The organism is Achromobacter sp. UBA5777 (assembly GCF_002418565.1).
In the GTDB taxonomy this organism is placed as follows: Bacteria; Pseudomonadota; Gammaproteobacteria; order Burkholderiales; family Burkholderiaceae_B; genus Achromobacter; species Achromobacter animicus.
On sequence record NZ_DIEJ01000103.1, the window covers coordinates 1 to 57074 of the forward strand.

At 66.4% G+C, this 57074-nt stretch carries 53 protein-coding genes (1 of these 53 running past the window's edge); 25 read left to right on the forward strand and 28 right to left on the reverse strand.

The annotated features are described in order from the left end of the window. From B3446_RS07275 to B3446_RS07285, 3 genes are read left to right on the forward strand one after another with little or no spacing between them, the layout of a single operon-like run. Complete coding sequence (locus tag B3446_RS07275; RefSeq protein ID WP_414632404.1) at positions 1 to 1116, forward strand: efflux RND transporter periplasmic adaptor subunit; 1116 nt, start codon at positions 1 to 3, stop codon at positions 1114 to 1116. After that, complete coding sequence (locus B3446_RS07280; protein WP_291379269.1) at positions 1113 to 4298, forward strand: efflux RND transporter permease subunit; 3186 nt, start codon at positions 1113 to 1115, stop codon at positions 4296 to 4298. Before B3446_RS07275 ends, B3446_RS07280 begins: the two co-directional genes overlap by 4 nt. A gap of 2 nt (positions 4299 to 4300) precedes the next feature. Next, positions 4301 to 5665, forward strand: a complete 1365-nt coding sequence (locus B3446_RS07285) for a TolC family protein (protein WP_291379271.1) — start codon at positions 4301 to 4303, stop codon at positions 5663 to 5665. 163 nt (positions 5666 to 5828) lie between these two features. Here B3446_RS07285 and B3446_RS07290 read toward each other — a convergent pair whose 3' ends face one another. Next, complete coding sequence (locus tag B3446_RS07290; RefSeq protein ID WP_291379273.1) at positions 5829 to 6746, reverse strand: DUF808 domain-containing protein; 918 nt, start codon at positions 6744 to 6746, stop codon at positions 5829 to 5831. Between the two features lie 170 nt (positions 6747 to 6916). On the opposite strand from B3446_RS07290, the gene B3446_RS07295 reads away from it, so the two are divergent. Beyond that, positions 6917 to 7225 carry a DUF1272 domain-containing protein gene (locus tag B3446_RS07295; protein WP_291379275.1) on the forward strand — a complete coding sequence of 103 codons (309 nt, stop codon included), beginning with the start codon at positions 6917 to 6919 and terminating at the stop codon, positions 7223 to 7225. Positions 7226 to 7297: 72 nt separating this feature from the next. On the opposite strand, the gene B3446_RS07300 is transcribed toward B3446_RS07295, so the two are convergent. Both B3446_RS07300 and ytfE read right to left on the reverse strand, forming a co-directional pair. Further along, a complete protein-coding gene (locus tag B3446_RS07300; RefSeq protein WP_191576817.1) occupies positions 7298 to 7708 on the reverse strand; it encodes a hemerythrin domain-containing protein in 411 nt (136 codons plus the stop codon). Positions 7709 to 7768: 60 nt separating this feature from the next. Continuing rightward, positions 7769 to 8440 (reverse strand): iron-sulfur cluster repair protein YtfE, encoded by a 672-nt coding sequence (ytfE, locus tag B3446_RS07305; RefSeq protein ID WP_239213088.1) that lies wholly within the window; start codon positions 8438 to 8440, stop codon positions 7769 to 7771. Between the two features lie 152 nt (positions 8441 to 8592). Between ytfE and norR the strand changes: the two genes are divergently transcribed. Continuing rightward, the gene (norR, locus tag B3446_RS07310; RefSeq protein ID WP_291379278.1) at positions 8593 to 10122 is read left to right on the forward strand and encodes a nitric oxide reductase transcriptional regulator NorR; all 1530 of its coding nucleotides are present in this window, start codon (positions 8593 to 8595) and stop codon (positions 10120 to 10122) included. Positions 10123 to 10162: 40 nt separating this feature from the next. On the opposite strand, the gene B3446_RS07315 is transcribed toward norR, so the two are convergent. The 8 genes from B3446_RS07315 to B3446_RS07350 form a co-directional block, all read right to left on the reverse strand. Then, the gene (locus B3446_RS07315; protein WP_291379280.1) at positions 10163 to 12589 is read right to left on the reverse strand and encodes a TonB-dependent siderophore receptor; all 2427 of its coding nucleotides are present in this window, start codon (positions 12587 to 12589) and stop codon (positions 10163 to 10165) included. A 111-nt stretch (positions 12590 to 12700) separates the two neighbouring features. Then, complete coding sequence (locus B3446_RS07320; RefSeq protein ID WP_291379282.1) at positions 12701 to 13660, reverse strand: FecR family protein; 960 nt, start codon at positions 13658 to 13660, stop codon at positions 12701 to 12703. After that, positions 13660 to 14253 (reverse strand): RNA polymerase sigma factor, encoded by a 594-nt coding sequence (locus B3446_RS07325; RefSeq protein ID WP_291379284.1) that lies wholly within the window; start codon positions 14251 to 14253, stop codon positions 13660 to 13662. The genes B3446_RS07320 and B3446_RS07325 overlap by 1 nt, the downstream gene beginning before the upstream one ends. Positions 14254 to 14387: 134 nt before the next feature. Further along, positions 14388 to 16835, reverse strand: a complete 2448-nt coding sequence (locus B3446_RS07330; protein WP_291379286.1) for a TonB-dependent siderophore receptor — start codon at positions 16833 to 16835, stop codon at positions 14388 to 14390. Positions 16836 to 16924: 89 nt separating this feature from the next. Further along, a complete protein-coding gene (locus B3446_RS07335; protein WP_291379288.1) occupies positions 16925 to 17944 on the reverse strand; it encodes a FecR family protein in 1020 nt (339 codons plus the stop codon). Between the two features lie 15 nt (positions 17945 to 17959). Beyond that, the gene (locus tag B3446_RS07340; RefSeq protein WP_291379290.1) at positions 17960 to 18487 is read right to left on the reverse strand and encodes a sigma-70 family RNA polymerase sigma factor; all 528 of its coding nucleotides are present in this window, start codon (positions 18485 to 18487) and stop codon (positions 17960 to 17962) included. Between the two features lie 188 nt (positions 18488 to 18675). Further along, a complete protein-coding gene (locus B3446_RS07345) occupies positions 18676 to 18933 on the reverse strand; it encodes a hypothetical protein (protein WP_291379292.1) in 258 nt (85 codons plus the stop codon). A gap of 41 nt (positions 18934 to 18974) precedes the next feature. Then, positions 18975 to 19178, reverse strand: a complete 204-nt coding sequence (locus B3446_RS07350; protein ID WP_129242965.1) for a cold-shock protein — start codon at positions 19176 to 19178, stop codon at positions 18975 to 18977. 356 nt (positions 19179 to 19534) lie between these two features. Here B3446_RS07350 and B3446_RS07355 point away from each other — a divergent pair, with 356 nt between their 5' ends. After that, positions 19535 to 20014 (forward strand): hypothetical protein, encoded by a 480-nt coding sequence (locus B3446_RS07355; protein ID WP_291379295.1) that lies wholly within the window; start codon positions 19535 to 19537, stop codon positions 20012 to 20014. Positions 20015 to 20124: 110 nt separating this feature from the next. Further along, entirely contained in the window at positions 20125 to 21411 is a 1287-nt protein-coding gene (locus B3446_RS07360; RefSeq protein WP_291379297.1) for a hypothetical protein, read from the forward strand. Between the two features lie 35 nt (positions 21412 to 21446). Here B3446_RS07360 and B3446_RS07365 read toward each other — a convergent pair whose 3' ends face one another. Both B3446_RS07365 and B3446_RS07370 read right to left on the reverse strand, forming a co-directional pair. Further along, entirely contained in the window at positions 21447 to 21800 is a 354-nt protein-coding gene (locus B3446_RS07365; protein WP_224776766.1) for a hypothetical protein, read from the reverse strand. 77 nt (positions 21801 to 21877) lie between these two features. Beyond that, on the reverse strand, positions 21878 to 22780 hold the full coding sequence (locus B3446_RS07370; RefSeq protein WP_291379300.1) for a LysR family transcriptional regulator: 903 nt from the start codon (positions 22778 to 22780) through the stop codon (positions 21878 to 21880). A gap of 101 nt (positions 22781 to 22881) precedes the next feature. Between B3446_RS07370 and B3446_RS07375 the strand changes: the two genes are divergently transcribed. The 3 genes from B3446_RS07375 (at position 22882) to B3446_RS07385 (ending at position 25704) form a co-directional block, all read left to right on the forward strand. Then, entirely contained in the window at positions 22882 to 24213 is a 1332-nt protein-coding gene (locus tag B3446_RS07375; RefSeq protein WP_291379302.1) for an arylsulfatase, read from the forward strand. A gap of 41 nt (positions 24214 to 24254) precedes the next feature. Next, positions 24255 to 25223, forward strand: a complete 969-nt coding sequence (locus B3446_RS07380) for a tripartite tricarboxylate transporter substrate binding protein (RefSeq protein ID WP_291379304.1) — start codon at positions 24255 to 24257, stop codon at positions 25221 to 25223. A 76-nt stretch (positions 25224 to 25299) separates the two neighbouring features. After that, a complete protein-coding gene (locus tag B3446_RS07385; RefSeq protein WP_291379306.1) occupies positions 25300 to 25704 on the forward strand; it encodes a GCN5 family acetyltransferase in 405 nt (134 codons plus the stop codon). 25 nt (positions 25705 to 25729) lie between these two features. On the opposite strand, the gene B3446_RS07390 is transcribed toward B3446_RS07385, so the two are convergent. Then, the gene (locus B3446_RS07390; RefSeq protein ID WP_175123047.1) at positions 25730 to 26470 is read right to left on the reverse strand and encodes an SDR family oxidoreductase; all 741 of its coding nucleotides are present in this window, start codon (positions 26468 to 26470) and stop codon (positions 25730 to 25732) included. 41 nt (positions 26471 to 26511) lie between these two features. Further along, a complete protein-coding gene (locus tag B3446_RS07395; protein ID WP_175123048.1) occupies positions 26512 to 27852 on the reverse strand; it encodes a CitMHS family transporter in 1341 nt (446 codons plus the stop codon). Between the two features lie 145 nt (positions 27853 to 27997). Between B3446_RS07395 and B3446_RS07400 the strand changes: the two genes are divergently transcribed. Genes B3446_RS07400 through B3446_RS07410 form a run of 3 tightly spaced genes read left to right on the forward strand, consistent with a single transcriptional unit; the run spans position 27998 to position 31216 of the window. Next, complete coding sequence (locus B3446_RS07400; protein ID WP_191576827.1) at positions 27998 to 28699, forward strand: response regulator transcription factor; 702 nt, start codon at positions 27998 to 28000, stop codon at positions 28697 to 28699. Positions 28700 to 28752: 53 nt separating this feature from the next. Further along, positions 28753 to 30153: a sensor histidine kinase gene (locus B3446_RS07405; RefSeq protein ID WP_409515318.1), complete on the forward strand. Its 1401-nt coding sequence runs from the start codon at positions 28753 to 28755 to the stop codon at positions 30151 to 30153. Beyond that, complete coding sequence (locus B3446_RS07410) at positions 30146 to 31216, forward strand: ABC transporter substrate-binding protein (protein WP_291379312.1); 1071 nt, start codon at positions 30146 to 30148, stop codon at positions 31214 to 31216. Before B3446_RS07405 ends, B3446_RS07410 begins: the two co-directional genes overlap by 8 nt. Before the next feature lie 19 nt (positions 31217 to 31235). On the opposite strand, the gene B3446_RS07415 is transcribed toward B3446_RS07410, so the two are convergent. Continuing rightward, positions 31236 to 31997, reverse strand: a complete 762-nt coding sequence (locus B3446_RS07415; protein ID WP_191576830.1) for an SDR family NAD(P)-dependent oxidoreductase — start codon at positions 31995 to 31997, stop codon at positions 31236 to 31238. A gap of 25 nt (positions 31998 to 32022) precedes the next feature. Next, positions 32023 to 32766: an SDR family oxidoreductase gene (locus tag B3446_RS07420; RefSeq protein WP_191576831.1), complete on the reverse strand. Its 744-nt coding sequence runs from the start codon at positions 32764 to 32766 to the stop codon at positions 32023 to 32025. A 164-nt stretch (positions 32767 to 32930) separates the two neighbouring features. Between B3446_RS07420 and B3446_RS07425 the strand changes: the two genes are divergently transcribed. The 6 genes from B3446_RS07425 (at position 32931) to B3446_RS07450 (ending at position 39255) form a co-directional block, all read left to right on the forward strand. After that, positions 32931 to 33905 (forward strand): AraC family transcriptional regulator, encoded by a 975-nt coding sequence (locus B3446_RS07425; RefSeq protein WP_291379315.1) that lies wholly within the window; start codon positions 32931 to 32933, stop codon positions 33903 to 33905. Positions 33906 to 33967: 62 nt separating this feature from the next. Then, positions 33968 to 35656 carry a DUF6138 family protein gene (locus B3446_RS07430; protein WP_291379317.1) on the forward strand — a complete coding sequence of 563 codons (1689 nt, stop codon included), beginning with the start codon at positions 33968 to 33970 and terminating at the stop codon, positions 35654 to 35656. Between the two features lie 296 nt (positions 35657 to 35952). After that, entirely contained in the window at positions 35953 to 37038 is a 1086-nt protein-coding gene (locus B3446_RS07435; protein ID WP_191576834.1) for a LuxR C-terminal-related transcriptional regulator, read from the forward strand. A 284-nt stretch (positions 37039 to 37322) separates the two neighbouring features. Beyond that, a complete protein-coding gene (locus tag B3446_RS07440; protein WP_291379320.1) occupies positions 37323 to 37655 on the forward strand; it encodes a DUF4148 domain-containing protein in 333 nt (110 codons plus the stop codon). A gap of 161 nt (positions 37656 to 37816) precedes the next feature. Beyond that, positions 37817 to 38368, forward strand: a complete 552-nt coding sequence (locus B3446_RS07445; RefSeq protein ID WP_291379322.1) for an NADAR family protein — start codon at positions 37817 to 37819, stop codon at positions 38366 to 38368. A gap of 65 nt (positions 38369 to 38433) precedes the next feature. Continuing rightward, positions 38434 to 39255 carry a hypothetical protein gene (locus tag B3446_RS07450; RefSeq protein WP_291379324.1) on the forward strand — a complete coding sequence of 274 codons (822 nt, stop codon included), beginning with the start codon at positions 38434 to 38436 and terminating at the stop codon, positions 39253 to 39255. Between the two features lie 12 nt (positions 39256 to 39267). On the opposite strand, the gene B3446_RS07455 is transcribed toward B3446_RS07450, so the two are convergent. Further along, positions 39268 to 40317, reverse strand: a complete 1050-nt coding sequence (locus B3446_RS07455) for a hypothetical protein (RefSeq protein ID WP_291379326.1) — start codon at positions 40315 to 40317, stop codon at positions 39268 to 39270. A 329-nt stretch (positions 40318 to 40646) separates the two neighbouring features. Between B3446_RS07455 and B3446_RS07460 the strand changes: the two genes are divergently transcribed. After that, positions 40647 to 43109: a penicillin acylase family protein gene (locus B3446_RS07460; RefSeq protein ID WP_291379328.1), complete on the forward strand. Its 2463-nt coding sequence runs from the start codon at positions 40647 to 40649 to the stop codon at positions 43107 to 43109. A 170-nt stretch (positions 43110 to 43279) separates the two neighbouring features. Further along, positions 43280 to 43723, forward strand: a complete 444-nt coding sequence (locus B3446_RS07465; protein ID WP_191576840.1) for a CopD family copper resistance protein — start codon at positions 43280 to 43282, stop codon at positions 43721 to 43723. A 79-nt stretch (positions 43724 to 43802) separates the two neighbouring features. On the opposite strand, the gene B3446_RS07470 is transcribed toward B3446_RS07465, so the two are convergent. The 10 genes from B3446_RS07470 to B3446_RS07515 form a co-directional block, all read right to left on the reverse strand. Next, a complete protein-coding gene (locus tag B3446_RS07470) occupies positions 43803 to 44531 on the reverse strand; it encodes an META and DUF4377 domain-containing protein (RefSeq protein ID WP_291379331.1) in 729 nt (242 codons plus the stop codon). A 360-nt stretch (positions 44532 to 44891) separates the two neighbouring features. Then, the gene (locus tag B3446_RS07475) at positions 44892 to 45719 is read right to left on the reverse strand and encodes a lysozyme inhibitor LprI family protein (protein WP_291379333.1); all 828 of its coding nucleotides are present in this window, start codon (positions 45717 to 45719) and stop codon (positions 44892 to 44894) included. Between the two features lie 127 nt (positions 45720 to 45846). Beyond that, positions 45847 to 47931, reverse strand: coding sequence for a DUF4387 family protein (locus tag B3446_RS07480; RefSeq protein ID WP_291379334.1), 2085 nt, complete (start codon positions 47929 to 47931; stop codon positions 45847 to 45849). Positions 47932 to 48064: 133 nt separating this feature from the next. Next, the gene (locus tag B3446_RS07485; RefSeq protein ID WP_191576844.1) at positions 48065 to 48991 is read right to left on the reverse strand and encodes a LysR substrate-binding domain-containing protein; all 927 of its coding nucleotides are present in this window, start codon (positions 48989 to 48991) and stop codon (positions 48065 to 48067) included. A gap of 13 nt (positions 48992 to 49004) precedes the next feature. Further along, positions 49005 to 49433, reverse strand: a complete 429-nt coding sequence (locus tag B3446_RS07490) for a VOC family protein (protein ID WP_291379337.1) — start codon at positions 49431 to 49433, stop codon at positions 49005 to 49007. Between the two features lie 266 nt (positions 49434 to 49699). After that, entirely contained in the window at positions 49700 to 50299 is a 600-nt protein-coding gene (locus B3446_RS07495; RefSeq protein WP_175123067.1) for a nitroreductase family protein, read from the reverse strand. A gap of 195 nt (positions 50300 to 50494) precedes the next feature. After that, positions 50495 to 51013: a hypothetical protein gene (locus B3446_RS07500; RefSeq protein WP_191576846.1), complete on the reverse strand. Its 519-nt coding sequence runs from the start codon at positions 51011 to 51013 to the stop codon at positions 50495 to 50497. Positions 51014 to 51123: 110 nt separating this feature from the next. Next, the gene (locus tag B3446_RS07505) at positions 51124 to 52089 is read right to left on the reverse strand and encodes a Bug family tripartite tricarboxylate transporter substrate binding protein (protein ID WP_291379340.1); all 966 of its coding nucleotides are present in this window, start codon (positions 52087 to 52089) and stop codon (positions 51124 to 51126) included. Between the two features lie 44 nt (positions 52090 to 52133). Further along, positions 52134 to 52619: a DUF3237 domain-containing protein gene (locus tag B3446_RS07510; RefSeq protein ID WP_291379342.1), complete on the reverse strand. Its 486-nt coding sequence runs from the start codon at positions 52617 to 52619 to the stop codon at positions 52134 to 52136. Beyond that, positions 52616 to 53881 carry a flavin-dependent oxidoreductase gene (locus B3446_RS07515; protein ID WP_291379344.1) on the reverse strand — a complete coding sequence of 422 codons (1266 nt, stop codon included), beginning with the start codon at positions 53879 to 53881 and terminating at the stop codon, positions 52616 to 52618. Before B3446_RS07515 ends, B3446_RS07510 begins: the two co-directional genes overlap by 4 nt. A 135-nt stretch (positions 53882 to 54016) precedes the next feature. Here B3446_RS07515 and B3446_RS07520 point away from each other — a divergent pair, with 135 nt between their 5' ends. From B3446_RS07520 to B3446_RS07535, 4 genes are all read left to right on the forward strand, one after another. Next, the gene (locus B3446_RS07520) at positions 54017 to 54508 is read left to right on the forward strand and encodes a MarR family winged helix-turn-helix transcriptional regulator (protein WP_191576849.1); all 492 of its coding nucleotides are present in this window, start codon (positions 54017 to 54019) and stop codon (positions 54506 to 54508) included. 177 nt (positions 54509 to 54685) lie between these two features. Then, positions 54686 to 55822 carry an NAD(P)/FAD-dependent oxidoreductase gene (locus B3446_RS07525; protein WP_291379347.1) on the forward strand — a complete coding sequence of 379 codons (1137 nt, stop codon included), beginning with the start codon at positions 54686 to 54688 and terminating at the stop codon, positions 55820 to 55822. A 28-nt stretch (positions 55823 to 55850) separates the two neighbouring features. Then, the gene (locus tag B3446_RS07530) at positions 55851 to 56249 is read left to right on the forward strand and encodes a RidA family protein (RefSeq protein WP_191576851.1); all 399 of its coding nucleotides are present in this window, start codon (positions 55851 to 55853) and stop codon (positions 56247 to 56249) included. A 118-nt stretch (positions 56250 to 56367) separates the two neighbouring features. Further along, positions 56368 to 57074 carry the start of a M81 family metallopeptidase gene (locus B3446_RS07535; RefSeq protein WP_291379349.1) on the forward strand. 739 nt of this gene lie beyond the right edge of the window, so only the first 707 of its 1446 coding nucleotides appear in the window; the start codon lies at positions 56368 to 56370; the stop codon falls past the right edge of the window.

The window sequence follows — 57074 nt, forward strand, 5'->3', positions numbered from 1 at the left end:
CTGCCCCACCGCCGGACACGCCTGATGGCGTTGTCTGCCGTGTTCGCGCTGGCTGCCGCCGTGGCCGGCTGCGGCCGCGAGGAGGCGCCCGCCCCAGCGCCGCGTCCCGTGGTGGCCATGCCCGCGCAGGCGGACGAAGCCCTGCCCGCCTGGACGTTGCCCGGCGAAGTCCAGGCCCGCTACAGCACGCCGCTGTCGTTCCGCGTGGGCGGCAAGATCATCGAGCGCAAGGTGCGGTTGGGCGACACCGTCGCGCCCGGCCAGGTTCTGGCCAAGCTGGATCCGGCCGACGCGGCCAAGAACGCCGCCGCAGCGCGCGCATCGCTGTCCGCGGCGCAGCACCAGCTGGACTACGCGCGGCAGCAATTGGACCGTGACCGCGCCCAGGCACGTGAAAACCTGATTGCCGCGACGCAGCTTGAACAAACTCGCAACGCCTATGCCTCGGCGCTTGCGCAGCGGGACCAGGCCGCGCAGCAGGCGGCGCTGGCTGCCGACCAGCTCAACTACACCACCCTCACGGCCGACCACGCGGGCGTCATCACGGCCGAACAGGCCGACACCGGACAGAACGTGGCGGCGGGCACCCCGGTCTACCAACTGGCCTGGTCGGGCGACATCGACGCGCTGTGCGACGTGCCCGAAAGCGTGCTGGCGGGACTGGCGATCGGCCAACGCGCCAGCGTCACGCTGGGTTCGTTGCCCGGCCAGACCTTCACGGCGGTGCTGCGCGAGATCGCGCCGGCCGCCGATCCGCAGAGCCGCACCTACCGCGCCAAGCTCACGCTGGAGTCGCCCTCGCCCGAAGTCCGGCTGGGCATGACGGCCAACATCAGCTTCGACAACCGCTCCGCCAACGGGCAGACCACCTTTACCGTGCCGGCCACTGCCCTGTTCCATGAAGGCCGGGAACCCGCGGTGTGGATCGTCAAGCCCGACGCCGACACACTGGAACTGCGCCGCGTGCAGGTGCTTCGATACGACGCGCGCACCGTCACGCTGTCGCAAGGCCTGCAGGCCGGCGAGCGCGTGGTGTGGCAAGGCGTGCACACGGTGTCGGCGGGCGAAAAGGTGCGCCCGGTGCCGCCGCTGCATCCCGAGGACTTCGCGTCATGAGCGCCCCCGGCCAGGAAGGCGGCAAGGAAGCCAGTCAGAACGCCCACCGCCACGAGGAAGGCCGGTTCAACCTGTCGGCCTGGGCGCTGCGGCATCAGCCGCTGGTGATCTTCATCATCACGCTCGTCACGTTGTTCGGCGTGCTGTCGTATTCGCGCCTGGCGCAGTCCGAGGACCCGCCCTTCACCTTCCGCGTCATGGTGATCCAGACCCTGTGGCCCGGCGCCACCGCGCAGCAGGTGCAGGAGCAGGTCACCGACCGCATCGCCAAAAAGCTTCAGGAAACCGCCAACACGGACTTCCTGCGCAGCTACTCGCGGCCGGGCGAATCCCTGATCTTCTACACCATGAAGGACTCGGCGCCCGCCAGCACGGTGGCCGACCAGTGGTACCAGGTGCGCAAGAAGGTGGGGGACATGCGGGCCACGCTGCCGCAAGGCGTGCAGGGGCCGTTCTTCAATGACGAGTTCGGCGACGTCTACACCAACATCTACACCTTGCAGGGCGACGGCTTTCCGCCGGCGCAGTTGCACGACTATGCGGACAAGCTACGCACGGTGCTGCTGCGCGTGCCCGGCGTGGCCAAGGTGGATTACTTCGGGGACCAGCCCGAACACATTTACATCGAGATCACGAACACGCAGCTCACCCGGCTGGGCGTCTCGCCGCAACAGATCGCGCAGGCGATCAACAGCCAGAACGCCGTGCAGGGCGCGGGCACGCTGACCACGGCCGACGACCGCATCTTCGTGCGGCCTTCGGGACAGTTTCCCAACAGCCGGGCGCTGGCGGACACGCTGATCCGCGTGAACGACAAGTCGATCCGGCTGGGCGACATCGCCACCATTCATCGCGGCTATGACGATCCGCCCGCGCAGCAGATGCGGTTCAGCGGTGAAACCGTGCTGGGCATCGGCATCACCATGCAGCCGGGCCAGGACGTGGTGCGCCTGGGCAAGTCGCTGGACGCGAAGTTCAAGGAATTGCAGGCGCAACTGCCCGCAGGCCTCACGCTGAAGGAAGTCTCCAGCATGCCCACGGCCGTGTCGCATTCAGTCGACGAATTCCTGCGCTCCGTCGCGGAAGCCGTGGCGATCGTGCTGGCCGTGAGCCTGGTGTCGCTGGGCTTGCGCACGGGCATGGTGGTGGTGATTTCCATCCCCGTGGTGCTGGCCATCACGGCGCTGTTCATGGAGATGTTCGGCATCGGCCTGCACAAGGTGTCGCTGGGCACGCTGGTGCTGGCGCTGGGCCTGCTGGTGGACGACGCCATCATTGCGGTCGAGATGATGTCGGTGAAGCTGGAACAAGGCTGGAACCGCACACGCGCCGCCGCGTTCGCCTACACCAGCACGGCGTTTCCGATGCTGACGGGCACGCTGGTCACCGTGGCGGGCTTTCTGCCGATCGCGCTGGCCAAATCCGCCACGGGCGAATACACGCGCTCGATCTTCCAGGTGTCCGCCATTGCGCTGATCACCTCGTGGTTCGCGGCCGTGGTGCTGATTCCGTTGCTGGGCTACCGCCTCTTGTCCGAACGCAAGCGCGAGGCGCATCTGCCGCACGACCACGAACACGACATCTACAACACCCGCTTCTACCAGCGTCTGCGCGGCTGGGTGGCGTGGTGCGTGGACCGCCGCTTTCTGGTGCTGACCGGCACGGTAATTGTTTTTGCCGTGGCCATGGCGGGCTTCAAATTCGTGCCGCAGCAGTTCTTTCCGAGTTCGGACCGCAGCGAGCTGCTGGTCGACGTGCGGCTGCAGGAAGGCGCGTCCTTTGCCGCGACGCTGCGTCAGGTCGAACGCCTGGAGAAGGCGATCGAGGGCCGGCCCGAAATCGCGCATTCGGTCAGCTTTGTGGGCACGGGCGCCCCGCGCTTCTACCTGCCGCTGGACCAGCAATTGGCCACGCCCAACTTCGCCCAGCTCGTCATCACGACACACTCGGTGGAAGACCGCGAAAAGCTCGCGCAGTGGATGGAGCCGATGCTGCGCAGCGACTTCCCTGCGATCCGCAGCCGTCTGTCGCGGCTGGAGAACGGGCCGCCGGTGGGTTATCAGGTGCAGTTCCGCGTCAGCGGCGACAAGATCCCGGACGTGCGCGCGGTGGCCGAGAAGGTGGCCGCCGAAGTCCGCGCCGACAAACGTTCGGCCAACGTGCAGTTCGATTGGGACGAGCCTTCCGAGCGTTCGGTTCGCTTCGAAGTCGACCAGCAGAAGGCGCGCGAACTGGGCATCAGCTCCAGCGACATTTCCGACTTCCTGGCGATGACGCTATCGGGCTACACCGTGACGCAGTACCGCGAGCGCGACAAGCTCATCAACGTCAGCCTGCGCGCCCCGCGCGAAGAGCGGGTCGACCCCGCCCGCCTTGCCACGCTGGCAATGCCCACGGCGAACGGCCCCGTGCCGCTGGGCAGCATCGGCCAGGTGAAGTACGACCTGGAGTACGGCGTCATCTGGGAACGCGACCGCCAACCCACGATCACCGTCCAGGCCGACGTGATTGGCGGCGCACAAGGCATCGACGTCACGCGCGCCATCGACAAGAAGCTGGACACGCTGCGCGCCGAGCTGCCGGTCGGTTTCCGCATCGAAGTCGGCGGACCGGTGGAGGAAAGCGCCAAGGGCCAGACGTCCATCAATGCGCAGATGCCGCTGATGGCGGTGGCCGTGCTGACGCTGCTGATGGTGCAACTGCAAAGCTTCGCCCGCGTACTGATGGTGGTGCTGACCGCGCCGCTGGGTCTGATCGGCGTGGTGGCCGCCCTGCTGCTGTTCGGCAAGCCCTTCGGCTTTGTCGCGATGCTGGGCGTGATTGCCATGTTCGGCATCATCATGCGCAACTCGGTCATCCTGGTGGACCAGATCGATCAGGACATCAGCGCGGGCCATAAACGCGTGGACGCCATCGTCGGCGCCACGGTCCGGCGCTTCCGGCCGATCACGCTGACGGCGGCCGCCGCCGTGCTGGCACTGATTCCGCTGTTGCGCAGCAACTTCTTCGGCCCCATGGCGACGGCTCTGATGGGCGGCATCACCAGCGCCACGGTGCTGACGCTGTTCTTCCTGCCAGCCCTGTATGCCGCGTGGTTCCGCGTGAAGCACAACGAACGCGACGAACCCGAAGGCGTGCCGCCCGGCGCCAACGCGGGCGACACGGTGGAACGAGGAGCCTGACGATGCAATATTCCATCCCTTCCGCGTGCCTGCGATTTGCCGCGTTGCCCCTGGTGCTGGCGCTGGGCGCCTGCGCCTTCGCGCCGGACAGCAGACCGCCCGCGATGGCCGAACCCGCGCAGTACGGAGTCGAGGCCGCCCCTGCCGCCGGCGCCGCCGCGCAGGGCGTGGCGCAACGCTTCGAACGCGGCGCGCACCCGGTGCCGCAATGGTGGACGCGTTACCAGTCCGACGCGCTGAATGCGCTGGTGGAAGAAGGCCTGGCCAACAGTCCGGACCTGGCCGCCGCCGAACGCAATCTGGCCGGCGCGCGCGAGCAACTGCGCGGACAGGTCAATTCGTCGCTGCTGCCCACGGTGGATGCGGGCGTCAGCGCCACCCGCAACCGTGCGCTGACGATGCCCAACCTGCCGCAGCCCACCGCGCTCTTCAATGTCTTCACGGGACAGGTGCAGGCCAGCTACAACCTGGACCTCTTTGGCGCGGCGCGCTTTGCCAACACCTCGCTGGCCGAACAGGTGGCCCTGACGGAAAAGCAGGTGGTGCTGCTGCGGCAGGTCGCGCGCGATACGCAGCGCCGGTACGAACTGGGCGCCGCGTCGCAGAACGACGCGCTGGATGCGGATCAGGATGCCGCCACGCTGGAAGCATCGCTGCCCGGCCTGCGCGCGCGGTGGCATGCGACGCGTCACGCGCTGGCCGTGCTGCTGGGCCGCAGTCCCGACCAGGCGCCGCCGGATCTGGCCTTCAGCACGATCGCCGTGCCCGAAGCGGTGCCGGTGGTGGTGCCGTCGGAACTCCTGGCTTCCCGGCCGGACGTCCAGGTTGCCGAGGCGGCGCTGGTGGCGGCCGCGGCGGACGTGGGGCTGGCCACCGCGCAGCTCTTTCCGAGCCTGTCGCTGACGGCCTCCATGGGCAAGGGCGGGTTTGCGTGGGCGGATGCCTTGTCGGGCGCCGGTTCCATCTGGGCCATCGGCGCGTCGCTGACGCAGCCGATCTTCCACGGCGGGCAGTTGCTTGCCGAGCGTAGCGCCGCCAAGGCGCGTTACGAGGCCGCCGTGTTGCAGTACAAGCAGACCGTACTGACCGCGTTCCGCGACGTGGCCGACACGCTCTCACGGCTGGATGCCGGCGGGCAGGCGCTGGCATCAGCCGAAGCCTCGCGGCGCTCGGCGGAGCAGTCCTATCAGAACACGGCCAAGCGCGTTCGGCTGGGTGCGCTGGCGCCTTATACCCAGTACGCGTCCGAGCAGCATTACGTGGCGGCGCGCCTGCGAGAACTGGAATACGCCAACGCCCGCATGACGGAAACGGCGGCGTTGTTCCAGGCGATGGGCTCGCCAGCCAGCGCCGCGCCGCAGCGGTAGCGGTAGCAGTAGCAGTAGCAGTANNGTAGCAGTAGCAGTAGCAGTAGCAGTAGATGCCGGTAGCGGTAGCGTTACGCCACGGCCCTTTCGTCGTGGGGGCCTTCCGGGCGGCCCCGTTGCCCGGCCGCGCCCGCCTGCCCGGCGCGCCGGATCCCGCTGCCCGTCAGCCCTTCTTGAACAGGCGCTTGACGAGGCTGACCACGCCCAGCACCACCGCGCCGGCGACGATGCCAAACAAGGCATTGAGCAGTGTGGACACCAGCGCGTGAACGACGCCGCCTCCGCCGACCGCCGCAGCGGCGTGTTCGACGGCCGCATGCACCGGCGGGATGCCGTGGGTCAGGATGGCGCCGCCGACCATGAACATCGCGGCCGTGCCCACCACCGACAACGTCTTCATCAGGTAAGGCGCCGCGGCCACGATGCGCTCGCCCAGCCAGGCCAGCGCGCGCGAAGATTTCTGGCGGAGGTAAAGGCCCAGGTCATCCAGCTTGACGATGCCGGCAACCAGGCCGTAGACGCCCACCGTCATCCCGATGGCAATGATGGACAGCACTGCGACCTGCCGCGTGAAGTCGGCGCCGGCCACGGCGCCCAGGCTGATGACGATGATTTCCGCCGACAGGATGAAGTCGGTGCGCACCGCGCCTTTGATCTTGGTCTTTTCGAACGCCACCATGTCGACAGACTGGTTCTGCAGCGCCTCGGCGCGCGCGGCGTGGTGGCCTTCGGGGGATTCACCATGCGACAGGTACTTGTGCGCCAGTTTCTCGACGCCCTCGTAGCAGAGGAACGCGCCGCCCAGCATCAGCAGCGGCGTGATGGCCCAGGGCGCGAACGCGCTGATGAGCAGCGCCGCGGGCACCAGGATCAGCTTGTTGATGAAGGAGCCCTTGGCCACCGCCCAGACCACGGGAAGCTCACGGTTGACCGGCACGCCGCTGACCTGCTGGGCGTTGAGCGCCAGGTCGTCGCCCAGCACGCCCGCCGTTTTCTTGGCGGCCACCTTCGTCATGACGGAAACGTCATCCAGGATGGTGGCGATATCGTCGAACAACGCGAAGAAACTGCTTCCGGCCATCAAGAACCCCTGTCGCCCTGTAAGGTGTTCCGAGTGTACAGGCGGCGGTCGCCGGTTTCATGCAACGGAGATGGCGCTTTTCATTCCTTTTGTGTCCGGATCTGATGGCGCGGCGGGCGGCGAAACAGGTACGCTGGCGCACCGGTCTCTTCCCGATGTTGGAGCCTTCCATGCTTGCCTTGCGCCCCACCTGCGAACACTGCGACACGGCCCTGCCGCCGGACTCTCGGCTGGCCAGGATCTGCAGCTTTGAGTGCACCTTTTGCGCCGATTGCGTGGAAGAAGTGCTGGGCAACGTCTGCCCCAACTGCGGCGGCGGCTTAGCGCCCCGGCCGGTGCGCCCGGCCATGGACCGCAAGGGCGGCAACTTTCTGGGCACGTATCCTGCCAGCGCAGAACGCAAGCACCGGCCGGTAGACCGGGAAGCGCATGCCGCCTTGCGGCGCGCGCTTGAGGCCATTGCGCCGGAAGATCGCTGACGCCGGTAGGGCAGCCCAAACGCCGTGAGGCCGGCAAGCCCGCCGGAACCGGCTTCGGCGCCGGGCCGGTTGCTACATTGCTTCGATGCGCGGATAAAGATCGCGGTTTTCGCGCTGCATGCGCTCGTGGACGCGACGCAGCACGGTGTTGGCGTCGTCCCGGAAACCGCGCTCGTCCAGTTCAAGATTGCGCGCGTTGTTCCAGCGCTTGGCAAAGCCTTCATAGGCGGCGGCGATGGCGTCCATCTCTTCCTGGAACTCCCGCCCCTTGCGCGCCAGTTCGGCGTCCGCGCTGCGCGCCACGGCCGGGTACAGCGCCCGGTCCTCGACCGCCAGATGCAGCTTGATGGTGGCGCTCATGGCCACGATGCCCTGGGCGATTTCGGCCGCGTTGCGCGCCACGCCCGCCAGGGCCAGCTTGCGCAGCGCCGCGATGCCTTCCAGGATATCCACGTGCTGCTGCTTGAATTTGTCGATATTCATACGGACCTTCCCTGCTGATGCCGCGGGGCCGGCAGGCCCCGCCCTTCCTTGCCGCGCCCGTCAGGCCGGCGCGCGCGCGCCTGCGTTTTCAAAGAGGATGTTGTTCTCCAGGTGGATGTGCGCCATCAGGTCTTCCTTGAACTGCCGGATGCCCAGATACAGCGCGCGCCAGGTATTGCAGGCGGCACGCGGCAGCGTCACGTTGTTGGTCAACGCCATCAGGCGTTCGAGCGCGACGCCGTGGTCGTCGTGTTCCATGCGCATCACCATGATCGGCATGGTCGCCATGGCGCCGTGACCGCGAGCCAGCATGGGGAACAGCACCTGTTCCTCTTTCTGCATGTGGCTTTCCAGTTCCTGCTGCATGGTGCGCAGGTGGTCGGCCAGGCCGGTCGGGCAGTCGGGGCTGTCAGCATGCACCTGTTCCACCTTCAGGGCCAGGCGGATGAGTTCCGGAAACTGCTGGCGATGCACCTCGTGGTAGCGCGCCAGGATGTGGTCAACCAGTTCTGCCGGCGAAGCCAGCCCCCAGTCGGTTTCCTGTTGCGGATTCTGCGCCAGGGCCTCAAGACGGGCCTCGATCTGCGCAGGGTCCAGCGAACGCTGGGCCGCCGCCTCGGCCAGGCTCTTCTTGCCGCCACAGCAGAAGTCCAGATCGAACTCGTGAAACACCTGCGTGGCGCCGGGAATGCTGCGGGCCAACTGGCCCAGGGATTGCTCAACCATGCTCATCGCGTCTCTCCAAAGATCATTGCGGTGCCTCTCTACTTGCGAAAACCGTGCCAGGAAAAACTTGCGATTTATCAACCACCTGCGATTTATAGGGTAGATATCACCCTTCAACATGAGGGTTCTATTCACCTTGCAACGGTAGAATTCACCCCATGCAAAATCTCCTGCTTGCGGACCTGGTCGCCGACCTGCCGCCCGCTATCCGGCTTCAGCGTATGGTCTCCAGTCTTCGCACCCATTTCCGCTGCGGCGCGGTCGCGCTCCTGCAACTTGAAGAAGACCATCTGCGCCCCATCGCGGTCGACGGCCTGACCCAGGACGCGCTGGGCCGCCGCTTCGCCGTGCAGCAGCATCCGCGGCTGGCGGCCATCCTGGGTCGGCGCGGCGTCACCTGCTTTCATCACGACAGCACGCTGCCGGATCCCTACGATGGACTCATCAACGGCATGGCGGGCGAACCGCTGCCGGTGCACGACTGCATGGGCACCAGCCTGCACATTGAAGGCAAGACCTGGGGCGTGCTGACGCTGGACGCGCTGGAGGTCGGCACGTTCGACATGGAGGCGCAGGCCGACCTGCGCGATTACATCGTGCTGCTCGAGGCCGCGCTCCGCACCACCCGCCTGGAGGCCGAGATCCGCGCCCTGCGCGTGGCGCGCGGGCAGGCGCCGGCGGACAACGCCGCCCCGGCCAGCAGCGACATCCTGGGTCAAAGCGAATCCATCGGCCGGCTGCTGCACGAGATCGAAGTCGTGGCCGATTCAGAGCTTCCCATCCTGCTGCTGGGCGAGACCGGCGTGGGCAAGGAGCTGTTCGCGCATCGCGTGCACGGGTTGTCGCGCCGCCGCGACCGGCCGCTGGTGCATGTGAACTGCGCCGCACTCCCGGAATCCCTGGCCGAAAGCGAACTGTTCGGCCACGCGAAAGGCGCCTTTTCAGGCGCCGTCGCCGACCGCCCCGGCCGCTTCGAAGCCGCCAACGGCGGCACCCTGTTCCTGGACGAAGTCGGCGAACTGCCGCTGCTGGTGCAGGCCAAGCTGCTACGCACCCTGCAGAACGGCGAGATCCAGAGGCTTGGCGACGACCGCCCGCGCACCGTGGACGTACGCATCGTGGCGGCCACCAACCGCAGCCTGCGCGACCTGGTGCGCGCGGGCGACTTCCGCGCCGACCTCTATCACCGGCTGTCGGTCTATCCCATTCCCATCCCGCCCCTGCGCGACCGCGGCAACGACATTCTGCTGCTGGCCGGACGTTATCTGGAACTGAATCGCGCGCGGCTCGGTTTGCGCAGCCTGCGACTATCGCCCGAGGCCGAGGAAATGATGCGGCGCTACCGCTGGCCGGGCAACGTGCGCGAACTGGAACACGTCATCAGCCGCGCGGCCATCAAGGCCGTCAGCCACGGCGCCAGCCGCAATGAGATCGTCACGCTGGGGGCCAAGCTGCTGGATCTATCCGACGGCGACATGCCGGCGTCGCTGAAGGATGATGCGGCCGAGACGCCCGATGCCACCGCACCCGTGCAATCGCTGCGGGACGCGGTGGACGCCTGCCAGCGTCAGGTCATCCGGCGCGCGCTGGATGCGAACCAGGGCAATTGGGCGGTGGCCGCGCGGGCGTTGGACGTGGACCCCAGCAACCTGCACAAGCTGGCAAGGCGGCTGGGACTGAAGGCCTGAACCGCCGCGCTGCAACGACGCCGCCCGCGCCCGGTCAGGATCAGTACGTCGCGCGCACCGCCAGCATGACGCTGCGCGGCTCGCCGTAGTAGTTCGACCCGTAGGCCGCCCACATGCGCTGGTAGTAGACCTTGTCGAACAGGTTGTTCACCGTCAGCGTCGCATCCACATGCTTGTTGAATCGATAGCCCGCCTGCGCGGACACCGTGGTGTACGGGCGCTGCTCGAACTTCACCGGCCCGTTCAAGCGGTACATGCTGCTGACGCTGCGCACGCCCGCCCCAAGCGACCAGCCTTCCATGGGACCCGACGCGAACGAATACTTGGTCCACAAATTAAAGGTATGGCGCGGCGTGATGAAGACGTACTGCTGTGACTTCTGGTCTTCCGTGCCCTTGAGCGTCTTGGTCGTCGTGTAGGCGTACCCGGCCGTAATGTCCCAACCCGGCGCCGGGCTGCCGCTGATCTCCGCTTCAAAGCCCTGGTTGCGCATCTTGCCCGCGGCCATCGAGAACAGCGGATTGTCCGGATCGGTCATGGCGCGATTCTCGTCGTCCATGCGGAACAACGCGACGTGGCCGTTCAGGCGCTTGTCCAGGAATTCGCCCTTCAAACCGATCTCGAACTGCTTGCCCGTGCGGGCATCCAGCGGTTGCCCGTTGGCGTCGGTGACCGTCTGCGGCGAGAAGATGCTTGTGTAGCTGGTGTAGGCGGACAGCTGGTCGTTCAGGTCCACCACCAGCCCGAGGTACGGCGTGAACTTGCCGTTGATGCTGGTGTCGGTGTTGGTGAACTGATTGAAGTAGGCGTTGCGGTTGGCCGTCTTGTTGTTCCACCAGGTCAAGCGGCCGCCCGCGATGATCGTCGCGGCATCGGCCACGCGCAGGTTGGTGCGCGCATAGAGGCCGTACTGATGGGTCTTGCTGTCGTTGCCGTTGGTGAACTCGTAATCCGGCTTGGGGATGTCGTTGTCGGGATGGTAGAGATTGATGTCCGCCGTATCCCCGCCCCCGTACTGGAAGTTCTTGTGGACGTTGCGGTAGTCCGCGCCCACGATCAGCTCGTGCGTGCGCCCGAAGGCATCGAACGGCGTGGACACGAAGGCATCCAGGCCATAGGTTTTCCAGTTGCTGCGATACTTCCAGCTGACCAGGCACGTATCACCGGTCAACGGATCCACCGCGCAATCGGACCAACCGAATTCGCGGCTGGGCTCGTCCTGCTCGCGGTACAGGCCGCTGACTTTGATGCGTCCGCCGTTCGACAGGCGATGCTCCACGTCCGCGAAATACTCGGTGATTTCCTCCGTGATGTGGTTCCAGCTTGGGTCCAGGTTGGTCGAGCGGCGCACGTCGAGCAGACGGCCGTCGGTGTACGCAGGCAGGCCGAAGAAGGGACGGCCCTTGTACTGCTGATACGTGGCGCCCGCCGTCAGCGTCGTGTCCGGCGTCACATCAAAGCTCATCGTGCCGTAGAACAGCGGCTTGCGGGTGTAGACGCCGTCCACGAACGAGCGGCGGTCGTCGTAGGACGCCACCAGCCGGCCACGCAGCCGGCCGTCGCTGTCCAGCGGGCCGGTGATGTCCGCTTCGGTGTAATAGCGGTCCCACGATCCGGCCATGACCTGACCGCTAAACGCAAAATCCCGCTGCGCGCGCTTGCGCACCAGATTCACCGTGCCGCCCGGATCGCCCGCGCCCTGGAACAGGCCGGCCGGGCCGCGCAGCACTTCGATGCGGTCGTAGATGGCCAGGCCGAAGCCGGCCGAAAGATCGTTGCCGGTGCTGGCGGGCGTGTTGACGCCGTCCACCTGGATCGTGTCCAGCGCATAGCCGCGGGAATAGAAGTTGCCGTGATTGCCGCCCACGCTGCCGGCTTCGACCGTCACGCCCGTGACCGTGCGCATGGCGTCGTCCAGGTTCACGAGGTTCTGGTCGTCGAGCAACTGGCGCGTGACCACGGAAATGGATTGCGGGATTTCGCGCAGGCTTTGCACGTTCTTGCCGATGGTGACGGCGGGCGTGGTGTAGGAACCCGTGCCTTCGGTCGTGGCAAGGTCGCGGCCCGTCACGGTTACCGGCGCCAGCGTCGCGGCGTCGCTGCTGCTGCCGCCGTCCGACGGCGCGCGCACGATGAAGCCCGACCCGCTGGGCACGGCGACCAGACCGGAGCGCGCCAGCAGCCGGTCCAGCGCCGCTTGCGGCGTCAATCGGCCTGAGACGGCCGGCGCTTGCAGGCCGGCCACTGCCCCGGGGCTGAACAGGATCTGCACCTGCGTCTGACGGCCCAGGCTGACCAGCGAATCCGCCAGGTTGCCAGCCGCCAATTCAATGGCCTGCGCCTGGGCAGCTTGCGCATGGGCGGGACGGGACGCCAGGGCGCCGGCCGCAAGTACGGTCATCGACAATGCGCACAGCAGCGCGTAACGGCCAACGCTGGGCCGGCAATGGAAATGGCGAGACGCCATGGTCTATCCCCACGAAAAGAAGTGAACTTTCACAGGGGAAGACGCACGAGCGGCCAGAACCCGAACGTGTTGGGAAAAATAATTATTCGCATGCCCGAATCGGCGGGGAGACTAGCGGCTGGCGACCACCGCCGTGCCGTCGGGCCGGCGATTCAGCGTCACGGGCAGCAGGCTGGGCAGCACATCCAGGAACGCCTCGGGTTGGCGCAGGTCCAGCGTGCCAGACAGCCGCAGACCGCCGGCGCGGGCATCCGCGACCAGCACGGGCGCCTCGCGGTGCAGCGCCATGTACGCGGCCAGCTGCTGCACGGTCATGTCATGTACCACCACCACGCCGTCCTGCCAGGCGCCGATCTCGGTCAGCGGCACGCGCTGCTCGCGCACCTGCCGCCCGGGGCCGCGCGCAAGCCGGACCGTGTCGCCCGCCTGCAGCCGCCGGACGACGGGCGCCTGCGCATCGCCGGAATCCAGCAGCACGACGCCGCTGCGCACGCCCACCTGCAAGGTGTCGGGCAGGAGCAGCACGTTGAACTCGGTGCCGATATCGCGCAGCTGGGCGCCGCCCGCCTCCACGATCAGCGGACGCCGGTCGGCTGCCGCGTCAATGAAGACTTCGCCGCCTTCGATATTGATGCGCCGCTCGGCCAGCGTGTATTTCACGGTGACGCGGGTGCCGCCGTTGGCGTGCACTTGCGTGCCGTCGGGAAGATCGACGCTGCGGGTCTGCGTCGCGGAGTTGGCCAGTGTCGTGTAGCTGACCGGCAGGTATTGGTACGCCGCAGCGACGGTCAGCGCCAGGGCCGCGGCAACGCATCCCCATTTCAGGTAGGCGGCAAGTCGCGGACGCGGCGCGGGCGCCTGCGCGGCCACCCGGGGTGCGGGACGCGGCAGCGCCGCCATGTCGTCCCAGACCTGGTCCAGGCGTTCATATTCCTGGCGATTTAGCGGCGACTCGGCCAGCCATGCCTGAAAGTCGCGCTCAGCGAAGGCATCGAGCGCGCCCTCGCGACGGCGCAAGAACCATGCGCTGGCGGCAGCTTCGGTAGCGGATAAAGGTTGGGATGGGTTCATCAGGCTTCGCCCTGGACGCGACGCTTGCAATGCGCCAGAGCCAACTGCAGGTGCTTTTCCACCGCGCGGACCGAAATGCCCATGCGGATGGCGATCTCCTCGCAGCGCAGCTCATCATACCGATAAAGCAAAAACGCTTCGCGCTGACGCGCCGGCATGTCGTCGATGGCCATCTGTAATAAGCGCAGGCGCTGGTTGGCGTCGGCGCGCGCCTCGGGTTGCAGGCCCGAGTGCGCAGCCAGGCTGTCCGCGGGCGGCTCGAACGCCTGATCGTCCAGGCTGGCCACTACATGCTCGCCGCGCACGCCCTCGCGCCGCCAATGGTCGCGCAGCAGATTGCGGGCGATCTCATACAGGTACGCGCGTGGCTTTTCCAGCTGTTCGCCGCTCTTGCTTGCCGCGAGCCATTTGGCGAAAGTCTCCTGCGCCAGATCCTGCGCGGTGTCCGGCGAACGCTTGAGCTGCCGGTTCAGAAAGCCGACCAGCTCGGCGTTCCACGCCTTGTATGCCTCGGCCACCACGCCGAAGAACCGCTCCCCCATGATGCCCCTAAGGAAATTTCCGGCGCACGGCCACAGCGAGCCGGCGCGCATCCAGGGCGTGATATTAGATGTTAATGATTCCTATTGCAGCTATTTTGTACCGCAGCCTCGCCCAGCGTGGCCCCCCAGCAACGTGCACGACCGAACTTGCACGGCCGCTGGGAAGGCAGACCTGGCGCACACGTCTACATCGCGTAGCGCACGGTCAGCATGGCGTTGCGAGGCGCGCCGTAGATGTTGTAGAAGATGCCGTAACCCGGGGTGCGCAGGTATTCGCGGTTGAACAGGTTGTTCACCGACAGCGCGGCGTCCCAGTTCTTGTTGATCTGATAGCCCACGCGCGCGGATACCGTCATGTATCCGCCCTGCCGCATGGACGACGTGTACACGTCGCTTTGCGCCTGGACGCCGGTGCCCAGGCGCCACCCCACCAGCGCGCCCCCGAAATCGTCGCGGCCGAAGCGGTATTGCGTCCAAAGCTTGAACAGGTGCTTGGGCAGCACGTCGGCAGCGAAACGTTGGCCCACGTTGGCCGGGTTCGAGTCCTGAAGGTACTTGGCATTGGTGTAGGTGTAGCCCGCCGAGATATCCCAGCCCGGCGCCGGACTGCCGCTGACCTCCGCCTCCCAGCCCTGGCTCTGCACCTTGCCGGCGGGCCGGTAGCACGTGCCGTTCACCGTGCCATCGCAACCGATGTGCGCTTCGTCCGTCATGGCGCGGTTCTGGTCGCGGATGCGGAACACCGCCAGCGACGCATTCAGGCGGCCGTCGAAGAACTCGCCCTTGATGCCCACCTCGGTCTGCCAGCCCACGCGGGGCTTGAGCGTCTGGCCGGTGTAGTCCTTCTGCGTCTGCGGCACGAAGATGTCGGCGTAGCTGGCGTAGAGGGACACCTGTTTGCTCACATCCCACACCACGCCGCCGAAAGGCGTGAACTCGCTGCTGACATCGGCCGCGCTGCGCGTATAGTCGGACGCCACCGGCGACACGTCGCGGCTCTTCTCGGAATAGTCGGTCCACCGTCCGCCCAGGACCAGGGTCAAGGGGTCGGCAAGCTTGAAGCGGCCCGTCGCGTACAAGCCCGACTGCGTCGTGATGGAGTTGCTCTTGTTGATGACGGGCTGATCGTAAATGGCGCCAAAATCGTGGTCGTGTAGCGGATCCCAGTCGGCCAGTGTCGCGAACCGGCTGCCCGTCGTGGAGTCGTAACGCGCGTAGTTGTAGCCCAACGTCAAGGTGTGCTCACGGCCCAGCATGCGGACAGGGCCGGATACGTGAATGTCGCCCTGGTCCCACTTGAAGTCGTTTGCGATGCGCCCGACGCTCATGCCGCTGCGTCCCGTCTCGACGTCCAGCGGCGCGGTGACGAAGGCGGAGTAGCCGCGGTAGCGCGTGTCGCGGTGCAGGTAGGCCGCCTTCAGCTCCCAACCGCCCCCAAAGCGATGCGTCAGATCAGCGCCCAGGTCATAGGTGTCCATGTTGGACATCTTGCTGGGCCCGACATAATCGTCGCGCGCAGGCAGGCTGTCGTCCGCGTACAGCGGCAGGCCATTGAAATTGCGGAAGCGGCGCTGGTTGTACGCGGCGGTGAGTCCAAGCGTGGTGTTTGGCGTGAAGTCGTACTCCAGCACGCCGTAGAGCGTCGTGGGCTCCGAACGGCCGTAGTCATAGAACTTGTCTTCGGCCTCGTAGGCGCCCACCAGCCGGCCGCGCAGCGTGCCCGCGCCGTTCAGGGCGCCGCCGCCATCGGCCTCGATCCGGCGATGGTTCCAGGACCCCACCGACGCGGACGCCGAAAAATGCGTCATGTCGAACGGGCGCTTGCGCACGTAGTTGACGATGCCGCCCGGCTCGCCGGTGCCGGTCAACAGGCCAGACGGTCCGCGCAGGATCTCCACGCGGTCATAAATGGCCAGGTCCATGTGCGGGCTGTAGTCCTGCTGCGGCAGGCCGTCGTACTGGGTGCTTGTGCCGAATCCGCGCGCGCTGAATTTCTCGGTGCCTTCGTAGTCCGAAGGCGTCATGCCGGTCACGTAGCTCAACGCCTCGGCCACCGTGGTCAGGCCCTGGTCGTCCATCTGCTGGCGCGTCATCACGGACACCGATTGTGGAATCTCGCGCAGCGACTGGGCGCCCTTGGTCAGGGTGACCGCCCTGGCCGCATACGAACCTGATCCCTCGGTCGTAGCGCTGCGCACGCCGCTGCCATCCACACGGACGGCATCCAACGTGGTCACGCCGTCGCGGCCCGGCGGCGCGGGCACCAGCACGTAGCCGACCGCCGTCTTGCTGGCGCGATAGCCCGTGCCCTGCAGCAGCGCATCAAAGCCTTCGTTCACCCCATAACTTCCGCGCAGCCCCTGCGTGCTGATCCCGTCCAGGGCGCGCACGTCCAGCACGATCTCGGCGCCGGACTGCTGGGCATAACGGCTGAGCGCAGGGGCCAGTGGCCCTGCGGGAATGTCGTACGCCATCGCCGCCGCGGGTGCAGATTGCGCATGCACGGCAGGCGGTTCCAGCACTGCCAGCGCGGCGGCGATGGCCAGCGGCAGATGCCGTGCAAGGGGAAGGCGGCGGATGCGGCCGGAGGGATACGCGTTGGCGCGCGGCGCGCCACGGCGAGGGAATGCCATGTCTTCGAGTCCTGTTCGGGTGTTCTCTTTCCTTGACGAGCGAGAATCCGGAACTGGAACCGCCAACACCGATATTTCTTGAAGTGAGGTCAGGGCGCCGCCGGCAGGTCCACGCGCACGAGGTAGGGCGTATAGGTGCGGATGCGCAGGCCGGGCAGGTTCGCAGCCAGCAACTGCAGGGCGCGATCGGTGTCGTCCAGCGGCAGCACCGCCGAAATGCGCAGGTGCCCAATGGCGGCGGCTTCGTACTGGATGTGACCGGTGCGGTGCCGGTTCAGCGTGTCCAGCACCTCGGCCAGCGGCCGGTCCTCAACGAATAGCCGATGCTGCGCCCAGGCATCCTCGACGCTGCGCGGATCGATCGGCGTGACGGGCCCCAGGCCATCGCCGCGGATGCGCACGGACTGGCCGGCCTCGATCAGCGCCGATTCCGCGCTGCGCGTCCGGCGCTGGTCGGCGGTCTGCACCGTCACTTTGGATTCCAGCACCCGCAGCACCGTCGAATCCTCCTCGCGGCTGACCACGAAGCGCGTCCCCACCGCCCGCATCGCCCCATCGCGCGTCTCGATCACGAAGGGGCGGGCCGCGTCCTTGGCCACGTCGACCAGAATTTCGCCCTGCAACAATTCGACCGTACGGCGAGCGGCGTCGTAGCGCAGATTGACGGCACTGGCGCTGTTCAAGGTGATGCGCGTGCCGTCCGCCAGCGTCTGGGTCTTCCACTGCCCCGTTCCCGCGCGTACGTCTGCCATCAAATAGGACGGCGGGTAGGCTTGAAGCGCCAGCCAGGCGGTCACGGCCAGCGTGCACGCCAATGCCAGCGCTGCCACATAGGTTTTGACGCGGCGGCGCTTGCCATGCATGGCCAGCACCGCCGCCACCGCGGCATTGCCCGCGCCGCCCGTACCCGTGCTGCGAACGTCGCTCACTTGTCCCAACAGCCGTTCCATCCCGGCCGCCGCGGCGGCGTGGCGAGGATCCGCACGCTTCCATGCCTCGAACTGCGCACGCGCACGCTCGCGCTCGATACCGTCGTCGGCCGACAACGCCACGATCCATTGCGCCGCTTGAGCGGCCAGCGCGTCATTGTCGGCGACGGTTGCGGACATCTGTGGCCTTCCGTTTCAGGCGAGCAGCCGGCCGCAGTGCAGCAGGACCTGCACCAGATACTTCTGCACCATCTTCGTGGACACGCCCAGATGCGCAGCCACCGCGGCATGGGTCTGCCCGTCCAGGTAGTGCAGCAGAAAGGCCGCGCGCGCCTTGGCGGACACGCCTTCCAGCACCTGGCAGATCTGGTCCAGCGCCTGCACGGCGATCAGCAATTGCTCGGGGGAAGGATATTGCGGCAGGTCCTCGGCCATCAGCTCGAGTTCGGCCAGGTAGGCGCGTTCAAGTTGCTCACGGCGAGCGCGGTCGATCAGCAATCGTTTCGCGGTCGTGGTCAGGTAGGCGCGCGGCTCGTTGATCTGCAGGCGCTGTCCCAACAGGACATTGCGCGATGCGAGGAGGCGTTCGAACGTGTCTTGCGCGACGTCCGCGGCATTGTGCGCACAACCCATGCGTTTGCGCAGCCAGCCAAACAGCCAGGAATGATGGTCGCGGTACAGCGTGTGCAACTGCTGCTGTACACCCGATTCTGCGGCCAACACTCCTCCCGGCGATCAAATCTAAATGAGAATTTTTCCGAAATTTAAACCAAAAGAATGGCGCGCGCAAACCGCCGGCAATCGTTCAAAAAGCAAAAGGGCCGCCCCGCGTAACGCGGGGCGGCCCTGTTCGGCTATTGCACGTGCATGGGCAAAGCGATTCGCGCTGCCCGGCTGCGCGCATCGCGCCGTCAATCTGCCCGGGAATGCGAATCCACCATCAAGCGTCCATGCGTGATCGCCGCATCGACCGCCATGCCGGGCGTGGCGACGAACCCGCCGGCGTCGAAAAGCGGCACGGCATGCGGCTCGCCGAGCCGGTCCCGATCACCCGCCAATTCCACGGCGACGGTTGCGGTAAAGGCGGGCCGGCGCGCGTTGCCGATCGCAACCCGCGACACACTTGCCGTGAGCCGGTAGCCCTTGTAGACCATATTGTTATGAAACATGGGACCTCCAATGTCCGACCGAAAGGCCTCGCGGCCGCCGATCACAATGCGCGGATCTGCGTCGCGTGAGGGCCCTTGGCGCCTTGCGCGGTCACATAGCTGACACGCTGGTTTTCAACGAGCACCTTGTGGCCGTCGCTGACGATCTCCGAGAAATGCGCGAACAGATCCTTGCCGCCATCCTCGGGCATGATGAAGCCAAAACCCTTGGCATCGTTGAACCACTTCACAATTCCGGTTTCCATTGACGCTTTCCTTTGAATGCGGGCAAACCCGCGAAATGAGGCCAGTCAAGGAAAGGATCGCGAACAATGAGGCGCCCCACGAAGGGTGCAAGACCGGACGAAAATCACGATGCTCGAAAAGACTCGAAGCCACTATGGGCGGCGCGCAGGGCGAAGTCAACGCGCTTTGTGCTTAATGAGTAACCAATCAACTCAGCACGCAGGCCGGCCGCCTAAAGCGCGTATGCTGGCCGCGTGGTGCTTGAACGCGCGTCGCCTCGACGTATCGCCATATGAGGAAAAACCCGTGGTCATTCAGCGCCAGCCCCTGCCGCCAGCCCCCCGCCCGATCGATTTTCCCGCGATAGCGGCGGGCGTTGCGTGAGCGCTTTCGGAAGATCCATCGCCCGATTCGCAGCGCGTGCATCAAGCGCCTTCCTTCGAAGCCACCGCCGTCCGGCGGACATGGCGTCATCCGGCGCGGTCCCGGGTTCGTCCCCGGGAGCGACCCGGGTCGCGACACCTATCCCAGTCACGCTGCCATCTCGTCGCCCTGGCGCATTTACCGCATCTATGCCCGCCCAGGCCATCTGCTATTGCGCAACGAGCAAGGCCACATCCTGAATCTGGGTGTGATGAAAGGCGCCGAACCCAATCTGCGTTACCGGCTGTTCGCGCGCGATCTGCAGGGCCGGGGATTCGCCACGCGCACGCAATTGCTGGATGACATTGCGCGGCGCATCGAAGCGGGTGAAGTCAGCCAGGAATTGCAGACCCTGCCCGCTTGGGACAGGCCGCTTGGCGCGGATCTGGATCGCGGCACACATACGGACGTGTCGACGAAGCGGGCACGCTAGCGCGGGCCCGGCACAGATCGCCCCTGGGTCTGGCCCCGGCCTACGTCACTGGTCCGCGGCAGACGGCGCCATCGGATATCCTCCCGGCTCGATCAATTCTGGACCAGCCGATGAAAACCGCCACCGAGATTCTTGACGCCTATGAGCGCCTGGGCTGGAAGAGCAACGACCCCATGGCGCAAATGCTGCAATTGCGGCGGGATGCGCCCGCCGCATTGGACGATCTGGTCCTGCAGGCGCTGGACAGGCCGATCAAGCACGCCACCTTCGTCGACGCCGCGCTGGACCTGATGGACGACGCGGCCTACGTGGCCACGGTTGGCGAAGTCTGGCGGCGCGGCGCGGATTCCGAACTGGCGCGCGCGATCCTGGATTCCGCAGCGGTCCAGCACCCTGAAGTCTTTGCCCCAGACTGGGAGCGGCTGCTGACTGCCGTGCAAGACGACGACGGCGGTCCGGAATACGCGGCCGATCACGCATGGCGCGCCCTTGACGACGCCACGCTGCACGATTGGCTGCACCGGCTGGACGACGACCTCGCCGAAGGCAGTCCAGGCCGCGCGCGCGCCGTCGCATTGCTGCGGTCGCGCCGGCCGCAGACGGTGTACGCCGCCTGGCGTCGCCTGTTCCCAGACGACGGCCACCCCGATGCCGCATCGTACTTGCAGCAAACGGGCTTCGCGGAACACGAAGGGAGCTTGCGCGCGTTGCACGGCGAACAGCCGCTGCACATCGGCTTAAGCGCTGCGCAAAGAAAATCCATGCTGGCGCAACAGCCGGCATGGCGGCGCGAGGTGCAGCGCGCGCATCCCACCTGGAAACCCGAATCAACGGCCTGCGTGCAAGCGCGCATGGGCGGCGCGTCGGCAAGCCGCTGCGGCCTGTGCCACGGACCTTTGCACCGGCTGCTGGCGATTCCGGATGCCGCCGCAGCGGGCATCGATAGTCACAGCGCCATTGAATTCGCGACCTGCCTGTCATGCCAGGGTTGGGAAACGGACGGCGCCCTTTTCTTTCGCCACGCCGAGGACGGCGCGCCGCTTATGCACCCCCGCCAGCAACGCGACGCCCCCTTGACGCCGGACTCCATCGCGAGTCCGCTGCTGGAAGCCGATGTGACGCTGTTCAAGGCGCCGGCGCGCTGGCATTGGCAAGACTGGGGCGAGTCCAATGGCCGCCAGAACCTCAGCCGGGTCGGCGGCGCCCCGAGCTGGGTGCAATCGGCCGACTACCCGGCGTGTCCCGACTGCGGCGAGGACATGCCCCTTGCCATGCAGCTGGACTCCGGCCTGCCGCAAGAGGACGGCGGTGAATGGTTGTGGGGCAGCGGCGGCTGCAACTACACCTTCTGGTGCGCCGCCTGCCGCGTCAGCGGGCACCTCTGGCAGTGCACCTGACGCGCGTTGGGCAATTGCGTTCAGCAATAGGGCCGTCAGCCCTTGGGCATTTCGCGCTTCAAGCAGGCATTGACCACATCGGTCACGCCCTTGCTCAGCCTGTCGCTGTCCGGCGTGGCGCTCTTGGTCGCAAGCAGCTGGTCCAGCTGCTTGAATTCCTCGAAGGGCACGGATTTCTGCAAGCCGTCGACCATGCAATTGCAATAACTGGCGGCCTTTGCGTCGACTTCCGGCGACGCCTGAACCCGCGATTTAAAGCCGGCGACGCACGAGCTGTAGGTCTCGCGCTGGACCTCGGGCGGATAGGCTTCTTTCTTGCCGCACGCGGCAAGCGCCGCCAGCGACAGCAGCCCCACGCCCGCCGCAACCCGCAATGACGTTCCAGCCATGAACCCCGCTCCTGATGAATTGAAAGCGGACCATTGTGGCACAGCCGAAAACCGCCGTTGCGCCCCAGTCGCCGTGCTCAGCGCATGCCCGCTGCGCAATCCAGGATGGCGCGCCGAAATTCATGCATCAGCGGCGACCAGGCGGTCCCCTGCCGGGAAATCAGCGCAATGGCGCGCGGCAGCGGCCGACCTAGCGCCACCGGCAGCGCGACGACGTCCGCCTCAGTCTCCAACGCGCTTTGCGGCAACAGCGCCAGCAGATCCGTCTGCGCCAGCAGTTCCAGCGTGCCCTTGGAAAAGTGCTCGACCTCCAGGGCCACGGCGGGCAACGGCAGGTTGCTTTCCGCGTACCGCGCATCCAGGGCCTTGCGGGCAATCGAGGAAGGCTTGGGCAGGATCCACCGCAGGTCCGCCAGATCTCGCAATGCCAGTTTGCGGCGCGTGGCCAGCGGATGGTGGCGGCTGGCCGCCACGCAAAGGCGGTCTTCCATGATCGGTTCATGGTGCAGGGTCGAAGGCACGTCCGCATAGATGGGCGTCACGGCCAGGTCCAGCTTGCCGCTGGCGACCTGCTCATTCAGGTCATCCGATAACCCCTGCGTCAATTGCACCCGCAGCGCCGGCCGGCGCGGCAGCAGGTGCCGCATCGCGGGCATCGCCACGCTGTCGACGGTCGCGCCCGTTACCCCCACGCGCAGCAAACCCGCCTGGCCCACCCGCAATTCCGCGGCGTGGCGCATGGCGTCCCGGTACTCGGCCCAAAGCCGTTTGGCATGCTCTAGGAACACCAGCCCGGCGGACGTCAGGCGCAGCCCACGGCCGCTGCGGTCCAGCAACGCCAGCCCCGTATCGGCCTCCAGCCGCTGCAGCGATTTCGACAATGCCGGCTGGCTGACGCCGAACGACGCCGCGGCGCGTTCCAGGTTGCCGTACTCGACGGCGGCGAGGAAATACTCAATATCCCGCAGCGACAGATTCATAACCAAAGTTCATTCATTTACGTACTTTCGGGAATATAACGGCGACCTTGCCCTCCTAGAATCCTGGGATCAACCCGAGCATTCACCGAGGCGAGAGCACAATGGAACACAAGCCGAACATCGTCTTGATCGTGGCCGACAATCTGGGATGGGGAGAACTTGGCTGTTATGGCGGCGGCGCCCTGCGCGGCGCGCCGACGCCAAACATCGACCGCCTGGCCACCGAGGGCCTGCTGCTGCAGAACTTCAACGTGGAAAGCGACTGCGTGCCCACGCGCTCGGCGCTGATGAGCGGGCGTCACCCCATCCGGACGGGCTGCCTGCAATCCGTGCCGCCCGGCCTGCCGCAAGGGCTTGCGCGCGACGAGATCACGCTGGCGCAACAACTGTCGGGCCAGGGCTACGCCACCGCGCATTTCGGCAAATGGCATCTGGGCGACATCCCCGGCCGCTATCCCAGCGACCGGGGTTTTGACGAGTGGTACGGCATCCCGCGCACCACCGACGAAAGCCAGTTCACGTCGTCGATCGGCTTCGATCCCACGGTGGCGGACATTCCGCACATCATGCAAGGCGAAGCCGGCGGGCCGTCGGAGAACGTCAAGGTCTACGATCTGGACACGCGGCGCGGCATCGACGCCGAACTGGTGGACCGGTCCATCGGATTCATGCGCAAGCATGCCGAGGCGGCGCGCCCGTTCTTCCTGTATCTGCCGCTGGTGCATCTGCACTTTCCCACCCTGCCGCACCCCGACTTTGCCGGGCGCACGGGCGCGGGCGACTTCGCGGACTCCATGGTCGAAATGGACCATCGCGTCGGCCAGATCGTGCAGGCCGTGGACGCACTGAACCTGCGCGAGGACACCGTGTTCATCTTCTGCAGCGACAACGGCCCCGAATACCGCAAGCCTTATCGCGGCACCGCAGGGCCCTGGAGCGGCACCTACCATACCGCCATGGAAGGTAGCCTGCGCGTGCCCTTCATCATCCGCTGGCCGGGCCGCGTGCAGCCGGGTCAGGTGTCCAACGAGATGGTCCACGTGACCGATCTGTACACGACGCTGTCCCGCATTGGCGGCGCAGATATTCCGCAGGACCGGCCCATCGACGGCATCGACCAGACCGACTTCTTTACCGGAGCCAGCCCGAAATCCCTGCGCGAGGGATTCCTGTTCTACATCAAGGGCGACCTGCGCGCCGTGAAATGGCGCGACTGGAAGCTGCACTTCTACTGGGAGCCCGAAGTCAACGAGGGCAAGGGCAAACTGGAATCCCCGTATCTGTTCAATCTGCTACAGGACCCCAAGGAGGAGAGCGACATTCTCATCTTCAACACGTGGGTGCTCGGCCCCATCCTGAAAATGGTGCAGGCGTTCAACCAGTCGTGCGCCGAGCATCCGAACACGCCGCCCGGCAAGCGTGATCCCGGCTGAGCGCAAGACGAATCACCGATAGCAGAGATCAAGGGGAAAACATGAAATTCGCTATCCAATGCTGCGCGATGCTTCTGAGCATCGCCCTGCCCGCCTCGGCCGCCACCGCGGCCGACGGTAATTCTCAATGGCCGGCCAAACAGATCACGTGGGTGGTGGGCTTCGTGCCCGGCGGCACGGCGGACGTACTGACGCGCATCGCGGCGCAGGAGCTGGCGCGCCAGACCGGCCTGAACGTCATCGTGGAGAACCGTCCCGGGGCCTCGGGTGCGATCGCGCTTCAACTGGTCGCGCGCAGCAAGGCCGCCGACGGCTATCTGCTCACCGTGCCAGGACCCCTCATCTACCCGACGCCGCAACCCGACATCGGCCGCGAGCTGGCCCCCGTAATGCTGATGGCGCAAGGCCCCATGGTGATCGTCGGCCCCGCTCGCGGCGCCAAGAACAGCCTGCAGGACGTGCTGGCCGATGCCCGCCGCCAACCTGAAGCCTGGAGCTATGGCAGCTCGGGCAACGGCACCTCGCAGAATCTGGCGGGCGAGTTGCTGAACCAATACGCCGGCACCCGCATCGTGCATGTGCCCTACAAGGGCGGCGGCCAGGCGGTGGCCGACGTTGCCGGCGGACAGATTCCGCTGGCCATCCTGGGATCCGCGCCGGTCATGCCGCAGATCAAGTCCGGCGCACTGAAGGCTTACGCCGTGACGACGCCCTATCGCCTGGACAGCCTGCCCGACGTGCCGACGGTGGAAGAATCAGGGTTCAAGGGCTACGCCGCGACGCAATGGTTTTCGGTGGCGGCCAGCAATGCCATCACCAGCGAACAGCTTGAACCCATCAACGCCGCGCTGCGCGCCGCCGTCGCCACGCCCGCGTTCAAGGCGGCGGTCGACAACGCAGGCATGCTGGCCGGCGGCGGGTCGCGGGAAGACCTGCTGAAATTCATCCAGGCGGACAACGCCAAATGGAAGGCCCTGATCGACAGCGGCGCGGTGAAGCTGGCGAACTGAGCGGCGTGGCGCCTGAATGCGCTAAGGTGTTGGCCTACCACAATCCGCAGCGCTTCAACCTTATCCGCCGCTCACCATGACGCCACCTCTTTCCTCCGCCCACCCCGTCGCCATCGATCCTGATCAGGTGGGCGAATACCCCGCCATGACCAAATCGGGCGGCGGCTATTTCTACGACGACGTCCTGGAATATCGCGTGTGGGTGCACCCGCATGCGGGCGGCGAAGACCTGCATGAGGGCGACGATTACTACTACGCCTTTGACACCTTCGAAGACGCCGCGGCGTTTTCGCAAGACACGCCGGGCGCGGAACGACCATTGGTGTTGGTGCGGCAGTTGGAGTCCATCAACGAGCCTACGCCGGGCGTCTTTGAACACCACACCGCAGAACGCATCACCGAATGGCGCGTGGAATGGCTGGCCGACAGCAAGCGCACCGCGACCTCCATCGCCGACTTCCTGAAAAGCCGCAGCGTCTGACCTGCGCGGGCCTGACGCCTCGGCATCAGCTCATGTACACGCCACCGTTGATGGCGTAGTTGGCGCCGGTGACAAACGCGGCCTCGTCAGACGCCAGCCACACGCACAGCCCGGCCAGATCCTGCGCCGTGCCCAGCCTGCCCACCGGCACGCTTTCGACGATGCGGTCCAGCAGCGCGGGCGGGAAGGCGCGGACCGTGTCGTCGGCGATGAAGCCCGGCGACACCAGGTTCACCGTCACGCCGCGCGCCGCGACTTCCTGCGCGAGCGAGCGCGTGAAGCCGATAACCGCGCCCTTGGCGGTCGCGAAGTTGATCTGGCCGATCTGGCCTTTCTCGGCGGCCACCGACCCGATGTTGATGATCCGCCCCCAGCCGCGGTCCGCCATGCTGTCGACGACCTGCTTGGTGCTGTTGAAGAGCGTGTCCAGGTTGCTGCGCAGAACCGCCGACCAGTCGGCGTGGCTCATCTGCCGAAAGCGCATGTCCAGCATGGAGCCGGCGTTGTTGACCAGCACGTCGATCTGGCCGACCTCGCGCCGAACCTTGGCAAATGCCGCCTCGGTCGATGCCCAGTCGGTGGCGTCGCCTTCCGAGGCAATGAAGTCGTAACCCAGCGACTTCTGTTCCTTCAGCCAGTGATCCTTGCGGGACGAGCGCGGACCGCAGCCGGCGACCACGCGATGGCCGGCGCGATGCAGCGCCTGGCAGATGGCGGTGCCGGTGTGGCCCATGCCGCTGGTGACGTAAGCGATGCGCAAAGCCATGGTGCTTCCTTTCAAAGTCGTGCGGCAGGCGCCGCGGGGAATCAGGCGGCCGCGCCCACCAGGGGGAACAGGCCGAACGCCAGGGCGGCCGCCAGCATCACCATGCAGACCATCGTGGCCCACTTCAGCGCATAGCGCTGGTGGTCGCCGAACTCCACGCCGGCCAGGCCGACGAGCAGGTACGTGGACGGCACGAGCGGGCTGAGCAGGTGAACCGGCTGACCGATCAGCGAGGCGCGCGCCATCTCGACGGGCGTGATTCCGTAGCCTTGCGCGGCTTCGCTCAGGATCGGCAGCACGCCGAAGTAGAAGGCATCGTTCGACATGAAGAACGTGAACGGCAGGCTGACCAGCGCCGTGATGCCCGCCAGATACGGTCCCAGCGCGTCGGGAATGACGGCGAGCAGGCTGCGCGACATGGCTTCGACCATGCCCGTGCCCGACAGGATGCCGGTGAAGATGCCCGCCGCGAAGATCAGCGACACCACCGACAGCACGTTGCCGGCATGCTGCGCCACGCGGCGGCGCTGCTCGGCCAGGTTCGGGTAGTTGATGATCAGCGCAATCGCGAAGGCGATCATGAACAGCACGGGCAGCGGCAGCACGCCCAGCACCAGGCTCACCATCAGCGCCAGCGTCAGGCCGGCGTTCACCCACAGCAGCTTGGGACGGCGCAGGTCATGGTCGACCTCGATCTCGGGCAGATTCTTCGGACCATCTTCGTCGTAGCCGGCATGCAGCGACGCGCCCTCCGGCAGCGCCAGCACACCCAGGCGGCGGCGCTCGCGCAGGCCCAGGAAGAACGCCAGGATCAGGATCGCCACGATGGACACGCCCATCACCGGCACCAGCGGCACGAAGATGTCGCCCGCGTCCACGTGCAGGGCGCTGGCGGCGCGCGCGGTCGGTCCGCCCCATGGCGTCAGGTTCATGACGCCGCTGGCCAGCATCGCCAGGCAGGTCATGGACAGCGCGTTCATCTTCAGGCGGCGGTACAGCGGCAGCATCGACGCCACCACGATCATGTAGGTGGTGGAGCCGTCGCCGTCCAGCGAGATCACCAGCGCCAGCACGGTCGTGCCCACCACGATCTTCAGCGGATCGCCCTTCACCGCGCGCAGAATGCGGCCGACGATGGGGTCGAACAGGCCCGCGTCGATCATCACGCCGAAATACAGGATGGCGAACATCAGCATCACGCCGGTCGGGGCGATCTTGCGGATGCCGTCCAGCATCATCTTGTCGATGCCCGCGCCAAAGCCGCCGAGCAGCGCAAAGATAATGGGGACAAGGATGAGGGCGACAAGCGGCGACAGGCGCTTGGTCATGATCAGCGTCATGAACGTGATCACCATGCCGAAGCCAAGCAGGGTCAGAAGCATGAGGGTTATCTCCAGCTAGTCGTTGTTATGTGTGCCTGCCTCCGGCTGGGGAAGCGGGTACGCAAGACTAGGAAGAAAAGCTGTCTGGAACCTGTCGTTTTTGTTGGCCGCGAGGGGGTCAACTTGCCATGCGACAATCGGCGCTATGCGCATCCTGGTAATCGAAGACGATGAGGATTTGTCCGACGCACTCGTGCGCCGGCTGCGCCGTCTCGGCCATGCGGTCGACAGCCAGAACGATGGCCTGAATGCCGACGGCGTGCTGCAGTACGAGACCTTCGATCTCGTCATCCTGGACATCGGCCTGCCGCGCATGTCGGGCTTTGACATCCTGCACCGGCTGCGCGACCGGGGCAGCAAGACGCCCGTCCTGGCGCTGACCGCACGCATCGACATCGAAGACCGCGTGCACGCCCTGGATACCGGCGCGGACGACTACCTGGCCAAGCCCTTCGATTTCCGTGAACTGGAAGCCCGCTGCCGCGCGCTGCTGCGCCGTCCCAGCCCGCAGGCCACGGGCACCCTGCGCTTTGGCGACCTTGTCATCGACAGCGCGGCACGGCAGGTCACGTTGGCCGGCCGGCGCATCGACCTGCCCAAGCGTGAATTCAGCCTGCTTGAAATTTTGCTGGCCGGCATGAACCGCGCCGTCAGCAAGAGCGAAATCGCGAACAAGCTGTTCGCGTTCGACGACGACGCCGCGCCCAACGCCATCGAGGTCTACATCGCCCGGCTGCGCCGCAAGCTGGAAGGCTCGCCGTTGCGCATCGAGACGCAGCGCGGCACCGGCTACCTGCTGACGGCGGAAGGCACGGACGGCGAGTCCTCGGCCCCGCCGCTACCGTAGCGGCCCGCCACGCCATGCATCGGCCGCGTTCAGAGCAGCCTCGCCGCATTTCCGTGCGCCGCCGGCTGCTGACCGTGCTCGGCGCGCTGTTCGCGGTGGGGCTGGGCGCGATCTACCTGCTGGTGCGCGGCTATGCGCACCAGACCGCCGACACCACTTACGATCAGCTGCTGCGCGCGTCGGTGCTGTCCATGGCCGACAGCCTGCAGCTCGTGCAGGGAGAGTGGCAGATGGACATGCCCTACGCGGCGCTTGCGCTGCTGGAGCAGGCGCCGCGAGACCGCGTGTTCTACCGGGTGGCTTCGGCGCGCGGCGCGCTTATCTCGGGGTACGGCGACCTGCCCGCGCCGCCCGCGCGCGGCAATGCCGACGCCAGCAAGCCGCAGCTCTATGCAACCGAATACCAGGGCGAGCCGGTGCGCGTCGCCTGGATGGAACGCAAGGTAGCCGGCCCGCAAGAAACCGAGACCGCGATCATCCAGGTCGCCCAGACGCGCGAGGCGCGCAACGCGCTGGCCGACCGCATCCTGTGGCAAGGCACACTGGCGTTGATCGGCTTTACCGCCGCCGCGCTGGCGCTGGCGTATTGGGGATTGCAGCGGTCGCTGTCGCCCATCCAGCGGGTCGAACGCGAACTGGCCGGCCGCACCGCATCGGACCTGCATCCCATCGCCGCGCCGGTGCCCGAGGAACTGGACATGCTGGTTCACTCGCTGGATGGCTTCATGGGCCGGCTGTCGGAAAACCTGGACACCCTGCGCCTGTTCATCGCCGAGGCCGCACACCAGCTGCGCACCCCGCTTGCCGCGCTGCATGCGCAGATGGAGCTTGCACTGGACGAGGACGATCCGGCCGAACAGCGGCGCAGCCTCCTGGCCGTGCTGCGCAACGCCGAAAAGCTGTCGCGCCTGGTCAACCAGCTACTCAGCGACGCCAGCGTCATCCACCGCAGCAACGTCCGGCAGTTCCAGCCCGTCGACGTGGCCGAGCTGCTGAGCCAGGCCGTGTACGACACCGTCCCGCAGGCCGATCCGCAGCCCGACGTCCGGCTGCATCTGCCATCCGCCAACGCCGGCAATCCGCCGCGCGTCATGGGCGACAGCCTGATGCTGCGCGAAGCCTTCAAGAACCTCATCGACAACGCCTTGCGCCATGGCGCCAACGACGACGGCCACATCGACGTGCGGCTGGATCCGCACGACGGCGGCTGGCGCGTCACGGTGTCCGACCAGGGGCCGGGAATTCCGCCGGCGCTGGCCAACACGGCCTTCGAACGGTTTGCGCGCGGCCCCAATCCCCGCTCGCCCGGCGCCGGCTTGGGTCTGTCCATCATCAAGCGCGTCGCCGACATTCATGGCGGCACGCTCAGCCTGAGCAATCGCGTGGGCGGCGGGCTGGACGCCGTCATCACCTTGCCCGCAACCTCCCTGCCCGCGAAAGCCGATCATGCGTGACGCCCGGTCCATCCTGCGCGGCCTGGCCGCGATCGCCGCGCTGACGCTGTCCGCGATCAGCCACACCGCCGAAGTGAGCGGCAGCGGCCTCACGCTGGGCCCGGCCGACAGCAGCAACGTGCTGGTCGTGCACGCGTCCAACAGCGTGCAGGTGTTTCGCGGCGTGCTGGAAGACTTCAGCAAACTCAACCCGTCCGTGCGGCTGGAATACACCGAGCTGTCGACGCAGGATCTCTACAGTGACACCGTGGCCCGCGCTGCCAACGCGCCCGGCGTCCCGTCCGGGCCCGACATCGTCATCAGCAGCGCCATGGACCTGCAGACCAAGCTGGTCAACGACGGCTACGCGCGCGTGCACATATCGCCGCAGACGCGCGCCCTGCCCGGCTGGGCCAACTGGCGCGATGAGGTCTTCAGCATCGGCACCGACCCCATCGTGATGGTCTACAACACGCGCAAGCTCGACGCCGTGCGCGTGCCGCACACCCGTCGCGAACTGCTGTCGCTGCTGCAGGCGCCGGACCAGCCGCTCGCCGGGCGCATCTCCACCTACGACGTGCAGGGCAGCGGCATCGGCTATCTGGCGGCCACGCAGGACACGCGGCTGGACAGCATGGCGGGCGCGCTGCTTGGCGCCTTCGGCCGCAACGGCGTGTCCATCCACGAGTCCACCGAACACGCGCTGGACAAGCTGGAAAGCGGCGACGTGACGCTCGCCTACAACCTGCTGGAGTCCTATACCCGGCACCGCATCGACAACGGCGCGCCGCTCGCGATCATCTATCCGCAGGACTACACGCTGATGCTGTCGCGCTCGGCCATCATTCCGAAGCAGGCGCCGCGCGGTGACCTGGGCGCGCTGTTCCTGGACTATCTGCTGTCGGCGCGCGGGCAGGATGCGCTGGCGCGTCAGTCCGGCATGCGGCCGGTCAGCGCATCGGTTGTGCCCGCGGCCGGCGTGCGGCCCGTGGCATTGGGCGTCGGCCTGTTGGTGTACCTGGACCCGCTGAAAAAGCGCCACTTTTTGGACCTGTGGCGCGCGGCGATTTTTCCGCCCCGCTGACACCGCACGCCCATTACGCCTAGCGCAGCGCCACGCTCATGCCCCCGTCGGCCATCACCACAGCGCCCACGATGTAGCTGGCCTTCTCCGATGCCAGGAACGCAATCACCTCCGCGATCTCGCGCGGCTCGGCCGCACGCCGGATCGGCGCGTTCTTGCCGTGCTCGGCCAGAAAGCCCGGACCGTCTGCATGAATGTGGTTGGTGATGTTGGTGACCACGTCACCCGATCCCACGGCGTTTACGCGGATGCCGTGCTCGATCGCCTCCAGCGACAACGCGCGCGTCAGCTGCGCCAGCGCGCCTTTGGAAGCCGCGTAGGCCGCAATGGTCGGAAAGGCCTGGTAGCAGGCGTACGAGCCGACGTTGACGATCGCGCCGCGGCCCGCCGGCACCATCACGCGCATCGCTTCGCGAGAAAACAGGAAGGCGCCCGTGGCGTTCACGGCAAGAATGCCTTCCCAGTCGTCCAGCGTCATGTCGATCACCGGCTTGTTGATGATGACGCCCGCGTTGTTCACCAGGATGTCGAGCCTGCCGAAGCGGTCCATCGCGGTCTTGACGGCCCGTTCGGCGCTGTCTTCCCGCGAGATATCGGCCACCAGGGGTTCGACGCCGGGCCGCGCCAGCGCGCGCACGGCCTCGTCCCGGTCCACCGCCACGACGCGGGCCCCCTGCGCGTGCAGCAGTTCCAGGGTGGCCAGGCCGATGCCGCTGGCGGCGCCGGTCACAATGGCGGTCTGGCCGGAAAAGGGTTGGTCAGAAATAGTCGTTGCCGTCATGGTTCGATTCCTTATGGTTGTACGTTCAATGCGGGCTGGCCGTCGGGCGCACCACCACTTCACTGACGTCCACGTCGTCAGGCTGTTCGATGGCATACGCAATGGCGCGGGCGATGGCGTCCGGATGCAGGGCCACGCGGCGGAACGACTGCATCGCCACGCGCGCGGTGTCGTCGGTAATGGTGTCGGCCAGTTCCGATTCGACGACGCCGGGGCAGACCACGGTCACGCGAATCTTGTCGGTCTCCTGTCGCAAGCCGTCCGAGATCGCGCGCACTGCGAACTTGGTCGCGCAATACACCGCCGCCGTCGGCGACACGGCGAGCCCGCCGATGGAAGACACGTTGATCACCTGTCCGTGTCCCTGGCGCTCCATCCCCGGCAACACGGCGGCGATGCCGTGCAGCACGCCGCGGATGTTCACGTCGATCATCCGGTCCCACTCGTCCACCTTCAGCGAATTCAGCGGCGACAGCGGCATCACGCCCGCGTTGTTGACGATCACGTCCACCTGCCCGTAGGCCGCCTCGGCGCCGCGCACGAAGTCCCGCGTGTCCTCGGCCGACGTGACGTCCAGCGCGCGAAACGCTGCTGTGCCGCCGTTTGCCCGAATCTCTTGCACCAGTGTTTCCAGCCGGTCGGTGCGGCGCGCGCCCACGTACACGCGGTGGCCCTGCGCGGCCAGCAGCCGCGCCGTGGCCTCGCCGATGCCGCTGCTGGCGCCGGTGATCAGCACCACTTTGGATTGCCGGTTCTGAGTCGAAGTCATGGTCACTCTCCAAGTCGTTTACGTAGCTGAAATGCTAAGGATTGCGGCGCCGCGCGCGAATACCTGCGTCTATCGCACCCTTGCCCATTCCTATCGTCGGCCCTGTTCCGCCCCGTTGGGCGCCGGTAGAATGTCCCGCACCGGAACCGAACCACGGATGCCCCATGACGCTGCCGTCCAATCCGCTGTCGCGCGAAATGATTGCCCTCATCGACCGCCTGGCGCCCAACGAGGGTTACAGCCTGTCCGCACTGGATGGCGTGCGCTTCATGCGCTCGGACCGGCCGCTGGGCCGAACGCCGGTGCTTTACGAGCCCGGCATCGTGATCGTGTGCCAGGGCCGCAAGCTCGGCTTTCTGGGCGACGAAACCTACGTCTACGACGCGCAGCACTTTCTGGTGCTGTCCGTGCCCCTGCCCTTTTCCACGGAAACGCAGGCGAGCAAGGAGGAACCGATGCTTGCGGTGTCCATCCGGATGGATCTGGCGACCGTGGCCGATCTGGTGGTGGCGATCGATAACCGCTCGGGCGCAGGTCCCGAAGCCGCAGCAGGCGCAGGCGCCCACAACGGCGACGCGCCGCTCGGCATCGCCTCGACCCCGCTGTCCCATGAACTGGCCGACGCCACCGTGCGCCTATTGCGCGCGCTGTGCCATCCGCTCGATGCGGAGATCCTCGGCCCGGCGCTGGTGCGCGAAATCTGCTTTCGCGTCCTGAGCGGCGAGCAAGGCGGCGCCCTGCGCGCCGCCCTGGCGCATCCGGGCCGCTTCGGACGCGTTGCCCGCGCGCTGCGCCGCATCCATACGGACTATTCCCAGCCGCTGGACGTCACGCATCTGGCGCAGGAAGCCGGCATGAGCGTCCCCGCCTTTCACGTCAATTTCAAGGCGGTGACGCAAACCTCGCCCATTCAGTACATCAAGTCCACGCGGCTGCATCAGGCGCGCCTCATGATGATCCGCGACGGCCTGACCGCCGCGTCGGCCTCGGCCCGCGTCGGCTACGAAAGCGCATCGCAGTTCAGCCGCGAGTTCAAGCGCTTCTTCGGCCGCACGCCTGTGGAGGAAGTGCGCGATATGAAGGCGTCGTTCGCGCTGTCGCCCGCGGCCGCCATCGGCGATTTCGCGTCCCGGCACTGAGGCGGCCGCGGCGCCCCATCGTGTAGCATTCGGCGCACCTGTTGCCACCCTCACGAATCACGATGTCCCACGAGTCCCGCGCCATTGGCCTGCATCACAAGACCGCCCAGCAGATCCAGGATGAGACGCTTGCCGCCATTCATGGCTGGTTCGACAAGCTGGAAGCGCGCGACGACATCGATGCGATCGTGGCGCGCACGCCGCTTCAGGCCGGCATCCACAGCGAGATCCTGCTGGAGTACGAGCCCTCGCGCATCATGTTCGACGTCATGCCCAGCTGGGAGCCCGACGACGAAGACGGTCTGCGCGCCGAAGGCCGTAACGGCCCGCTCAGTCCCGATGCCGTCCAAGAATCGCTGGCGCCCGTGCTGCGCGAGGCCGTCCTTGAACGCATCGCCCGGCTGGCCGGCAAACCGCACCTGGACCACCACTTCCGCTTTCGTGCGCAGTTTCCCACCACCGAGGGCCGTCTGCGCCTGACGCTGGTGGACCACACCGACGAGGCCAAGCAGCAAGGCCTGCGCGAACGCGTCGCGCAATACGTAGACCAGGAAGTGCTGAACGGCGCCCAGCCCACCGGCCGCCTGCACATCAGCCTGCTGTGCCGCCATCTGCTGGACGAACGCCTGTTTCCGAAGTTCGATTACCCCTGGCTGATTGCCGTCTTCACGCGCGTGCTGGCGCTGAACGCGGGCCAGGAGTCGCTGGCCGAGCAGCGGGGCTCCCTCATCCACGCGCTGCGCCGCTGGTCCGAGGAGCAGTATCTGCCGCGTTATTTCGACGTGTCGCAGAACGCCTTCCGCACGAACACCTACACGCGCAAGCCCGGCGCAACGCTGGATGCCAACGACCGCGGCATCGACCTGCTGCTGTACGCGGCAACGCTGATCCTGCGCTTTGAGCCCGGTTATGCGCGGCCGCTTGGCCTGACCTTTCTGGAGCTGGCGCGCGACGTGGGCAGCGCGCGTGCCGAAACCCTGCTTGCCAGCGGCAGCGGCGCCATACCCGCCGATTGCGCGCGTCTGGCGAACGACACCGTCACCTGCGCCGCCAACGACGTGCTTGCCACCGTGTCTATTGCGGTCCGGCAGGAGTCGCCGGCGGCCTACATCCAGGCGCTGGACTTCCTCGCCGGCCTGTTGCGCGCGGGCTTTCCGGCCGGCTACCGCATCGAACTGAAAAGCCGAGCGCGCCATTACCTGCCCATCAAGGGCCTGGCCAAGTCCGACACGCATCGCTTTTTTGCCAATGCCGCGCAGCATCCCGAGGCGCACGATGCGCTGGCGCGCTATGCGCACGCCGCCATCCAGCCCTACGAGTGGTATTCGGATGCGGAGGCCGAAAAGGCCTGCCTGTCCGGCACGTATGCGGCGTTTGCGCTGGGTCTGGCCGACGCCAGCCACTTTGCGCTGCTGCGCCACTACATGGATCTGGTGGACGACGAACATCAGTCAGTACAGGACCGCTTCACCACCGTGTTCCTCGAACAGCACGGCCTGACGCCGCACACCCTTGCCACCGTCGTGACATGCCTGTGCGTCTGCACCGACGGCTTCAAGCCGCCCGCGGGGTTCACGATTGAAGATGCGCCATTGCTTGCGCTGCTGGCTGACGCACTGGCCGCACTGCCCGAGCACCTGAGGGCGCATGTGCGCGAACGGCTGTTCGGATCCGACAAGAAGCTGGCGGCACTGGCGCGCAAGGCGAACGAACCGAAAAAGGCGCTGCTGCTGCAACTGCTGGCGCAATAAGCGCGGCGGTGAGACGCGGCGATGTACAGGGGTTTCACGCCAGTTGAATTTTCCCGGTATCGCCGCATCAACACGCCATTTTCCTTTCGGGCAAGCGCACCAAAATCATCATCGCCCGCAAATTTGCGACGATAATCTGCGCTGGGCCCGCCGCGATCCCCCTACGTTCCCTGCGACGCGCTCTCCGCTTTGATCCGCAGCAGCGGTGCGCCGCCCTGTCTTGCCGGCCGGCGCCACCTACCACCATCTGTGACACGTAGCAGCGATTACGTTTGAACCAGAGTTGGAGGCTCGCCATGCCCGATCATCGAATCGCATTGCGCCGCGCCGTCGAGGCCGTCGACCATCTGACCGACCCCGAACCGCCGTGGCGCGACATCCTGGGCACCGCCCGCGATCTGGTCGGGGCCGACAGCGGCGCGCTCATCGTGTTCGACGCCAGGAACAAGCTGCTGACCCTGACCACCATCGGTTTTTCCGACGCGTGCGTCTCGGATTACCAGGATCACTATTGCAACTGCGACATTGTTGAGCAGGAGGGGCGCAATGCCCCCGCCGGCACCTGGCTGGACACCGCGCGGATGTACGAACCCGCGCAATTGCAACGCACCGAGTTCTATGCGGACTTCATGGCTCGGCATCGCATGGCGCAGGTGCTGTCGCTCATCATCGAATCGAACACCGTGCTGCATGCCGCGATCGGCTTTCAGCGTTCGTCCGTCGACGCGAAGGCGGGCGATCGGCTGCAATCGGGCGACTACGCCCGTTATTTCCGCGTGCTGCGCCACCACTTGTCGCAACGCGAGCGCAACCGCACGATCGGATGGAAATCGCTGGAAAGCGCGTTTTCCGATGTCAACGAAGCCGTGTTGCTGATCAGCGTGGATTGCATCGTCGACAAACTGTCGCCGCTTGCCGTGGGTTTTCTGGACGACGTCAACGGCTGGACGCTACATGGCCGCCGGCTGCGCCACGCGGACGCCAAGGTGCAGCGGCTGTTTGATGCGCACTGTGCCGCCGTGGCGCGTGACGGCCAGATGCGGTCGATGGCCACGGCCTCGGGTTGGGGCGAGCTGTTCTGGGTCGACATCAGCGCCGCGCCGCCTGCGCTCAGCCTCATCGGCGGCCGGATGCTGTTGATGCGAATGCGCAAGAAGAGTGCGTTCGCCATGCCGGACGTCACCAAGCTGCAATCGGTGTTCTCCATCACGCATGCCGAAGCCGCGGTGCTGGCCGGACTGGCCGCCGGTCACAGCGTCGAGGAAGTGGCCACCCTGCGCCACGCCTCGGTCCTGACCGTGCGCAAGCAGGTGGCGTCCTTGCTGACCAAGATGGAGTGCAGCCGCCAATCCGAACTGGTCCGCCTGGCGTCGTTGTTGTAAGCCAGTGCGCCGCCTGGTGTACTCAGATTTGGGTATGCGGCCTGCACCCAGGTGGCCATAAGATGAGCACGAAGGCATGAGACCCGGGCCTCCAAGCGCCTGTCGGGTCACCACCCCGTCTGCGCTCGCGATCCGCAGGCCCGCAAACCGGTGCCTGAGCCCGCCGGACCATGACTCCGCCCATCCGGTCCCGCAGCTGCCCTCGGCCGCGTAGCGCCATCGCGCGCGCCCCGAACGGCACCGGCCCCAACGCTGCGCCCCCACGCACTCCCAAGGAGCCATTCATGAAGCCTGTCCTGCCATTCCGCGCCATCATCCCCGCTGCGCTGGCGGCATTTGCCCTGCTGTCCAGCCCCGCGGGTGCGCAATCCGCCTCAAAGGCGCCGGCCACCGCGGCGCCTTCCTCGGACTTCACGCCCACCCGGGCCGACGTCGAACGCGACCTGGCCGCATGGCGCGAAGCCGGGCTCGAAGAACAATGGGCTGGCGAGGAAAGCCCGAACGTCAACTCGCCCACGTACATCGAGGACTACAAGAAATACGAATCCACCGTCCGGACCGGCGGCATGGGCCAGTCGGCAGCGCAGCCCGCAAGCGGGTCGGAGCGCAGGTGGTGATGTCTGCAACACGATGACCCCGCGCGGCAATGGGGCTGCCTGCCCCGCCGCGCGATGCCATTTGGCAAATAATCGGCGGATCGACTTGCATCTGGTAACGAGCGGGATACCATCCCCCTTTATCCTCCAGCCTCATCCTTATCCGGACCCCGCCTTCCGGCATGACCGACACCCGCTACATCGAAGACCTGCGCCGCCGCTACAACGCGGGCGCCAAACTCAAGTTCGTCAATTTTTGGGGCCATCAGCCCGCCAAGCACGGTGTCACGGCCTCGTGCTTCAGCCAGTGGTACGGCGCGCCCTTCGAGATCGAAGGCCAGCGCTACCCCACCGCGGAACACTACATGATGGCCGAGAAGGCCCGGCTCTTCGGCGACGAAGCGACACGCGCGCTCGTGTTCAAGGCGCCCAACCCCGGCGCGGCCAAGGCCCTGGGCCGGCAGGTCATGGGCTTTAACGACGAGACCTGGCTGGCCAACCGCTATGCCATCGTCGTGCGCGCCAACGAGGCGAAATTCGGCCAGAACCCCGACTTGCGCGAGTTCCTGCTCCAGACCGGCAACCGGGTCCTGGTCGAAGCCAGCCCCGTGGATCGCATCTGGGGCGTGGGCATGGCGCAGGACGACGAACACATCGCCAATCCCAACCTGTGGCGCGGCCTGAACCTGCTGGGCTTCGCGCTCATGCAGGTGCGGGACACGCTGCGGGCCTGATCCTCCGCCGCCCACGCCGCCCACGCCGGCTCCGCCGGCGGCGCGGTGCATCCGACACCGACACCATGACCGCCATCACCCACGCCCAGGCGCTGAAGAAACTCGCCGCCGACATCCTGGTCCAGACGCTGGACGAAGACCTTGCGCGCCTGCTGGCGGACACCATGGCGCGCGCCCGCCATGACGCCGCCATTGCGGCCAACCCATCGGACCGCGTACTGGCGCCCCTGCTGCGCCGCTGGAACTGCGTGCTGCAGGCGGGCGACGACGTGGCCTCGCCGCTGTATCGCCACAAGACCGCCGTGGCGCTGGCCATCCTGCTGCACAAGTACGGCATCGCCGACGCCGGCATCGCGGACCGCGCGGATGCCGCCATCGACGCCCTGAACGAGGCCGTGGCCCTGAGCGATGATTTTCATCGCAAGACCGCTGCGATCAAGACCGCCTTCCTGCACTCGCCGCCCGCACCGCTCAAGCGCGCGCCCGGCCTGCCCGACAGCCTGACGTTCTACCGGGCTGGCGACGCGGTGTCATACCAGCTCGACGGCCGCTATCACGCTGCGTATGTCCACCACTGCGCGCAGACCAACCAAAGCCCGGTCATCGAGTTCTACGACGCCGTCTTCGACCATGTGCCCGCCATCGACGAACTACGCGACAAGCCCGCGCGCGGCCGCCGCTACAACGACGGCAGCCTGCGGATCGAACGAGTGTCCGTCGCCGGCATGAAGTTCATGCCGGATCCGGCCGGCCAGTTCGTGCTGATCAAGGCCTGCGTGGAAACGCCGCCGGACACTGGCCATCTGGGTGAGCCGGTCGGCCTGTATGGCGTGTCGGACGTCTTCGACCTGCAGGAAAGCGTGGACGGGTTGTTCGGGCGCAGCTGAACCTGCACCAGCTCACGCCAAGTACGACGCCACTTCCTCCGGCGTCAGATAGCGCTTGAATGTCATCGACGGCTGCTGCGCCTCGTGGATCACGCCGTTGAATCCTGACCAGTTGCGTTTGGTGCCCTCGTCCGTTTCCAACGCGATCAGCACACGCTTGCCGTGGCGGGACGGATGGTCGCGCAGCGCGGCCTCGCCCCACGCCCACTTCAGCATGTTCTTCAGTTCGCCTCCGGCATAGGCGCCGGCCTGCAACCACTGGAAGTCAGCCGTGTCGCCATCCATGTCCGGCGTGCGCGGCGCGAGGTCCCGCCGCACGCCCAGCGCCTGCGCGTGTTCGCGGATCAGGATCTGCAGCAGCGTGAGGGCGTGGAAGGTGTTGTTGATGGCATGCGCCTCGGCAATGAAGCCCGTCCCGGACGCTGGGAGCACGACCACCAGTTCGTCTTCGTAGCTCACGCGCGACGCCAGCCACAGGAAATGCAGCTGGTCGAAAGGCAGGCTGTCGTTGAGCGAGGTCATGGCATACAGCAAGGCCATCAGCGCGTCGTCGGCGATGAACGCCTGGTGATTGGCGCGGTGACGCAAGAGCATGGTCATCATGGGCAGCACCAGCACGTCCACGGCGGCCTGCAGGGCTTCGACCTCCCAGAACGCGTCCTGCGGCACCGCTGCCAACCTGGCCTGCGCGTCCGTCCAAGCCTGGCGGTCGGTCTCCTCGACCTCGTCGTCGTCTTCTTCGACTTCCTGCGCGCAGAACGGGCGCAGGCGTTGCAGCCAGTCGCGCAGCAGCGCGTGCAGCGTGGGAAACAGAATGGCCGGATCGGCGCCGCCCTCCACCAGCGAACCGCCCATCAGCGCCAGCGCTGCGGCATGGGAGGGATGCAGTTGCGGCAGAAGATCGGCGCAATCCCGCAGGGCCGCAGCAGTGTTCGCCGGGCTGCGGGCATGGGTCAGAAAGGCGCCAACCTCGGGCCGGCTGAAGAATTGCTCCATCGACGCCAGGTCATCGGCGGCAAGAATGGGACGGGACAGGCTGCGTGCGAGGTCGGAGATAGGCATGAAGGTACGGCGATGGGTGAGGACGGCGAACAGCAAGCGCGCCCGTGGTATCCAGGGCGGCCGAGTTTACCGGCCGGAGCGCGATGTCGTGACCAAAAATTTCATGCGTGATCGCGCCGCTAACCGACGTGATGTCAGCCAGGTGCGCTTCCCCATAGTGGTCAGACTTCAACGAAGCGTTACAAGTCCTGCCAGATCTAATCAAATAAAACAGTTCTCCGCACGCTTCTGCTTTAGTTCTAGTCGCTGCATGGTGTTGCGTTCGGCGCGGCTTCCAGCGTTTGACGTACTGCCGGCAGAGAAAAGATCAATAACCGGAGGAGAAGTCTATGCGTACGTTCAAGCGCAGGGCCGCCGCATTCCTGGCAAGCGGCCTGATCGCAGTGCTGGCGGGTTGCGCCTCGCCAGGCGGCAAGAAGGACACGATTGCCATGCCAGGGCTCTCGCAGCCCGTGGAAATCGTCAGGGACAAGCACGGCGTGTCCCACATCTACGCCAAGAACCAGGCGGACCTGTTCTTTGCCCAGGGCTTCTCGGCCGCCCGCGACCGCCTGTGGCAGCTGGACCTGTGGCGCCGCCAGGGCGAAGGCAAGATGGCCGAACAGTTCGGCCCGCGCTTCATCGAGCAGGACCGCGCCGCGCGTCTCTTCCTGTACCGCGGCGACATGCAGGCGGAATTCGCCAGCTACCACCCTGAAGGCCAGGCCATCCTCACCGCATTCGCCAACGGCATCAACGCCTACGTGAACTGGGTCAAGGCCAATCCCGACCAGCTTCCGCCGGAGTTCAAGCTGACCGGCACCGAGCCGGGCTACTGGAGTCCGGAGACGCCCCTGATCCGCATCTACGGCCTGACGCGCAACGTCAGCGAGGAAGTGCGGATGTCCGAGCAGATCGCCGCATTGGGCCTGAACAACGTGCAGGGGCTGAGCACCTTCGAGCCGCCGTTGGCGCTGCAGGTGCCTGCCGGCCTGGACGTGCGCCAGATCAACAAGTCCGTCCTGACTACCTACCGGCTGGCGCGTGACGGCCAGAAGTTCGAGGCGGGTGACTTCCCGCGCAGCCCGCTCGCCGCGGATGAACGCGCGAAGCTGGCCAGCGCGTTGTCCGAGGGCCGGCTTGCGTCGCTGGACCCGGCCTTCGATCCGCTGGCGCCGCGCTACGAAAGCAACAACTGGACGCTGAGCGGCGAACGCACCGCCACCGGCAAGCCCATCCTGGCAGGCGACCCGCACCGGTCCATCACGATGCCGTCGCTGCGCTACATGGTCCACCTGAATGCGCCGGGCTGGAACGTGATCGGCGCGGGCGAACCGGCATTGCCCGGGGTTTCGATGGGCCACAACGACCGCATCGCGTTCGGCCTGACCATCTTCGCGTTTGGTGACGAGGAAGACCTGTACGTCTACGACACCAACCCCGCGAATCCGGGCGAATACCGCTACCAGGGCCGCTGGGAAAAGATGCGCCAGATCGACGAGAACATTCCGGTGCGCGGCGCGTCGCCTGCCATGCGCAGCCTGAAGTTCACGCGGCACGGTCCGGTCATCCATGAAGACCCGGTGCGCCGCAAGGCCTACGCCCTGCGCGCCGCCTACCTGGAGTTCCCGGGCACGGCAGCCTATCTGGCCAGCCTGCGCTTGAATCAGGCGCAGAACTGGAACGAGTTCGTGGCCGGCATGGAAAAGCACTACACGCCCAGCGAGAACATGGTCTACGCAGACGTGGACGGCAACATCGGCTGGTTCGGCGGCAGCATTGCGCCCATCCGTCCGCGCAACGACTGGTCCGGCATGCTGCCCGTGCCGGGCAATGGCGATTTCGAATGGCGCGGCGTGCTGCCCGGCAGCTCCCTGCCCCGCGTCTTCAACCCGCCCGAAGGCTATGTCGCCACGGCCAACGAGTACAACCTGCCGGCCAACTATCCGTACAAGGACATGTCGGCGCGCACTTGGGCTGAGCCCTTCCGCGTGCAGCGCATCCGCGAGGTCGTGGCCGAGGGCAAGGGGCTGACCGTGCAGCAGTCGCAGGATCTGCAGTTCGACAACCTGTCGATTCCTGCCCGCACGCTGGGCGGCTACGCCAAGTCGTTGAACTCGGCGGATGCGAACGTCGGCGCGGCGCTGAGCCTGCTGAAGGACTGGGATTACCGCATGGCCACTGACTCCCGGGCCGCCACCGTCTATGCCTTCTGGCTGCCCGAGGTCGTCAAGCGCGTGACCGACCTGTATGTGCCGGCGAACGGGCGCGCGGCATTCGGCGATCTGTCCACTCGCAAGGTCCTGGAAAAGCTGGCCACGCCCGACGCCGCCTTCGGTCCTCGTCCGGAACAGGGCCGCGACGCCCTGCTGTTGCAGGCGCTGGCCGATGGTTTGACGCAGCTCACCGCGAAGATGGGGCCGGACTCGAAGCAGTGGCAGTGGGGCAAGCTGCACCACATCCAGTTCGATCACAGCCTGGCCAGCCTGCTGCCGCCCGATACCGCCAAGGCGTGGGGCACGCCGCGCTATCCGGTCGGCGGCGACAACGACACGGTGCATCGCGCGACGTTCCGCAAGAGCGACTATCGCGTGACCAGCGGCGCGTCGTACCGCCAGGTGATCGACGTGTCCGACTGGGACAACTCGCGCGTGCAGAACGTGCCGGGCCAATCGGCGGATCCGCGCAGCCCGCATTACCAGGACCTGATCAAGGGCTGGGCGACGGGCGAGTATTTCCCGATGGCCTTCAGCCGGGCCAAGGTGGATAGCCAGCGGTCGGATACGCTGACGCTGCAGCCGGCGGGCAAGTGACCTGAGTTCCGGGGATGGACAAGCCGGGCTGCGACTTCCTTCCAGGGAGCGCGGCCCGGCTTTTTTATTGGGCTGCTTGCCTGGGTCGATGATGCGCTGGACTCAACCCGGACCTTGCACCCTTGATGTTTGTCATTTCGCGCCGCGATCCGCGGGCGGAGAATGCCGTCATGACCCTCTATCCCGTGCTGCTCATCCTGCACCTGCTTGCCGCCTTCCTGTTCGTCGGCACTGTCACGTTCGAGGTGCTGTTTCTTGAACCGGTGCACCGGCGCCTGCCGCCCGACGTGCGCAAGGCGCTCGGCAGCCAGCTCGGGCCGCGCGTGCGTTCGGTGGTGCCGTGGTCGGTGGTGGTGCTGTATCTGGCGGGGTTGGGGCTGGCGTGGCAGCACCGCGGCGCGCTGTCCGCGCCGCTGGCCTCATCGTTCGGCCTGCTGCTTTCCATCAAGATCGCGCTGGCCATCAGCGTGCTGATTCATGTGGCGACCGCGCTGGTGCTGGCCAAGCAGCGCAAGCTCACCGGCGCGCTGCAAGGCCGTCTGCACCTGAGCGTGTTCTGCCACATGCTGGCCATCGTCGTGCTGGCCAAGGCGATGTTCTACGTCACCTGGTGACCGGGCCAAGGGCGCTAATCGCGAACAGGGCGATAACGGCGCTGATCGCGCTAACGCCCGTCCACGCGCCCCTCCACTTTTATTTGCCCTTGCTTGAGGCGTCCTGCTCCACCACCATGTCCAGTACGTAGACCTTGGACGGCGCATCGGCGGGCGGGTTCTTCCAGTCGTAACGCTTGACGCGCAGCACCGTGCGCACGCCCTCCTGGTGCTCAAACCCTTCGATCGACTGGTACAGCGGCTGCCACTTGTCCGGCGCCGGCAACGCGATGCCCGCGTCATTGAACTTGCGTTCGCGCACCATCAGGCACTGGTAGTGCGGAATCATGGGATGGCTGCATTCGGCGCGCTTGGCCGCCACTTCCAGGAACATGATCTGGCCCGCGCTGCCGTACAGCGTTTCCGGCGTAGGTTCGCCCACGAACTTCAGCACGCTGCCGTCCTGCGTCGTGAGGTCCAGCGCCGGCTCGGCCTTGTCGCCCGACAGCGTCACGCGCAGATCGCCCTTAAGACGCTGGGCGATCTCGGCATCGAGCTGCATCAGGCTTTGTTCGCACGCCTTCATCGTCGACGCCAGGTTCGCGATGGTCAGCACGCCGTTCTTGTATGTGTACCCGCCGAACTGCGCATTGCAGCCGCCGCGGATGTTGACGCCGTCGTCCTTGAAGGTCAGACGCACCTGATGCTCGACGCCCTTTTGCAGCGCTGCAATGGACTTGCCGGCGGCGTCGGTGGCGGCGGTCAGGCGCCAGTGGTAGGCGCTCAGGCTGGTCTGGGTAGCGGCGGACGTAGTGGCGGAATCAGGCATGGCGGACGATCCTTCGCGGGGTGAGGTCGTGGGCGCGCACGCAGATAGCAGCGCCGCGCAGACGGATGCAAGAAGGATGGTTTTTTTCATGATTGGTTCCTGTCAGCCGCGTGGCCTTGATGAAAAGCGGGATTCTACGTCCGTGGTGTGGACGAAATTGCCGCCACGCGGGGCAGTCCGTTTCCAAATCTTGCGGCCGTCCAGCCCCGGGCGGCGCGATCGAATCGTCCGCGCCGCGTGCCCCGCATGGGAAATGCCCATCCGGTGGGCGCGGCCCAGACCAAGCGGCCAGCGCGCGCGCAATTACAGTCTGACACCTTCCCCGTCAGGCCCACGCGCGGCCGCGCACGCCTGAACGCGCTACCTGTCAGCGGGATACACCGGGCTTGCCAGGCAAGCCTGCGCCCATTCGTAGTCGTCGGTGTCGAAGATTTCGCCGTCGATCTTCGGCAGCGGCTTGTCGGCATAACTGAAATCGGGCGCTGCCGGCGACCGGTTCCAGTGGGTCTTGCCGTTGCCGTCGTCGCACGCTTCGTCCGCGCTGCTGAACGAGCACGACGCGATGATCTTGGGCTTGCCATTCACCACGTCGGCCACGTACCGCTTTGTATAGACGCCGCCGGAAGCCCAGTACTCGTCCACCGAGCAGACGCGGTCATTGTGCTGGTAATGGCGGGTCGCAAAGCACGAGTAGTTGTTGTAGTCGGGGGGCAGCACGTCGCACGACGACGCAAACCCGGCAAACGGACCGCCGGTGAACTGCGCCCGGAACTTGCGCTGATCCAGCGCCCGCGCGATCAGGACCGGCGTATCAGACCCCTTGGCCTTTTCCTTGAACTGGGCGCTGCGCGCCTGGATCAGGCTGCGCGCGGCCTGCGCGGGGGTCTTGCCGTCGGGCAGAAGGTCGGGCGACTCGATCAATCTTTCCAGTGCGTTGTCACGCGCCGCCAGCCAACGCTTCTGGCCGTCGACCAGCATGGTGCGTATCTCGGCATCGGGCGCGGCTTTCAACAGTGCGCTGTAGCTGCGATTCAATTCCGCGTCGGCGGACACCGCGCCGCGGTCGGCGCAGATCAGCTTCTCGACGCCGGTGGATGCCTTCTTGCAATCGATGGCCAGGGCGGGCGCGGACAAGGCGAACAAGCCAGCCAGGGACAACAACCGTAGGGCGGGAATTCCAGGTTTCATCGGATTCTTCTCGGGTTCGATGGCGGTTGGACAGCCCGCAATTCTGGCACGAAACCGGGGACGACCCGGGAACGGCACGCCGCCGATCGCCCTTCCCGTTCGCGATCGGCGGCGGCATCAACACGCGCTACAGCGCCGAGGCCATCGCCAGCCGCTCCGCGTAATGCGGTATCGACAGACGCTCGATGACGGCCTGCTGCTGCGCCCCGAACACGTCGCGCTCATCCGGCGAAGCCGAAATGTTCGGACGGTCAATGGTCAGCTTGATGGCGTTGCAGCTGTCCACGAAGAACGTGCCGACCACGCGCTCGGGGGCCACGCCCAGCACCCGCGCCACATTGGCCGCGCAGAACACGTTCGAGCGCAACGCGGCCTCGTAATCGGCGGCCGAGTTGAACACGATGTCGAACGTCAGCCGGTTGATGCCCGCGTCCTTGCTGCGGACCACCACGGCCATGTCGAGCAGCGGCTGTTCGCGCTGGGACGCGCCTTCGGGCGGCACGTCGGCGATCAGGAACAGCGTGCGGTCGTCCAGATTGCCCGTGTAGTCCGTGATGCCGATGTCGTAATACCGCGGCCGGCCCGTTCCGCTTTCCGTCCACGCCTTGCCGTTGGCGCGGAAGTAGGTGATCGGGAACATGCGGTGCTTGATGATGTCTTCGTTCTGCAGCAGGTGGTACAGCGTCCATTCGTAGGCATCGCCGGCATCCATGTCCATCCGCGAGCCGTCGCGCGCAGCGGCCAGCGACAGCAGGCGTTGCAGCTCGGCGTGATGGCGATCGGCGAGCACGCGAGGATCGCGGTCGATGGTGCGCACGAGCGCGACCGGATGGCTCGCGTCGGCCTCATGGATTTTCCAGGTGGCGGCGCGAAGCGCGTCCGGAAATTCCGCCTGAACCAGCGTGATGACCGCGTCCCTGATCATCGGGTAATTCGCCTGGAACACCGGATCGCGCGTGCCGCTGGGAACCACCGCGCCGTACTGCCCGTCGTCACGCCGGAAGCTCACCAGATTGGGCGACAGCGGATAGGCGATGTTGCCGGCGGTGGCCTTGCGGCCCGCATAACCGTAGTGGATCAGATAGTGGGTCAGCAGGCTGGCCAGCGTTTCGGCCGCCTGCGGCGTCGCCGCGCAGGTTTCCACGATCAGGCCCAGCTCTTTTTCGCCCTCGCGCAGCGGCACGGCCTGGACGCCGTTGCGGCCATAGACCAGCACGTCGCCGGGTACACGCGGCAGATCCGCGGGGTCCAGATGGACCAGCGACACCTTGCGCTTGCCCAGCCGCCGCGCGCCTTCCAGCTTGATGCTCCACGGCCACGGCTTTCCCGCATGCACGAACTGGCTGTTGCGGATGCCGGCGGTGCGGGCGTCACGCGCGAAGAATTCCGTGTGTTCCATCGCCAGGATGCCTTCGGGATAGAACTGCAGTTGCGGATGGCTTTCCTCGTACAGCGAGTGCGCCGCAATCGAATACGGCGTGCAGCGCCGTCCCGAATCCGGCGCCACGAAAAGCGCCGTGCCGTCGTCGTAGATTTCGGCGACCAGGCAATCCGACGGCGAGCCCGGGTCGCAGGCCAGCGCGCCGCATTCCAGCACATGGCCCACGTGGTACGCCAGGCCCGGGTCGATGCCGCGGCGGATCATGTCGGACGCGAACAGTGCAATGTCGCACGCGCGGCCGGCCAGCACATACTTTGCGCCGCTTTCCAGCGCGGTGATGAGCGGATGCACGCCCATCTGACCCACGATGGTGCTCTCTTCGAGCGCCGCTGCATCCAGCTCCGGCCCGGCGCCCGTGGGCCGAAGCGCACCCGCGCGGAATTCGCGGATCACACTGGCCGGATCCAGCTCGGACCGGATGACGGCCACGGTGCGGTCCTTCACGCCCAGCTCGTCAAACACTTCCTTGGCGACGTCGATCATCCAGTCCAGGTTGCGGTTGCCGCCCGCCATGCCGCAGCTTCCCAGGATGACCGGACCCTCAATGCGTTCGCCCGCCTCGACCATGTGGCGAAAGTCCGCCTTCACGGCCTCGCGTTCGAAGTATTCGGTTCCGGTGCCCAGGTAATAGGGGCCGGCGTCCATCGATCCCGCATCCGAGATCACGGCGTCGATCCGCCCTTCCAGCGCCTTTTGCAGCGATTCACGAGGAAATCCATATCCCAACGCGCCGCACGCGGACACCACGCGATAAACCAGCTTTGCCATCATCACTCTCCAGTTCTGCAGGCCGCAGACATTGCGGTTGCTGCATGGGAGTGAAGATTGCGCCTGCCGGCGAAGCTGGAAAAATACTATGTCGATATGCGGGTATCGGCCGCGGATATGGCCTTTTAGCGGCGCGTCAGGAAGGCAGCGGCTCCGCGCCGGCCAACCCTTTTTCCTGCACCTGCTGCATCACGAACTCGCTGAGCAGCGTGCGCACCGCCTCGGCCGGTGGCGCCAGCGGCACGTCGTTGGACGCGATGACTGCCGCCGTCAGGTAGACGGGCGGCTCGATCAGCACGGCGGACACCATCGCGTTTCCCGGCTGCCCCGAAAAGTCGCCCAGCGGCAGGATGGTATGGCCGATGCCCGCCTGCACCGCCGACAGCATGCCGGAAAAGACTTCGGTTTCCGCCACCACCTGCGGCGCGATTCCAGCCTCGGAAAACAGCCGGTCCAGCAGATTGCGCGTCATGTTGGGATGCGCGGGCAGAATGAGCGGCATGTCGGCCAGCTGCTCGAAGCGCATGGCGGACGGCCGGCGCCCCGGCTTGCGCGGGCTGATCACAAAAAGCCGCTGCCGGAACAACGGTTGACGCGCAAAACCCGTGGTCGGTTCGTCCTCGAACACCAGCGCCAGATCCAGCGAACTGTCGCGGATGCGGGCGCCCAGCTGGCCGCTGGCATCGCTGCTGAAACGCAGGCTGATCTTGGGCAGCGCCGCCCGGCATTTTTCCATCAGTTCGCCGGCCAGAAACGACGCCAGCGTGGACGACATACCGATACGCACCACGCCCTGGATGTCGCCGCCAAGGGAACGCACGATCTGCGGGATGCGCTCCATGCGGCTCAGGATGGAAGCGGCTTCCGTGTAGAGCGCGGCGCCCGCGGCCGTGGGACGCGCGCCCCGCGCGCTGCGATGCAGCAGCGTCACGCCGAGTTCTTCTTCCAGCGCCGCGATCTGCTGGCTGAGCGCCGGCTGCGCCACCGGAATGAGCGCCGCCGCGCGGGAGAAACTGCCCGCCTCGACGATCTTCACGAAGTACCGGAGATGGCGCAGTTGCACGGAAACGCTCCAGTCAGAACGTCACCTTGACTGACGGCGCGCTGCGCTGGGCTTGCCCATGGAACACGGCTTCGATGTTGTTGCCGTCCGGATCCAGCACGAAGGCGCCGTAGTAGCCGGGGTGGTATGCGCGGAATCCCGGCGCGCCGTTGTCCTTGCCGCCGTGAGCCAGCGCCGCTTTGTAAAACGCGTCGACCATCGCCTGGTCGCGCGCCTGGAACGCCAGATGGTGGCGTCCGGTCAACTGGCCCAGCGCGACCTGGCTGTCGGCCGACGAGACAAAGAGCTCGTCCGCCCAGAAGTAGTCGTCTGCGGTACCGCCCATCGGCACCTCCAAGGCATCGAACACCGCCTGGTAGAAGCGCTGGCTGGCCGGCAGGTCGCGCACGACAAGCTGGATGTGATCGATCAGACGGCCGCGATGGATCTCGTTGGTCTGCATGACGTCTCCTTCCTGGTGGGGGGATCGGTCGACTATAGCGCCATCCGGCACGGCCGATATGGGGGCTCGGTCAAACGGATACCACCGGGATGCGTGCACGAAACATGGGCATGATCCGGCCACGGAAATCGGCCATGCAGTTCTGCCTTGGAAGCCGGTTTTCGCTCATCCGGCCCGCAAAAGACAAGGCCCACATTGCCCTGGGGCAATGCGGGCCTGAAGACCGCGGTCATGTGGGCCGTGCGCGGCACGTCCCCCCGGGGCAATCAGCCAAACACGCGGAAGCGCTCGGCGTCGTCCATGAAAGCCTTGTCGCCGAAGCCGGCTTCGTTCGAGCCAAACGGCATCTGCGCGCGCAGCTTCCAATAGGCGGGGACGTTCCACTCACGCGCGACGGCGGCGTCGATCAGCGGGTTGTAGTGCTGCAGGCTGGCGCCGACACCGGCGTTGGCCAGCGCGGTCCACACGGACAACTGAGCCATGCCGCCCGATTGTTCCGACCAGACCGGGAAGTTGTCGGCGTACAGCGCAAACTTTTCCTGCAGGCTGCGCACGACGTCCTGGTCTTCGAAGAACAGGATGGTGCCCACGCCGGCGGCAAAGCTCTTGAGCTTGGCTTCGGTCTTGTCGAAACCTTCGGCGGGCGCAACCTTGCGCACTTCTTCCGTGGCCAGGTTCCAGAGCTTGTCGCTTTCGGCGCCAAACAGGATCACGGCGCGCGAGCTTTGCGAATTGAAGGAGGACGGGCTGTGCTTGATCGCTTCCTGGATCAGCGTGGTCAGTTCTTCCTTGGAGGCCGACAGGTTGCGGCCCAGCGAATACTGCGTGCGGCGCTGCTTGAGCGCTTCGAGATATGCGTTGCTCATTATTTGACCTTTCGACCAGTAGATAGAGATGACGATGGGAGGCATTCTACCGGCTCGACCATGACGCGAATACCCGTTCAAGCGCACTTTGCCTGGAACATACTGTTCCACTGATGGTGCCAAAGCGGCCGAACTGTGCGATCCGCGCGAGCAATCGCCCGCCTTCAGACGGCCGCCTTCAAACGTTTGATTCAGTCAAAGATCCATGTCCAGGACGCGCGTCACCGTGTCGCAGGACATGCATTTGCCCGCCACGATGAGATTGCTGAAGAAGTTCTGCACGGTGTCCGGGTCTTCGTCCCAGAGTTCGTCCGTGCCGTCGTAGTCGAACTGTGCAAAGACGCTGAACCGCGTGCCCTGGCAGGCGGGGCAGGCAAACGCCTGCGCCGCCCCCTCGCCGCGGATCTTGGCCGAGCAATCCAGCTCGCCGTGATAGCCGTGGATGTCGCTGTCGAACACCACGACATCCTCCGGCGCGCCGTCCCATTTCACGGCCAGCGGCGACACGAACTCGTAGTCCTGGACGTGTTCGTTGTAGTCGCGCAGGTCAAAGCCCAGGATTTCGCCCGTCTGCGCGCCGTCCGCGCCCAGCAGGCGGAATGCGACCGCAACCTCGCCACGGTCTTCCACGATGAGGGGCGCGGGAGCCACGCGTACGCCATCCAGACAGCGTGGCGGGTGGGACAGGACGTGATCGAACGTGGGATCGGACATGCAGCGGGTCTCCAGTGAAGCGCGAAGATTGATGAGCGCGAGACTATAGCAATCGCTGTGGCCGGCGACATATGGCCGGCGACGTATGGCCGGTCAGATCCCTCGGTGCTTCAGTCGGCGCGGAACCCCGTCGCCTTCACCACGTCGGCCCAGCGCTTCGACTCCGCGGTCAGCAAGGCCTGCAGCGCCTGCCGGTCCGAGCCCACGACGACAAATCCCGCTTCGCCCAGCGTCTTCACGGCGGCAGGCTGGCGCAGCGCGGCGGCGCTGTCAGCCTGCAAGCGGGTCAGCACGGCCTCCGGCGTGCCGGCCGGCGCGAACAGTGCAAACCACGCGCCAAAGTTGACCGCCGGCAGGCCGCCCTCCGCGAAGGTCGGCACGTCACTCAATGCGGACGAGCGCTTCGCGCCGGTGGTGGCCAGCGCGCGCAGCTTGCCGCCCTGCACCTGGGGCGCGGCCAGGGCCGTCGTCACGAAGGCTGCCTGCACGCCGCCGGATACCAATCCCGACACGGCATCGCCCGTCGACCGGTAATGGATGGCTTCGATCTTCAGGCCCGCCTCGCGCGCGAAAAGCTCCGCGCCGAAATGGCCGGGCGTACCCGCGCCGAAGGTGGCGAAGTTCACGCGGTCCGGCGCCTTCTTCGCGGCGTCGATGAACGCCGGCAGGTCCTTGTACGGCGAGCTGGCCGGCACCACCAGCACGAAGTCGGCACGCACCACCTCGGAGATCGGCGCGAAATCCCGCGGCGGATCGTAGTTCAGGTTGCGGTACGTGGCAGGCGAAATGCTGATCGAGCCGACCTCGCCCAGTAGCAGCGTCTGGCCGTCCGCCGGACTGCGTGCGACGTTCTGAGCGGCAATCTGCCCGCCCGCGCCGACCTTGTTCTCCACCACCACGCTTTCGCCCAGCAGCGGTCCCATGTGCTGGGAAAGGGTGCGGGCGACGATGTCCGGCCCCGTGCCGGGTGGAAAGCCCACGTTCAGGCGCACCGGCCCATTGGGAAACTGGGCGGCTGCCGCAAGCGGCAGGCACAGCATGAAGCCGCCCAGCAGGCGGCGCAGCATCGTTTGCATGGTTGTCTCCTGGTTTTTTTAATGCCGCGGCGGCTGCCGCGGGTTCAGCAAATGCGATAGAAGCGCAGCTCGACGCGGTCGGGATAGCGCGCGCCGGTGCCGATGAACAGGCTTTCGTTCATCCAGCCCAGCGCGGGCGACGACGTTTCAAAGCGGGGATAGCTGCGAAAGTAGATGCGCGCCGGATCGACGGCTTCGCCGCGCGCCAGCCGCGCAATGTCCTCGGCGCTGCCCGTGCGGATGCCGGTGTTCTCGACATACACGCGCTCGCCCGCGGGCGTCTCGATCACGTAGCGTGCGTGGATATCCGTAAACGTGGCCGAGCGGATGATCTGGAAGTCCGCGCCGCCGGGCAGCACTTTGCCCGACAGGCGCGGGCCTTCGACCGTGCCGCCCGTGATCGGGATCACGCGGCGCCGGCCCTGCGGCGTGTCGCCCACTTCCTGCGGCGCACCCACGTCGACCACGACGGTGGTCACGTGTTCCAGCCGGGGCGCGTGGGGTTCGTTGATGGCATCAGGGCTGCTCATGGCTTTTCTCCGCGGGCAAGGCGCAGCGCCGCCGGATCAAAGCCCGCCAGCTGCTTGTAGCGCAGCGACACCGCCGCCAGCTCCTCGCCCGATATCACGTCGTTGATGTTCGCAAAGCCTTGGGGCGCGCGCTCTTCGGCCAACTGCATCACCTGCTCGGGGCCGTTCAAACGATTGCGCAGCACGATGCCGGCGGTGCGGGGCAGGCGTTCGGCTTCGTACTCCAGCAGCGCGATCTCTGCTGAACGCGCTTTGCCCTGCACCGCCTGATCCAGCCAGTCGGCCAGGGAGCGCGCGTCCAGGATCGCCTGGGCGGATCCATTGGAGCCGATGGGATACATCGGATGCGCCGCGTCGCCCAGCAGCGTGATGCGGCCGCGCGTCCAGCGCGGCAAGGGATCGCGGTCCACCAGCGGAAACTCGTAGATTGCCTCGGCGCCGTCGATGATGGCGGGAATGTCGATCCAGTCCCAGCGCCAATCGGCAAAGCGGTCCGCGAAGACGGACTTATCGACCTTGCGGTTCCAGTCGGTGGCGGGCAGTTCAGCGCCAGGGATCGACAGTTCGGCGATCCAGTTGATGAGCGAACGGCCTTGTCTGCGCAGCGGTTCGGAGATCGGATAGCAGACGAATTTCTGGTCCTGATGACCCGCCATGAACATGCTGCGCCCGTCCAGATAGGGCGGCGCCTCGGTCACCGCGCGCCACAGCATGCGCCCGGAAAAACGGGGCTCGTCCCCGATGGGATGAAGCTGACGGCGCAGTGCCGAGTGGATGCCGTCGGCGCCCACCAGGATGTCGCCGTGCACGGTCTGCAGCGCGTTGTCCGCGCGGCGGCGGAACTGCGCGTGCACGCCCGCCGCATCCTGGCTGGCCGATTCCAGCACCATGCCCGGAACGATGGCGTCCGGCCCGAGCCGGTCGCGCACGGCCTGCGCCAGCAGCATCTGGAATTCTCCGCGATGCACCGAGAACTGCGGCAGCGGATAACCGGCCTCGAGGCCGCGCGGCTCGCGCCAGATCGGCTGGCCAAGCTTGTTGTAGTAGTGAAGCTGCGAGGTCTCGATGGCGCGTTCGGCCAGCTGGGGCATGAGGCCCAACTGTTCGATCTCGCTGACCGCATGGGGCAGCAGATTGATGCCGACGCCCAAAGGCCGCAATTCCTGCGCGCTTTCATAGATGCGGCAGCCGATGCCGCGCCGATGCAGCATCAGCGCAAGGGTCAGCCCGCCGATACCGGCGCCGGCAATGACGATTTGCATGTCTACTCCTGGTCTTATTTGTTATGCAACATAACAAAATCACCTTGCATTTCGCACGAGGGATTTCCCGCAATCCGGTGGCGCGGCGGCGACGTGTGCATTAGTGTTGAGGCCCCGTTTCACGATCGCCGCCCGATGTCCAGAGCCTCCGCCCCACGCCCTCGCCGCCCTGCTGCCCGCGGCGAACACTTCGATCCGCATGTGCCCGGCATTCAGTACGGCGCCCTGGACGACCTGGTCGGCTACGCCATCCGCCGCGCGCAGATCCTGATCTACGAGGACTTCCTGGCCGCGCTGGCGCCATGGGACATCACGCCGCAACGTTATTCGGCGCTCACGCTGATCGCCGCCAATGAAAACCTCAAGCTCACGGACCTGGCGCGCATCCTGGGCATCGCGCGCTCGGGCGCGGTGCAGATCGTCAACCAGTTGCAGGACCTGGGCTACGTGGAGCGCCAGGAAGCCGAACGCGACCGGCGGGCGTATGCGCTGGCCATGACGCCGGCCGGCCACACCGCGCTGGCCGCCATCACCGATGCCGTGCAGGCGCACGACGCGCGCATCAGCGGCAAGCTGGGCGCGGCGGATCGGCGAAAACTGATCGGGCTGCTGGGCAAGCTGGGGTAGCGCGGCCCGCCATCACGCGCCCCGCCGGCAGGTAGCGCGGCTCCCAACTCCACGCAGGGCTGCGCCGCATCGTCCCGCCTTTTGCGCCCATGCGGGCATTCCCCTATTACTCCAGCCGCGTCAAAAAACTATCGTATTCGAGAATTATCAAATAAGAGAATTCTCGCTTCCGACAAAATGACTGCTGAAACCCTATACGACTTTGCCGTGGTCGGCGCCGGGATCGCCGGCGCCTCCGTGGCCTATCGCCTCAGCGCCTCGGCGTCCGTGGCAGTGCTGGAACGCGAGTCCCAACCCGGTTATCACTCCACCGGCCGCTCCGCAGCCATGTTCATGGAGACCTACGGCACCACGCAGATCAAGGCGCTTACGCGCGCCAGCCGCGCGTTCTACGAACATCCGCCCGAAGGCTTCTGCGAGCATCCTCTGCTCAGCCCGCGCGGCGTGCTGTACATCGCAACGCCGGACCAGAAGGACCTGCTGCAGGAAGTGTTCGAAGACTTCCATCGCCAGTCGCCCAATGTCACCCTGATCGACGCCGCGCAAGCGGTGGCCCGCGTGTCCTGCCTGCGCGAAGACGAGCTCTGCGGCGCGATCGAGGAACCCGACGCGCGCGACATCGACGTGCATGCCCTGCATCAGGGCTTTCTGCGCGGCATGAGCCGCCAGGGCGCGGTGCTGCACAACAATGCCGAATTGACCGGCGCCGCGTTCGAGAACGATGGCTGGACGCTGACCCTGGCCGATGGCCGCCAGATTCGCGCGCGCGCCGTCGTCAACGCCGCGGGCGCGTGGGCCGACCACACGGCAACGCTGTGCGGAGCCGCACCCGTCGGCCTGCAACCTTGCCGCCGCACCGCCTTCACCTTCAGCGGCCCGGACGACGTCGATTTCTCGCACTGGCCTGCCGTGGTCGGCGTGGACGAGAGCTATTACTTCAAGCCGGACGCCGGTCAGCTGCTGGGCTCGCCCGCCAATGCCGACCCGGTCGACGCGCACGACGTCGTGCCCGAAGAGCTGGATGTCGCAACCGGCATCTACCGCATCGAGACCGCGACGACGCTGACCATCCGCCGCCCGAAGCACATCTGGGCCGGCCTGCGTTCGTTCGTGCACGACGGCGATTTCGTGGTGGGCTGGGATGCAGCCACGCCGGCCTTCTTCTGGCTGGCGGCGCAAGGCGGCTACGGCATTCAGACCGCCGCCGCCACGTCCGAGCTTGCCGCCGCGCTGCTGACGCGCCAGCCCCTTCCCGATCACCTGCACGCGCACGGCGTCAATGCCGAGGCCGTGCGGCCCGAGCGCTTGCGCTGATCCAGTCACCGATAACCGAGACCCCGACATGACCGCCATCACCCGATACCCCAGCAGCCTGCCCCTGCCCTTCTCGCGCGCCACTCAGGCGGGCGGCTTTCTTTTCCTGTCCGGGCAGATCCCGCTGGACGCCGACGGCCAGGTCGTGCGTGGCGATATCACCGCCCAGACAAATGCCGCCATCGAGCGCATCAAGGAAACGCTCGCACTGGCCGGCGCCAGCCTGAAGGACGTGGTTCGCGTGACCGTGTGGCTGACCGACCTGGCGCTGTTCGCGCAGTTCAACGAGGCCTACCGCAGCCATTTCTCTTCCGATTTCCCCACGCGCTCCACCGTCGAGGCCAAGCTGGCCATGGACGTGGATGTCGAGATCGAAGTGCAGGCGTGGCTGGGCGACATTCAGGCCAAGAGTCCCGCAGGCGCCTGACGCTGTATTCGTTCGATTGCATGACACCGCCAGGCCCACGCCTGGCGGGGCGACACCCCCCAGCGCGCGCCCCGATGCCCGCGCCCTCAAAGCCCCTCTCTTGCGCGGAGCGTCATTCATGAAGATCTTTTCCGGGTCCCTGGCGACCGAAACGAACACCTTCTCCCCCATCCCGACCGGCCTGGCTTCCTACCGGGCGCGCGGCTACTTCCCCGCCGGCCAGCATCCGGACCGCATGCAGATGTTTTCGGGTCCGCTGTGGGCCGCGCGCCAACGCGCTGCAGGCAAGGACTGGACGCTCATCGAAGGCTTGACCGCGGGCGCGACGCCGGCCGGCATCACCCCCCGCCACGCCTACGAGACGCTGCGCGACGAGCTGCTGGACGACCTGCGCCGCGCGGGCAAGGTGGATATCGCGCTCTTCGGCCTGCATGGCGCGATGGTCGCCGACGGCTACGACGACTGCGAAGGCGACCTGCTGCGCCGCGCGCGGGAGATCGTCGGCCCGGACGCCGTGATCGGCGCCGAACTCGATCCGCACTGCCACCTGACGGACGCGATGGTCGAGAGCGCCGACTTCCTGGTCTGTTTCAAGGAATACCCGCACACCGACATCCTCGAACGCGCGTTCGATCTGGTCGACCTGTGCGTGGCGCGCGCCGAGGGCCGCATCAACCCCACGCGTGCGGTCTACGACTGCGAGATGATTTCCATCATGCACACCAGCCGCGAGCCGATGCGCAGCTTCGTGGACCGCCTGCTCGCGATGGAAGGCAAGGAAGGCGTGCTGTCCGTGTCCATCGCCCACGGCTTCCCGTGGGGCGA

Bases quoted from the DNA above. Each gene is read 5' to 3' on its own strand.
- B3446_RS07280 (WP_291379269.1), top strand. From the start codon at position 1,113: ATGAGCGCCCCCGGCCAGGAAGGCGGCAAGGAAGCCAGTCAGAACGCC.
- B3446_RS07285 (WP_291379271.1), top strand. From the start codon at position 4,301: ATGCAATATTCCATCCCTTCCGCGTGCCTGCGATTTGCCGCGTTGCCC.
- B3446_RS07290 (WP_291379273.1), bottom strand. From the start codon at position 6,746: ATGGCCGGAAGCAGTTTCTTCGCGTTGTTCGACGATATCGCCACCATC.
- B3446_RS07295 (WP_291379275.1), top strand. From the start codon at position 6,917: ATGCTTGCCTTGCGCCCCACCTGCGAACACTGCGACACGGCCCTGCCG.
- B3446_RS07300 (WP_191576817.1), bottom strand. From the start codon at position 7,708: ATGAATATCGACAAATTCAAGCAGCAGCACGTGGATATCCTGGAAGGC.
- ytfE (WP_239213088.1), bottom strand. From the start codon at position 8,440: ATGAGCATGGTTGAGCAATCCCTGGGCCAGTTGGCCCGCAGCATTCCC.
- norR (WP_291379278.1), top strand. From the start codon at position 8,593: ATGCAAAATCTCCTGCTTGCGGACCTGGTCGCCGACCTGCCGCCCGCT.
- B3446_RS07315 (WP_291379280.1), bottom strand. From the start codon at position 12,589: ATGGCGTCTCGCCATTTCCATTGCCGGCCCAGCGTTGGCCGTTACGCG.
- B3446_RS07320 (WP_291379282.1), bottom strand. From the start codon at position 13,660: ATGAACCCATCCCAACCTTTATCCGCTACCGAAGCTGCCGCCAGCGCA.
- B3446_RS07325 (WP_291379284.1), bottom strand. From the start codon at position 14,253: ATGCGCGCCGGCTCGCTGTGGCCGTGCGCCGGAAATTTCCTTAGGGGC.
- B3446_RS07330 (WP_291379286.1), bottom strand. From the start codon at position 16,835: ATGGCATTCCCTCGCCGTGGCGCGCCGCGCGCCAACGCGTATCCCTCC.
- B3446_RS07335 (WP_291379288.1), bottom strand. From the start codon at position 17,944: ATGTCCGCAACCGTCGCCGACAATGACGCGCTGGCCGCTCAAGCGGCG.
- B3446_RS07345 (WP_291379292.1), bottom strand. From the start codon at position 18,933: ATGTTTCATAACAATATGGTCTACAAGGGCTACCGGCTCACGGCAAGT.
- B3446_RS07350 (WP_129242965.1), bottom strand. From the start codon at position 19,178: ATGGAAACCGGAATTGTGAAGTGGTTCAACGATGCCAAGGGTTTTGGC.
- B3446_RS07360 (WP_291379297.1), top strand. From the start codon at position 20,125: ATGAAAACCGCCACCGAGATTCTTGACGCCTATGAGCGCCTGGGCTGG.
- B3446_RS07365 (WP_224776766.1), bottom strand. From the start codon at position 21,800: ATGGCTGGAACGTCATTGCGGGTTGCGGCGGGCGTGGGGCTGCTGTCG.
- B3446_RS07370 (WP_291379300.1), bottom strand. From the start codon at position 22,780: ATGAATCTGTCGCTGCGGGATATTGAGTATTTCCTCGCCGCCGTCGAG.
- B3446_RS07375 (WP_291379302.1), top strand. From the start codon at position 22,882: ATGGAACACAAGCCGAACATCGTCTTGATCGTGGCCGACAATCTGGGA.
- B3446_RS07380 (WP_291379304.1), top strand. From the start codon at position 24,255: ATGAAATTCGCTATCCAATGCTGCGCGATGCTTCTGAGCATCGCCCTG.
- B3446_RS07385 (WP_291379306.1), top strand. From the start codon at position 25,300: ATGACGCCACCTCTTTCCTCCGCCCACCCCGTCGCCATCGATCCTGAT.
- B3446_RS07390 (WP_175123047.1), bottom strand. From the start codon at position 26,470: ATGGCTTTGCGCATCGCTTACGTCACCAGCGGCATGGGCCACACCGGC.
- B3446_RS07395 (WP_175123048.1), bottom strand. From the start codon at position 27,852: ATGCTTCTGACCCTGCTTGGCTTCGGCATGGTGATCACGTTCATGACG.
- B3446_RS07400 (WP_191576827.1), top strand. From the start codon at position 27,998: ATGCGCATCCTGGTAATCGAAGACGATGAGGATTTGTCCGACGCACTC.
- B3446_RS07410 (WP_291379312.1), top strand. From the start codon at position 30,146: ATGCGTGACGCCCGGTCCATCCTGCGCGGCCTGGCCGCGATCGCCGCG.
- B3446_RS07415 (WP_191576830.1), bottom strand. From the start codon at position 31,997: ATGACGGCAACGACTATTTCTGACCAACCCTTTTCCGGCCAGACCGCC.
- B3446_RS07420 (WP_191576831.1), bottom strand. From the start codon at position 32,766: ATGACTTCGACTCAGAACCGGCAATCCAAAGTGGTGCTGATCACCGGC.
- B3446_RS07425 (WP_291379315.1), top strand. From the start codon at position 32,931: ATGACGCTGCCGTCCAATCCGCTGTCGCGCGAAATGATTGCCCTCATC.
- B3446_RS07430 (WP_291379317.1), top strand. From the start codon at position 33,968: ATGTCCCACGAGTCCCGCGCCATTGGCCTGCATCACAAGACCGCCCAG.
- B3446_RS07435 (WP_191576834.1), top strand. From the start codon at position 35,953: ATGCCCGATCATCGAATCGCATTGCGCCGCGCCGTCGAGGCCGTCGAC.
- B3446_RS07440 (WP_291379320.1), top strand. From the start codon at position 37,323: ATGAAGCCTGTCCTGCCATTCCGCGCCATCATCCCCGCTGCGCTGGCG.
- B3446_RS07445 (WP_291379322.1), top strand. From the start codon at position 37,817: ATGACCGACACCCGCTACATCGAAGACCTGCGCCGCCGCTACAACGCG.
- B3446_RS07450 (WP_291379324.1), top strand. From the start codon at position 38,434: ATGACCGCCATCACCCACGCCCAGGCGCTGAAGAAACTCGCCGCCGAC.
- B3446_RS07455 (WP_291379326.1), bottom strand. From the start codon at position 40,317: ATGCCTATCTCCGACCTCGCACGCAGCCTGTCCCGTCCCATTCTTGCC.
- B3446_RS07460 (WP_291379328.1), top strand. From the start codon at position 40,647: ATGCGTACGTTCAAGCGCAGGGCCGCCGCATTCCTGGCAAGCGGCCTG.
- B3446_RS07465 (WP_191576840.1), top strand. From the start codon at position 43,280: ATGACCCTCTATCCCGTGCTGCTCATCCTGCACCTGCTTGCCGCCTTC.
- B3446_RS07470 (WP_291379331.1), bottom strand. From the start codon at position 44,531: ATGCCTGATTCCGCCACTACGTCCGCCGCTACCCAGACCAGCCTGAGC.
- B3446_RS07475 (WP_291379333.1), bottom strand. From the start codon at position 45,719: ATGAAACCTGGAATTCCCGCCCTACGGTTGTTGTCCCTGGCTGGCTTG.
- B3446_RS07480 (WP_291379334.1), bottom strand. From the start codon at position 47,931: ATGATGGCAAAGCTGGTTTATCGCGTGGTGTCCGCGTGCGGCGCGTTG.
- B3446_RS07490 (WP_291379337.1), bottom strand. From the start codon at position 49,433: ATGCAGACCAACGAGATCCATCGCGGCCGTCTGATCGATCACATCCAG.
- B3446_RS07495 (WP_175123067.1), bottom strand. From the start codon at position 50,299: ATGAGCAACGCATATCTCGAAGCGCTCAAGCAGCGCCGCACGCAGTAT.
- B3446_RS07500 (WP_191576846.1), bottom strand. From the start codon at position 51,013: ATGTCCGATCCCACGTTCGATCACGTCCTGTCCCACCCGCCACGCTGT.
- B3446_RS07505 (WP_291379340.1), bottom strand. From the start codon at position 52,089: ATGCAAACGATGCTGCGCCGCCTGCTGGGCGGCTTCATGCTGTGCCTG.
- B3446_RS07510 (WP_291379342.1), bottom strand. From the start codon at position 52,619: ATGAGCAGCCCTGATGCCATCAACGAACCCCACGCGCCCCGGCTGGAA.
- B3446_RS07515 (WP_291379344.1), bottom strand. From the start codon at position 53,881: ATGCAAATCGTCATTGCCGGCGCCGGTATCGGCGGGCTGACCCTTGCG.
- B3446_RS07520 (WP_191576849.1), top strand. From the start codon at position 54,017: ATGTCCAGAGCCTCCGCCCCACGCCCTCGCCGCCCTGCTGCCCGCGGC.
- B3446_RS07525 (WP_291379347.1), top strand. From the start codon at position 54,686: ATGACTGCTGAAACCCTATACGACTTTGCCGTGGTCGGCGCCGGGATC.
- B3446_RS07530 (WP_191576851.1), top strand. From the start codon at position 55,851: ATGACCGCCATCACCCGATACCCCAGCAGCCTGCCCCTGCCCTTCTCG.